This is a genomic window from uncultured Anaerococcus sp., assembly GCF_963512375.1.
Taxonomy (GTDB): domain Bacteria; phylum Bacillota; class Clostridia; order Tissierellales; family Peptoniphilaceae; genus Anaerococcus.
This window is the reverse complement of record NZ_CAUPMI010000004.1, coordinates 57,672-115,342: the sequence shown is the minus strand read 5'-3', so window position 1 is coordinate 115,342 and position 57,671 is coordinate 57,672. Positions and strand designations below refer to the sequence as shown.

At 38.6% G+C, this 57,671-nt stretch carries 55 protein-coding genes (2 of these 55 cut by a window edge); 8 read left to right on the top strand and 47 right to left on the bottom strand.

The window, feature by feature from the left end; genetic code table 11:
- The 4 genes in view from RRB46_RS03160 to RRB46_RS03145 are tightly spaced (each overlapping or abutting the next) and all read right to left on the bottom strand, a layout consistent with a single transcriptional unit that may run on beyond the window.
- Positions 1–450, bottom strand: partial view of an ABC transporter permease gene (locus RRB46_RS03160; RefSeq protein WP_311537456.1) — the 5' portion only. It extends 741 nt beyond the left edge of the window; the window shows 450 of its 1,191 coding nt (coding positions 1–450); it begins with the start codon at positions 448–450; its stop codon lies off the left edge, out of view.
- Entirely contained in the window at positions 443–1,327 is an 885-nt protein-coding gene (locus RRB46_RS03155) for an ATP-binding cassette domain-containing protein (RefSeq protein WP_311537455.1), read from the bottom strand. Before RRB46_RS03155 ends, RRB46_RS03160 begins: the two co-directional genes overlap by 8 nt.
- Positions 1,320–2,045, bottom strand: a complete 726-nt coding sequence (locus RRB46_RS03150) for a DUF3169 family protein (RefSeq protein ID WP_311537454.1) — start codon at positions 2,043–2,045, stop codon at positions 1,320–1,322. Before RRB46_RS03150 ends, RRB46_RS03155 begins: the two co-directional genes overlap by 8 nt.
- Entirely contained in the window at positions 2,035–2,247 is a 213-nt protein-coding gene (locus RRB46_RS03145; RefSeq protein ID WP_311537453.1) for a helix-turn-helix transcriptional regulator, read from the bottom strand. Before RRB46_RS03145 ends, RRB46_RS03150 begins: the two co-directional genes overlap by 11 nt.
- 148 nt (positions 2,248–2,395) lie before the next feature.
- Here RRB46_RS03145 and RRB46_RS03140 point away from each other — a divergent pair, with 148 nt between their 5' ends.
- On the top strand, positions 2,396–3,934 hold the full coding sequence (locus RRB46_RS03140; protein WP_311537452.1) for a helix-turn-helix domain-containing protein: 1,539 nt from the start codon (positions 2,396–2,398) through the stop codon (positions 3,932–3,934).
- A 107-nt stretch (positions 3,935–4,041) separates the two neighbouring features.
- Entirely contained in the window at positions 4,042–4,725 is a 684-nt protein-coding gene (locus RRB46_RS03135; protein WP_311537451.1) for a DUF554 domain-containing protein, read from the top strand.
- A gap of 26 nt (positions 4,726–4,751) precedes the next feature.
- On the opposite strand, the gene RRB46_RS03130 is transcribed toward RRB46_RS03135, so the two are convergent.
- From RRB46_RS03130 to RRB46_RS03120, 3 genes are all read right to left on the bottom strand, one after another.
- The gene (locus RRB46_RS03130; protein ID WP_311537450.1) at positions 4,752–5,603 is read right to left on the bottom strand and encodes a hypothetical protein; all 852 of its coding nucleotides are present in this window, start codon (positions 5,601–5,603) and stop codon (positions 4,752–4,754) included.
- Positions 5,603–6,871, bottom strand: coding sequence for a Glu/Leu/Phe/Val dehydrogenase (locus RRB46_RS03125; protein WP_311537449.1), 1,269 nt, complete (start codon positions 6,869–6,871; stop codon positions 5,603–5,605). Before RRB46_RS03125 ends, RRB46_RS03130 begins: the two co-directional genes overlap by 1 nt.
- Before the next feature lie 105 nt (positions 6,872–6,976).
- The gene (locus tag RRB46_RS03120) at positions 6,977–11,230 is read right to left on the bottom strand and encodes an acyl-CoA dehydratase activase-related protein (RefSeq protein WP_311537448.1); all 4,254 of its coding nucleotides are present in this window, start codon (positions 11,228–11,230) and stop codon (positions 6,977–6,979) included.
- 360 nt (positions 11,231–11,590) lie between these two features.
- Between RRB46_RS03120 and hcp the strand changes: the two genes are divergently transcribed.
- From hcp to RRB46_RS03100, 4 genes are all read left to right on the top strand, one after another.
- The gene (hcp, locus tag RRB46_RS03115) at positions 11,591–13,207 is read left to right on the top strand and encodes a hydroxylamine reductase (RefSeq protein WP_311537447.1); all 1,617 of its coding nucleotides are present in this window, start codon (positions 11,591–11,593) and stop codon (positions 13,205–13,207) included.
- 71 nt (positions 13,208–13,278) lie between these two features.
- Positions 13,279–13,923, top strand: coding sequence for a Crp/Fnr family transcriptional regulator (locus tag RRB46_RS03110; protein WP_297689741.1), 645 nt, complete (start codon positions 13,279–13,281; stop codon positions 13,921–13,923).
- 63 nt (positions 13,924–13,986) lie between these two features.
- Positions 13,987–14,667: a YwaF family protein gene (locus RRB46_RS03105; protein WP_311537446.1), complete on the top strand. Its 681-nt coding sequence runs from the start codon at positions 13,987–13,989 to the stop codon at positions 14,665–14,667.
- Between the two features lie 166 nt (positions 14,668–14,833).
- Positions 14,834–16,081 (top strand): RNA-binding domain-containing protein, encoded by a 1,248-nt coding sequence (locus RRB46_RS03100; RefSeq protein WP_311537445.1) that lies wholly within the window; start codon positions 14,834–14,836, stop codon positions 16,079–16,081.
- 147 nt (positions 16,082–16,228) lie between these two features.
- Here RRB46_RS03100 and RRB46_RS03095 read toward each other — a convergent pair whose 3' ends face one another.
- The 14 genes from RRB46_RS03095 to RRB46_RS03030 all read right to left on the bottom strand — a co-directional run bounded on the left by RRB46_RS03095 (position 16,229) and on the right by RRB46_RS03030 (position 32,275).
- Positions 16,229–17,221 (bottom strand): sugar kinase, encoded by a 993-nt coding sequence (locus tag RRB46_RS03095; RefSeq protein WP_311537444.1) that lies wholly within the window; start codon positions 17,219–17,221, stop codon positions 16,229–16,231.
- Between the two features lie 452 nt (positions 17,222–17,673).
- Positions 17,674–19,785 (bottom strand): glycoside hydrolase family 3 N-terminal domain-containing protein, encoded by a 2,112-nt coding sequence (locus RRB46_RS03090; protein ID WP_311537443.1) that lies wholly within the window; start codon positions 19,783–19,785, stop codon positions 17,674–17,676.
- A 74-nt stretch (positions 19,786–19,859) separates the two neighbouring features.
- Positions 19,860–21,245 (bottom strand): MFS transporter, encoded by a 1,386-nt coding sequence (locus RRB46_RS03085; RefSeq protein WP_296126862.1) that lies wholly within the window; start codon positions 21,243–21,245, stop codon positions 19,860–19,862.
- A gap of 15 nt (positions 21,246–21,260) precedes the next feature.
- Entirely contained in the window at positions 21,261–22,349 is a 1,089-nt protein-coding gene (locus tag RRB46_RS03080) for a Gfo/Idh/MocA family oxidoreductase (RefSeq protein WP_311537442.1), read from the bottom strand.
- Positions 22,349–23,203 carry a sugar phosphate isomerase/epimerase gene (locus RRB46_RS03075; protein ID WP_311537441.1) on the bottom strand — a complete coding sequence of 285 codons (855 nt, stop codon included), beginning with the start codon at positions 23,201–23,203 and terminating at the stop codon, positions 22,349–22,351. Before RRB46_RS03075 ends, RRB46_RS03080 begins: the two co-directional genes overlap by 1 nt.
- Positions 23,196–24,221 (bottom strand): Gfo/Idh/MocA family oxidoreductase, encoded by a 1,026-nt coding sequence (locus RRB46_RS03070; protein WP_311537440.1) that lies wholly within the window; start codon positions 24,219–24,221, stop codon positions 23,196–23,198. Before RRB46_RS03070 ends, RRB46_RS03075 begins: the two co-directional genes overlap by 8 nt.
- Before the next feature lie 4 nt (positions 24,222–24,225).
- Entirely contained in the window at positions 24,226–25,395 is a 1,170-nt protein-coding gene (locus tag RRB46_RS03065; RefSeq protein ID WP_296126870.1) for a Gfo/Idh/MocA family protein, read from the bottom strand.
- Between the two features lie 197 nt (positions 25,396–25,592).
- A complete protein-coding gene (locus tag RRB46_RS03060; RefSeq protein WP_296126872.1) occupies positions 25,593–26,618 on the bottom strand; it encodes a sugar kinase in 1,026 nt (341 codons plus the stop codon).
- Positions 26,618–27,244: a bifunctional 2-keto-4-hydroxyglutarate aldolase/2-keto-3-deoxy-6-phosphogluconate aldolase gene (locus RRB46_RS03055; RefSeq protein ID WP_311537439.1), complete on the bottom strand. Its 627-nt coding sequence runs from the start codon at positions 27,242–27,244 to the stop codon at positions 26,618–26,620. Before RRB46_RS03055 ends, RRB46_RS03060 begins: the two co-directional genes overlap by 1 nt.
- A gap of 66 nt (positions 27,245–27,310) precedes the next feature.
- Positions 27,311–28,723, bottom strand: coding sequence for a glucuronate isomerase (uxaC, locus tag RRB46_RS03050; RefSeq protein WP_311537438.1), 1,413 nt, complete (start codon positions 28,721–28,723; stop codon positions 27,311–27,313).
- A 63-nt stretch (positions 28,724–28,786) separates the two neighbouring features.
- On the bottom strand, positions 28,787–29,857 hold the full coding sequence (gene uxuA / locus RRB46_RS03045) for a mannonate dehydratase (RefSeq protein WP_106461470.1): 1,071 nt from the start codon (positions 29,855–29,857) through the stop codon (positions 28,787–28,789).
- Positions 29,858–29,924: 67 nt separating this feature from the next.
- Positions 29,925–30,929, bottom strand: a complete 1,005-nt coding sequence (locus RRB46_RS03040) for a LacI family DNA-binding transcriptional regulator (protein WP_311537437.1) — start codon at positions 30,927–30,929, stop codon at positions 29,925–29,927.
- A 244-nt stretch (positions 30,930–31,173) separates the two neighbouring features.
- Positions 31,174–31,728 (bottom strand): chromate transporter, encoded by a 555-nt coding sequence (locus RRB46_RS03035; RefSeq protein WP_311537436.1) that lies wholly within the window; start codon positions 31,726–31,728, stop codon positions 31,174–31,176.
- Positions 31,718–32,275 carry a chromate transporter gene (locus tag RRB46_RS03030; RefSeq protein WP_311537435.1) on the bottom strand — a complete coding sequence of 186 codons (558 nt, stop codon included), beginning with the start codon at positions 32,273–32,275 and terminating at the stop codon, positions 31,718–31,720. Before RRB46_RS03030 ends, RRB46_RS03035 begins: the two co-directional genes overlap by 11 nt.
- A gap of 72 nt (positions 32,276–32,347) precedes the next feature.
- Here RRB46_RS03030 and RRB46_RS03025 point away from each other — a divergent pair, with 72 nt between their 5' ends.
- A complete protein-coding gene (locus RRB46_RS03025; protein WP_311537434.1) occupies positions 32,348–32,839 on the top strand; it encodes a dihydrofolate reductase in 492 nt (163 codons plus the stop codon).
- Positions 32,829–33,074: a hypothetical protein gene (locus RRB46_RS03020; RefSeq protein ID WP_297689774.1), complete on the top strand. Its 246-nt coding sequence runs from the start codon at positions 32,829–32,831 to the stop codon at positions 33,072–33,074. The genes RRB46_RS03025 and RRB46_RS03020 overlap by 11 nt, the downstream gene beginning before the upstream one ends.
- Positions 33,075–33,529: 455 nt before the next feature.
- Here the strand turns inward: RRB46_RS03020 and RRB46_RS03015 are convergent, their stop codons facing one another.
- The 26 genes from RRB46_RS03015 to gltX form a co-directional block, all read right to left on the bottom strand.
- Positions 33,530–33,763: a Txe/YoeB family addiction module toxin gene (locus RRB46_RS03015; protein ID WP_297689776.1), complete on the bottom strand. Its 234-nt coding sequence runs from the start codon at positions 33,761–33,763 to the stop codon at positions 33,530–33,532.
- Entirely contained in the window at positions 33,764–34,012 is a 249-nt protein-coding gene (locus RRB46_RS03010; protein WP_311537433.1) for a type II toxin-antitoxin system Phd/YefM family antitoxin, read from the bottom strand.
- An 87-nt stretch (positions 34,013–34,099) separates the two neighbouring features.
- Entirely contained in the window at positions 34,100–34,285 is a 186-nt protein-coding gene (locus tag RRB46_RS03005) for a hypothetical protein (protein ID WP_311537432.1), read from the bottom strand.
- The gene (gene sufU, locus RRB46_RS03000; protein WP_311537431.1) at positions 34,272–34,703 is read right to left on the bottom strand and encodes a Fe-S cluster assembly sulfur transfer protein SufU; all 432 of its coding nucleotides are present in this window, start codon (positions 34,701–34,703) and stop codon (positions 34,272–34,274) included. The genes RRB46_RS03005 and sufU overlap by 14 nt, the downstream gene beginning before the upstream one ends.
- The gene (locus RRB46_RS02995) at positions 34,703–35,923 is read right to left on the bottom strand and encodes a cysteine desulfurase (RefSeq protein WP_311537430.1); all 1,221 of its coding nucleotides are present in this window, start codon (positions 35,921–35,923) and stop codon (positions 34,703–34,705) included. The genes sufU and RRB46_RS02995 overlap by 1 nt, the downstream gene beginning before the upstream one ends.
- Before the next feature lies 1 nt (position 35,924).
- Positions 35,925–36,968 carry a SufD family Fe-S cluster assembly protein gene (locus RRB46_RS02990; protein ID WP_311537429.1) on the bottom strand — a complete coding sequence of 348 codons (1,044 nt, stop codon included), beginning with the start codon at positions 36,966–36,968 and terminating at the stop codon, positions 35,925–35,927.
- Entirely contained in the window at positions 36,968–38,380 is a 1,413-nt protein-coding gene (gene sufB / locus RRB46_RS02985) for a Fe-S cluster assembly protein SufB (protein WP_106461458.1), read from the bottom strand. Before sufB ends, RRB46_RS02990 begins: the two co-directional genes overlap by 1 nt.
- A gap of 1 nt (position 38,381) precedes the next feature.
- Positions 38,382–39,113: a Fe-S cluster assembly ATPase SufC gene (gene sufC / locus RRB46_RS02980; RefSeq protein WP_106461457.1), complete on the bottom strand. Its 732-nt coding sequence runs from the start codon at positions 39,111–39,113 to the stop codon at positions 38,382–38,384.
- A 156-nt stretch (positions 39,114–39,269) separates the two neighbouring features.
- On the bottom strand, positions 39,270–39,536 hold the full coding sequence (locus RRB46_RS02975; protein WP_296126905.1) for an HPr family phosphocarrier protein: 267 nt from the start codon (positions 39,534–39,536) through the stop codon (positions 39,270–39,272).
- 129 nt (positions 39,537–39,665) lie between these two features.
- The gene (locus RRB46_RS02970) at positions 39,666–41,072 is read right to left on the bottom strand and encodes an aminoacyl-histidine dipeptidase (protein WP_311537428.1); all 1,407 of its coding nucleotides are present in this window, start codon (positions 41,070–41,072) and stop codon (positions 39,666–39,668) included.
- A complete protein-coding gene (locus tag RRB46_RS02965) occupies positions 41,065–42,372 on the bottom strand; it encodes a radical SAM protein (protein WP_311537427.1) in 1,308 nt (435 codons plus the stop codon). Before RRB46_RS02965 ends, RRB46_RS02970 begins: the two co-directional genes overlap by 8 nt.
- 76 nt (positions 42,373–42,448) lie before the next feature.
- Complete coding sequence (locus tag RRB46_RS02960) at positions 42,449–43,087, bottom strand: CpXC domain-containing protein (protein WP_311537426.1); 639 nt, start codon at positions 43,085–43,087, stop codon at positions 42,449–42,451.
- A gap of 54 nt (positions 43,088–43,141) precedes the next feature.
- Positions 43,142–43,687, bottom strand: coding sequence for an ECF transporter S component (locus RRB46_RS02955; RefSeq protein ID WP_311537425.1), 546 nt, complete (start codon positions 43,685–43,687; stop codon positions 43,142–43,144).
- Between the two features lie 165 nt (positions 43,688–43,852).
- Positions 43,853–44,971, bottom strand: a complete 1,119-nt coding sequence (locus tag RRB46_RS02950) for an ABC transporter permease subunit (protein WP_311537424.1) — start codon at positions 44,969–44,971, stop codon at positions 43,853–43,855.
- Entirely contained in the window at positions 44,964–46,040 is a 1,077-nt protein-coding gene (locus RRB46_RS02945; protein WP_311537423.1) for an ABC transporter permease subunit, read from the bottom strand. Before RRB46_RS02945 ends, RRB46_RS02950 begins: the two co-directional genes overlap by 8 nt.
- A complete protein-coding gene (locus RRB46_RS02940) occupies positions 46,027–47,610 on the bottom strand; it encodes a sugar ABC transporter ATP-binding protein (protein ID WP_311537422.1) in 1,584 nt (527 codons plus the stop codon). Before RRB46_RS02940 ends, RRB46_RS02945 begins: the two co-directional genes overlap by 14 nt.
- A gap of 68 nt (positions 47,611–47,678) precedes the next feature.
- Positions 47,679–49,064 (bottom strand): DUF3798 domain-containing protein, encoded by a 1,386-nt coding sequence (locus RRB46_RS02935; RefSeq protein WP_311537421.1) that lies wholly within the window; start codon positions 49,062–49,064, stop codon positions 47,679–47,681.
- Positions 49,065–49,226: 162 nt separating this feature from the next.
- Positions 49,227–49,730: an FUSC family protein gene (locus tag RRB46_RS02930; protein ID WP_311537420.1), complete on the bottom strand. Its 504-nt coding sequence runs from the start codon at positions 49,728–49,730 to the stop codon at positions 49,227–49,229.
- Complete coding sequence (locus RRB46_RS02925; RefSeq protein ID WP_311537419.1) at positions 49,721–50,515, bottom strand: nucleoside hydrolase; 795 nt, start codon at positions 50,513–50,515, stop codon at positions 49,721–49,723. Before RRB46_RS02925 ends, RRB46_RS02930 begins: the two co-directional genes overlap by 10 nt.
- A 134-nt stretch (positions 50,516–50,649) precedes the next feature.
- On the bottom strand, positions 50,650–52,299 hold the full coding sequence (locus RRB46_RS02920; protein ID WP_311537418.1) for a hypothetical protein: 1,650 nt from the start codon (positions 52,297–52,299) through the stop codon (positions 50,650–50,652).
- A complete protein-coding gene (locus RRB46_RS02915) occupies positions 52,280–53,014 on the bottom strand; it encodes an ABC transporter ATP-binding protein (protein WP_297689814.1) in 735 nt (244 codons plus the stop codon). Before RRB46_RS02915 ends, RRB46_RS02920 begins: the two co-directional genes overlap by 20 nt.
- 128 nt (positions 53,015–53,142) lie before the next feature.
- Entirely contained in the window at positions 53,143–54,168 is a 1,026-nt protein-coding gene (locus tag RRB46_RS02910) for a sigma-70 family RNA polymerase sigma factor (RefSeq protein ID WP_311537417.1), read from the bottom strand.
- Between the two features lie 20 nt (positions 54,169–54,188).
- Complete coding sequence (locus RRB46_RS02905; protein WP_311537416.1) at positions 54,189–54,728, bottom strand: NYN domain-containing protein; 540 nt, start codon at positions 54,726–54,728, stop codon at positions 54,189–54,191.
- Positions 54,715–55,419, bottom strand: coding sequence for a 23S rRNA (guanosine(2251)-2'-O)-methyltransferase RlmB (gene rlmB, locus RRB46_RS02900; protein WP_311537415.1), 705 nt, complete (start codon positions 55,417–55,419; stop codon positions 54,715–54,717). Before rlmB ends, RRB46_RS02905 begins: the two co-directional genes overlap by 14 nt.
- The gene (cysS, locus tag RRB46_RS02895) at positions 55,419–56,837 is read right to left on the bottom strand and encodes a cysteine--tRNA ligase (RefSeq protein WP_311537414.1); all 1,419 of its coding nucleotides are present in this window, start codon (positions 56,835–56,837) and stop codon (positions 55,419–55,421) included. The genes rlmB and cysS overlap by 1 nt, the downstream gene beginning before the upstream one ends.
- On the bottom strand, positions 56,837–57,671 hold the 3' portion of the coding sequence (gltX, locus tag RRB46_RS02890; RefSeq protein ID WP_311537413.1) for a glutamate--tRNA ligase. 647 nt of this gene lie beyond the right edge of the window; the window shows 835 of its 1,482 coding nt (coding positions 648–1,482); its start codon lies beyond the right edge, outside the window; its stop codon occupies positions 56,837–56,839. The genes cysS and gltX overlap by 1 nt, the downstream gene beginning before the upstream one ends.

The window sequence follows — 57,671 nt, the reverse complement described above, 5'->3', positions numbered from 1 at the left end:
TGCCTTGGTCGAAAAAATCCCAATTTGCTCTTCATTTAAACCTGCATGTTTGATATTAATGACATTTTGAAGCTCATTTGCAAGAAGAGGTAATTTTGAAAGTGCCTTGCTATCCATGGTTTTAGTCTCAATAATAAGTTTTATCTGGCCATTTTCTTCAGAAATCTCCCCGTAAGACTCAATTTTCTCTGCCTTTAAAGTATTTTCCGCTTCATCTTTTGAAACTAACTTATATTCATTTTCCATTTCCTTTAGGTAAGGCTTTATAGTTTCATCTGCTACTAGGTAATACTTAGTAGTAGAATCTGCCTTTTCTGATTTTGTAAGGAAATAATTAATACCCATAGGCACTAGCATTACAAGGATTGGTATAAAAACCATGGACCAAAAGGCAGGCGATTTGATTTGTTTTTTGAAGGAATCAAGGGCAACTATTAACTTTCTATTCATTTTCTTCCACCTTTCTGGCAAAAATTTCATTTAGGCTTGGTGGCTCTTGGCTAAACATCTCAAGGTAGCCGAGTTTTCCTACAAGTTTTTCAAAAATTTCCCTGCCATTTTTTTCATCTTCAAGTCTGATAGTCCAGAAATTCCCTTCTCTTTTTAGGTCATAAGCTGGGAAAAGCTCTGATAAATCTGCATCAGTCCTAACTTTCACCAGGTCTTTTTCATAGGAATTTCTAATCTCATCTGGTGATCCATTTAGGACAATTTTTCCATTTCTCAGCATGATTAGCCTATCGCATAGGTATTCGATATTTTCCATGTTATGGGATGAAAAAATTATGGTTGTACCTTCTTCGTTGATTTCCTTGATTATCCCCATCAAAAGATTGGCATTGTAAGGGTCAAGGCCTGAGAATGGTTCGTCTAAGATTAAAAATTCTGGCTTATAGATTAGGCTTGCCAGAAGCTGGACCTTTTGCTGGTTGCCCTTTGATAGGGACTTTATTTTATCATCCAGACTTCCCTTGATTTCAAAACGATCAAAGTAGCTTTTTAAGGTCTTTTCATCAAGATTTCTCATTTGGTTGAGCCTAGCAAAAAACTTCACCTCTTCCCTGATGGTTTTCTTTGGTGAAAGCGAACGCTCTTCTGGAAGAAAGCCAATTTTTTCTAGGGGCACGTCTGCCATTGGCTCTCCTTCGTAAAGAATTTCTCCGTCAAAATGGTCGTAGAAATTCATCATGGAGCGAAAAAGTGTAGATTTTCCTGCCCCATTTTGGCCGATGACTCCGAAAAGTTCGCCTCTTTTGACTTCAAAGGACACGTCATCAAGAGCCTTAAGGTCCCCAAAATTTTTAGACAAGTTTTTTATTTCAATCATTTTTCTCTCCTGCAAAACCATTAGTTAATACACCAATCAAGCTTGGTATTAGAACAATTAGGGCTATTATTGGGCTTATGTCTTCATAAAGAGCTGATGCGAAGAGAATTATTATCAAAACTAATTGGCAAATAAGCATTCTCTTATAGGCTAGGTAGCCCTTTTTGTAGTATTTGACCTTATCTCTCTCGTCAGATTCAGCCATGAACTTGCTTTCAAAAAAGAAATCAAAGACCTCAGTCTTTCTTTCTGGCTCAATTTTTTTGACAAGTTTATAAGTAAGGAAAGATAAGATGGAATTTATAGCTGTAAAAACTAGCAAAATCCCTAATACAAGCAAGGTACTTTTTACAAAGTCTGGGCTTGTTTTCATCTTGTTATAGATAATTATAACAAGGGATATGAGGGTAAATAAGCCTGCGTCTCTCATCGCATTGGCGTAGTCTATATACTTTGTTTCAATAAAATCATCTTGCCTTAAGCCCTTTTCAACTTCTTTTTTCCCTCTCAAGTAGAAATAAAGGCCAAAGCCAGCAAATATACTGCACATTCCTATAATCAAGGCCAAGATATGGTCGCTTAGAAAGCTATTAAGAACCTCGACAAGGCCTCCTACATTTAATTTGTTAAAAATAAAACCTGCTCCAAAACCTACTATCAATCCAAATCCAGCCATGGCTAGAAAGCTAGATAAAAAAGTTTTCTTATTATTTTTCATCACTGTCCTCCAATCTAAAAATCTCATTAATATCCACATCTAGGACCTGGGCTATGGTTAGGGCCACGGTCACTGATGGGTTGTAATCTCCTCTTTCTATTAGGCTTATGGTTTGGCGGCTGACTCCTACAAGCCCTCCAAGCTCTGCTTGGTTTAAGCCAGCATTTTTTCTAAAGTCAGCTAAATTATTTACTAAGTCCATATGCCCTCCTTTCCCAAATAATTGACAACTATTCTTGTCATTATTATATATCTGACAACTTTATTTGTCAAATATATTTTGTTTTCGCTTATATTTATTATTTAAGTAAGGGTATAATAGTAAAAATACCTAAAAAGAGGTGAGAACTTTGATTTTTTTAAAGCAAGACGAAAACATGTACAAACTCCTTGTAGCTCTGTTTTATAAGGATGGAACATGGGTAAGGATGGATGATCTTGCAGATGAATTAGACCTTAGTAAAAAGACTATCCACAATTATATAGGCTCTCTTGAGAAGTTATTTAAAGACTATGCCAAATTTGAAATGACTTCAAACCTTGTCAAGGCAGACTTTATCCTTGATATTGGGCTAAAAACTATCAAGAAAATTTTTATCAAAAACTCCCTAATCAGCCAAATTTTAACAAACACTTTTTTGGGGAAGGTAGATAACAAGAAGGATTTGGCCCTTAGGCTTAATACCAGCGATTCTTCTATTTTTAGAAATATATCCTATCTTAACGAGGCCATAAAAGAAATTTATAATATTGAATTTTCCTATGCAGACCTTGACTTTGTGGGTGATGAGTATGATATAGAAAAGTTTTACCTAAATCTTTTCATCAATACACAACTTAGCCCTTTAGATTGGCCTTTTGAGGGTCTTGTCGATGAGAAGGATGTGACTACTATTGCAGAAAGCATTGGCAAATCTATCTACATGGAAATTATTTTTGGCCAATATTCTTATATCAAGACAGTCCTTGCCATTTCAATTATAAGGTATAGGAGGGGCTTTAAATTTAAACTTGGCGATATTGACCAAGACATGCTTAGTTTTGTCAAAAAATGTCTGTCAAATATCGAAGTTGCCAGGGCTACTAGAAGGCTTTTACCTAATGAAAATGGCGATATGACCATGGTTTTATACCAGATTTTGGCATTTTTTATAAACCATGAATACACCCCATATTTTAAGAGCCTTGATGAGGTTTTTGAACTTGTTCCAATCTATAAGGACTATTACGACTATCTTTATGATAAATCTATAAAACTCTGTGATAAGTATGGGATTGATAAGACAAATCTTGAAAATGCCTACAAAGAAATTTTTTCTTACTTTTATGTAAGGCTATTTAACGTAGAGCAGGCAGACTTTTTTGTTGCAAAAAGCCAGCACTTGCTTGATTATATCAGGTTTATCAACATAGATTTCTACAAGGATATCTATGCCATGATGGATGGGCTTTTGGATAAACATCCTAAGCTTAGGGATAGATACTCGACAGAAGCTATGGTTTATGCGATTTATTCAACCTGGCCAGGACTTTTGGGTCATATGATTGATAGCATCAAACAAATTAAGGCTATTATCATATCAAATTACGATAGGTATCATTCAAGACTTATACAGGATTTTATAAATTCTACAGCATCTACTATCTTAAGCGTAGATATTTATACCAAGCCAAGACTTGATATAAATTGGCTTAGACAATCAGAGTATGATGTTATCATAACTGACTTCCTACTTGAGGCAGACCTAGCTGATAAAATCTTGCTAAACCTTGAAAACTTACCAAGAGTCCACAGGTCCTTTAAGATTTTAGACCAAATCCTAGGCAAGAAATTTATGGAAATCAAGGCAGAAAACCCAGAATTTTTTGATGATACAAAGCCACTTTGAAATAACTTTAAGCTATAAAAGCCCCCAACTATTTTTGTCTGGAGGCTTTTCTTTTATGAATTTTTTGTGTATAATAATGGAAATATTGTATAAAAGGAGATGATCAAATGTTAGCTGTTATAATAAATACCCTGGCAGTTTTTGTCGGGGGTATGCTTGGGGCCGGCCTTTCAAATAGGCTTGCTCACAAGTACCAAGAAGCCATTATGAAGTTTTTACCTATTGCCATTCTTGTATTAGGTATCGATTCTGCTCTTAAGGGTGATATTATGATTATGATCATCTCCATAGTGGGCGGGGTCCTTGTAGGAGAATATCTAGATATTGAAGGGGGCCTTGATAAGTTTGCGGGCTTTCTCAAAAAGAAGTTTATAAAAAATTCTGAAAGTGACTTTTCCACTGGTTTTATTTCAGGGATTTTGCTTTTTTGTGTTGGCTCTATGGGGATTCTTGGATCAATTGATGCAGGTGTTAAGGGTGATTATTCAATTCTTCTAACAAAGGCTGTCCTTGACGGGCTTTCAGCCCTTTTTCTTGCGGCAAGCCTTGGCAGGGGCATAGCTTTTGCAAGCCTTGCAGTCTTTATCTATGAAGGAGCTATTTGCCTTTTGGCAGGTCTTCTCTCACCACTTTTTACAGACTTTGTCCTTGCAAATATTTCAGGTGTCGGCGGCCTTACCATCATTGCCATAGGCCTATCCATGCTTGATATAGTCGACTTTAGGATAGCCAACGCCCTACCAGCCCTTGCCTTTCCTCTTATAATTGGTCTAATAATGTCCTTGATTTAAAAAAATCCTCCAAGCGGAGGATTTTTCTATGCTCTATAGAGTATATAGGTATCTAATTTTTCAAAGCCATTTGCAAGAGCCACTTCTAGTTCTAAGACTTTTTCGACTTCTAGAAAATATTTAAGATCTCCAATTTTTCCAAATTCATCTATTAGGGAATTTGTCATTACTTTGATTAGGCTATCACAAGTTTTTTTATTAGGGTCTTTCATAAAGAGTCCAAAAATTTCTCCCTTACAAGGATTTTTACCGTAGATTTTTACTAAGAGGCTGGCTGTGATCTCTCCCTTATCCTTTTTGACAAAGACCCTAAATCTGTCAAAGTCCCTATATAGATTGATACTTGAATAATACATATCTTTTGCAAAATAATCGTGAAAATCCTTGTAGGATGGGAAGTCTTCCTTGGCTAGGATTTCGATATTTTCTGTAAGATCAGAAGATTTTTCTAGATTTTTAGCCTCTAGGACATGGGAGTGTTCTACAATTTTTGCTTTTTCTGTAAAAGATTTTGCCTGATTTATCCAAGATTTTTCCCCAAGACCTATATTTATAGGATAGGCCTTGTGGTCTTTTTTTATTCTTTCCAAAAGGCCTTCTAAGACCTCTGGGTCCTTATTTTTTATGATAAGAAGGGTGGTTTGGATATATTTTTCATCTTCATCCCAAAAATAGGTAACAAGGCCCTCTATTTCCTCATTTTCTATGGCTAAAAGCGTGGTGGTTGCCATAAATTCTATGGAATATTCTAGCTCTCTGTAAAGGTCGCTAATGGATGAAAATTTTGGATAGGATGCCTGATCTTGCTCCTTTATGGCAAGGTCTAAAAGAGGCCTTACTTTTGCAAGGTCAGGCCTTTCTAGTTTTCTTATTTGCATTAAAATCTTCCCTTAAGTTTGAGGGCTTTTTCTATCCTTGTTAGGCTTAGGATGAAGGCTGCTTGTCTGAAGGTAACCTTGTATTTATCAGCTGTTGCAAAGACTTCTTCTATGGCTTTTGCCATGTCTTTTTCTTGTTTGGCCCTTACTTCTTCTTCTGTTAGGTAGGATCCTGTGATATTTTGTACCCATTCGTAGTGGCTGACTAAAACTCCGCCAGAATTGGCTAGGATATCAGGAATCAGTGGGATATTTTTCTCATTTAGGATTTTCTCCCCTGCTTCAGTGACAGGACCGTTGGCTGCTTCTACAATTAGCTTTGCCTTGATTGAGTCTGCATTGACATCGCTGATTACATTTTCTAGGGCTGCAGGAATTAAGATGTCACAATCTAGGGCGAAAAATTCTTCTGTGCTGATTTTTTCTGCCTCTATATTAAGCTCTGATCCTGTCTTATCCTTAGCTTTCTGGATTTTTTCTATATCAAGGCCCTCCTTATCATAGATGCCGTAGGCTCCATCTGGATGCTCATGGTCTTTGGAGTTTAGGGCGATAAGCTTTGCCCCATCCTCTACTAGGTATTTGGCAGCAAAAGAACCAACATTTCCAAAACCTTGAAGGGCGACTGTTGCGCCTTCTAGGCTCTTTCCAATTTTTTCGTAGTATTTTTTGATTGTTAAATAGACACCAAATCCTGTCGCTTCACTTCTTCCAAGGGAACCTCCCATATCAACTGACTTGCCTGTGAAGGTTGCTATATCTTGGCGACCACCATTTAGGGCTATATATTCATCTGTAAAATATCCCATAATCTTGGCATTAGTATTTACATCTGGGGCTGGGATGTCAATTCTTGGTCCTAAATAATTATTCATTGCCCTGACAAAGCCACGGGATAGGCTTTCAAGCTCTCTTTCAGAAAGCTTGTTAGGATCTACGATGATTCCTCCCTTGCCACCTCCTAGTGGGAGGCCAAGGAGGGCCACCTTTAGGCTCATTAAGGTGGATAGGACTTTGACTTCTTCGTAGGTCACAGATTGGTGAAATCTGACCCCGCCCTTGGCTGGACCTAGGGCTGTAGAATGGGCAGATCTAAAGGCTCTAAAGGTCTTAGTTGTGCCATCATCCATCTTTACTGGTATATTCGCTTCTATGATTCTTTCAGGTTCTTTAATTATCTCATAAAATGATTCAGATAGGCCTGCTATCTCACAAACTTTTTTAAGCTTGTCTTGTAGGTCTAGAAATTGTTCTTTAGCGTTTGACATATTTGCCTTCTTTCTTTCATAAAAATTAACATTTATCTTTATTATACAAGCAAATTAAAATTTTTCTCAAAAAAATCACCCTAATTTCTTAGGATGATTTATAATTTATTTTGCTTTAATCTTATCCCTAGCGGCAGACATCATTAGCTTGACCCTATTTACTTGGTTTACTTCTGATGCACCTGGGTCGTAGTCTATGGCTACGATGTTAGCCTCTGGATAGCTTTCTCTTATCTTTTTCATGACTCCCTTGCCGGTGATATGGTTTGGAAGACAGCCAAAAGGCTGGATGCAGACGATATTTGGGGCACCCTGGTGGATTAGTTCTACCATCTCTCCTGCTAATAGCCAGCCTTCACCAGCTTGGTTACCAAGGGATGTGACTTCATTAGCTAGGTCTGCTATATCATCTATATAAAGCGGTTCTGTGAACCTTTGACTTTCCCTTAGGGCCTTTCTGATTGGCTTTCTATTTGCTTCTATTAGCTTGATTCCAAGCCTGCCCATCCTGGCTGTGGCAGCTGACTTGCCATATAAGTCACGCTTTAATTCTGTATTTTTCATGCAGTACATGAGAAAATCTGTTAAATCTGGCATGACTACCTCAGCGCCCTCTGCTTCTAGGACATCTTGGAGGTGGTTGTTGGCTTCTGGCAAGAATTTAACCAAGATTTCTCCAACTATACCTGCCTTTGGGATTTCCTTGTTGCAGACTGGAAGGTCTTCAAAATCTCTGACAATCTCTTGGATTACTTGCCTGTATCTCTTGGTTTTCATTGTGGCAATTTCTGAAGATAGCTTATTTATCCATGCTTCCTTAAGGTCATTTACAGAGCCTAGCTCGATTTCATAAGGCCTTGTGGCATTTGACACTCTATTTATGAGGTCTCCCAAAAGGATGGCCCTTATGGCTTGCTTAAGAAGTGGGATATTTTTAAATCTAACTAGGTCAAAGCCCTCATTGGTTTCTATGCCTTGGGCTGACAGGGCAATGACTGGTAGGTCTGGAAAGCCCGCATCCTTTAGTCCCTTTCTGATGTAGCCTACATAGTTGGATGCCCTACAAGCTCCTCCAGTTTGGGTCATGAGGAGGGCAAGCTTATCAGTGTCGTATTTGCCAGATTTTACAGCGTGGATTAGCTGACCTACTACTGTTATTGATGGGTAGCAGGAGTCGTTGTTTACATATTTTAGACCCGTATCTATGACATCTTCATCGATGGTGTCTAGAAATTCTATATTAAAGCCAAAGGCCTTAAAGGCATGCTCCATTATCCTGAAGTGCTCTCTTGCCATCTGTGGGGCAAGGATGGTGTAGCCTTCTAGTTTCATTTCCTTGGTAAATTCAGTGTTTTCGTAGGCAAAGTCACTTGGATTTGTCTTAAAACTTATTCCTTCTCTTTTCTTTTGGTCAAGGGCTTCTAAAAGAGATCTGAGTCTGATTTTTACCGCTCCTAGGTTTGAAATTTCATCGATTTTTAAAAGGGTATAAATCTTGCCGTGGGATTTTAAAAGCTCTTCTACCTGGTCAGTTGTGACTGCATCTAGGCCGCAACCAAAGGAATTGAGCTGAATTAGCTGGAAGTTGTCATTTTCTGCAACATATTTGCTGGCCCTATAAAGCCTTGCGTGATAGGACCACTGGTCAAGGACCCTGAGCTCTTTGGTCAAATCTTTCACATTGTAGGCTATGGCATCTTCTGAAAGGACTGGTATATCCATCGATTCGATTAGGTCTGCTATGCCGTGGTTGACTTCTGGATCTATGTGGTAAGGCCTACCTGCTAGGACTATGGCATTTAGGTCATGGGCCCTTACATGGTCAATTATTTCCTTGCCCTTTTTCCTGATTTGGTCATGGTAGGCTTGCTCAGCTTCCCAAGCCAGGCTTACGGCATTTTCTATTTCCTTTTTTCTTAGAATGTTTCCTTCGTGAGAATATCCTTCAAAGACTTCGACAAGCCTTTTTTTGATGATTTCCTCACTTTCAAAGGATAGGTAAGGATTTAGGAATTTGACCTCATTTAGCCTATCGACATTGTTATTAATTACATCAGGATAACCGCTTACTACCGGACAATTCATCTGGTTTTTGGCCGCATCAAATTGCTTATAAGCATAAAAAACACCTGGATAGAAGATTAGGTCTGGCTTCTTGTCGATTAAATCTTCCATGTGGCCGTGGACTAGCTTGGCTGGATAGCAGGCTGTCTCTGATGAAATGGTGGCTATGCCCTTTTCATAAATTTTCCTATCTGAGTCACTTGATAAGATAATATCAAAGCCCAGGCTATCAAAAAATTTGTGCCAGAAAGGATAATCTTCATAAATATTTAAAACACGAGGAATGCCGACCCTGCCAAAGCGGGCAGAATCTCCCAGGGTTTTTCTATCAAAGAGGAGCTTATACTTGTACTTGTACATATTTAGGTCATCTTTTTTCTTATCAAGCTTGATGCCTGCCCCTCTTTCGCACCTATTGCCTGTGATAAATCTCCTCCCATCGGCGAAGGTATTTATGACTAGGGCACAATTATTGGTACACCTGCCGCACCTGGCTGATTTTTGGCTGTAGGAGAAATTTTCAAGCACGCTTTGACCTGCCATCTGTGATGAGCCTGTAGACTTATCTTTGGCAATTAAGGCCATACCCATAGCCCCCATAAGGCCTGCAATTTCTGGCCTTGTTACATCTCTCTCAGAAATTTTCTCAAAGGCCCTTAGAATGGCATCCCCATAAAAGGTACCACCTTGGACCACTATATTTTTGCCAAGGCTCTTTGGGTCCCTAATCTTGATTACCTTTTGGATGGCGTTTTTTATTACTGAATAGCAAAGGCCTGCGGCTATATCTTCGACCTCAGAGCCTTCTTTTTGGGCCTGTTTGACCTTGGAATTCATAAAGACTGTACACCTAGAACCAAGGTCTGCCGGCTCCTTGCTCCTAATTGCCCTTTGCTGAAATTCTTTAACATCCATGGATACAGAGGCTGCAAAGGTTGATAAAAATGAGCCGCAGCCTGAAGAGCAGGCCTCATTTAGCTGGATGGAGTCGATTATCCCATCCCTTATGTGCATGGCCTTCATATCTTGGCCACCTATATCAAGGATAAAGTCTACATCAGGATCAAAAAACTTGGCCGCCCTATAGTGGGCAATGGTTTCTACCTCTCCATTGTCAATATGTAGGGCGTTTTTGATAAAATCTTCCCCATAGCCACAGATGCCAGATGAGGCTATATAGGCCTTTGGATTTTTCTTGGCAAGGCCTTCTTTAAGCATTGAAATTACAACCTCTAGTGGTCTTCCCAGATTCATCCTATAATCATCTAATAAGATCTCATTATCTTCAGAAAGCCAGACCATCTTGCTGGTAGTAGAGCCTGCATCAAGGCCTACATAGATTGGGCCCTGGTAAGTGGCAAGGTCCCTATATTTTACCTTGTCTGTCTTATGCCTTTTCTTAAATTCTTCATAGTCATCAAGGTTTTCAAAAAGAGCTTCAAGCCTTTTGGTCATCTCTAGATTTACTTCCTTGGCATTTTCAAGCCTTGTAAGCAAATCCTTAAGGGCCACTGGCTTTGAATTTTCACTAGATAAAATCGCAGCCCCCTTGGCTACGTAAACTTCTGCATCATCTGGTATATAGAAATTATTCTCATCCTCGCCTAGGGTTTCTACAAATCTTTCCCTAAGAGAAGATAGGAAATGAAGGGGCCCGCCCAAAAAGGTGACATTGCCCCTAATTGGCCTACCGCAGGCCAGGTTTGAAATTGTCTGGTTAACAACAGATTGGAAGACTGAAATTGCTATATCTTCCCTGCTGGCTCCCTGGTTCATCAAGGCCTGGATATCGGTCTTTGCAAAGACCCCACACCTAGATGCTATGGGATAAATCTTCTTGTAGGCTTTGGAAAGCTCATTTAATCCTTTCGCATCTGTATCAAGGAGGGCTGCCATCTGGTCGATAAAGGCCCCTGTTCCTCCAGCACAAATTGAATTCATCCTCTGCTCAACAGAGCCAGAAAGATAGGTAATCTTAGAATCCTCCCCACCAAGCTCAATCAAAACGTCAGTCTCTGGGATAAATTCCTTGATAGCACGAGTCTCTGCTATGACCTCCTGGACAAAAGCCACTCCCAAGATATCTTCTAAAAACATGCCGCCAGATCCAGTCACATTCATAGTTAGACTTAGGTTGCCAAACTTATGGTAAAGATCTGTAAGGACCTTCTTTACAGTCGCCCTCACATCTGATTTGTGGCGGATATATACTGAATAAATTGTATTAAAAAGCTCATCAGTGACCACTACCTTAACAGTAGTAGAACCAACATCAAGCCCCATATGTAAATTCATATTATTCCTTTCTAAATGAATAAAATACCTTCACGCTTATAAATTTTATTAGATAAGAAATTCCTAGTAAATTACTAGAGATTAATACATAAAAAATTTAATATTATTATACCCCTTATTTAAAAAATAAAAGGCAAATTTATTTTATAAATGGCTATTTTAACGATAATAGAAAAGAATCATCTCTTATAGGCTAGATTATAAGACTTAAGAGGCTTTTATAAATTATGGGTCCTTGTAAAATTTTCTTTACATTTTTATGCAAATAGAAAAAAATATCGCTCTTGTAACTAATGTTACAGATTCTTTATGAAATTTATCATATAATAGACTTATAAGAAAAATATGAGGAGGAAAAATATGTTTTGTTATCAATGTCAAGAAACAGCAGGAAATAAAGGATGTACAAAAGTCGGCGTCTGCGGAAAGAGCGAAGATGTCGCAAATCTCCAAGACCTTTTAATATATACAACAAAGGGCCTTGCATCTATTGTGATGAAGGCAGGTAAGGTATGCGATAAGGTCTATGACAGGATTTCTAACAATCTTTTCATAACCATAACCAATGCAAATTTCGACGAGGATTTTATCCTAGATGCCGTTAAGAAAACCATGACCATGAAGGAAAAAATCACAAACAAGCACCAAATCACAGACCTAAACGAAGTTGAAGCCTACATATCATTTGACGATGAAGAATTAAAAAGAAAAGCAATCGAGGTCGGTGTTTTAAATATTATAAATGAAGATGAAAGATCTCTAGTAGAGCTTGTAAGCTACGGCCTAAAGGGAATGGCTGCCTACAACCACCACGCCAATGTCCTAGGCTACAGGGATGAAAATGTCGATAAGTTTATAGCTTATGCTTTAACAGAGACAATCAAGAAAGATAAGGAAATCAACAACCTAATCGACCTAGTTATAAAAACAGGAGAACATGGAGTAGCTGCCATGGCCCTACTAGATAAGGCCAATACCGAAAGATTTGGAAATCCAGAAATGACTGAGGTAGATTTTTCAGCAGGAACTAAACCAGGCATCCTAATTTCAGGCCATGACCTAAATGATATGGAAATGCTCCTTGAACAAAGTAAGGATGCTGGTGTTGAAATCTACACCCACTCAGAGATGCTTCCAGCTAACTATTACCCAGCCTTTAAGAAATACGACCACTTCCACGGCAACTACGGCAATTCTTGGTGGAGCCAAAATGAGGAATTTGAGAAATTTAACGGTCCAATCCTTATGACCACCAACTGCATTGTCCCACCAAAGAAAAACAACACCTACCTTGATAGGTTCTATACAACATCAAATGCAGCCTACCCAGGAGCAATCCACATAGAAGCTGACGAAAATGGCTACAAGGACTTCTCAGCAATAATAGAGCAGGCTAAAAATTGCCAAGCTCCAACAAATCTTGAAGATACAAAGATTGTCGGTGGTTTTGCCCACAATCAAGTCCTAGCCCTAGCTGATAAGGTTATAAATGAAATAAATGAAGGCAATATCAGAAAATTTGTCGTAATGGCAGGCTGCGATGGTAGAAGCTCTAAGAGATCTTATTACACAGACTTCGCCAAAGCCCTTCCAGAAGACACAATAATCCTTACAGCAGGTTGTGCAAAATATCGCTACAACAAGCTAGGCCTAGGAGATATCAACGGCATACCAAGAGTCCTAGATGCTGGTCAATGCAACGATTCATTCTCCCTTGTACAAATTGCCCTAGCCCTAAAAGATGCCTTTGGCCTTGATAGTGTAAATGATTTGCCTATAGAATACAACATAGCTTGGTATGAGCAAAAGGCTGTAATAGTTCTCCTTGCCCTTTTGAGTCTAGGAGTTAAAAATATCCACCTAGGACCAACACTTCCTGCTTTCCTATCAGAAACAGTAGTAAACTTCCTAGTAGAGAACTTCAACATTGCTCCAAATACCACAGTTGAAGAAGATTTAGAAAAAATGATTGGCTAAAAAATTTAAGCAAAGTCTTATGGCTTTGCTTATTTTTTATACAGTGGGGTATCTTTTAAAAAGAGGTAAGTATGAATTTAAAAGAAATATCTATATTTAAAAATTTAAGTGATGAGGAAATTAAAGAACTCACAAGTCAGACTGAAATAATAGAAAAATCCTATGACAAAGATGCCTATGTATTTAGGGTTGGCGATAAGTCGGGCGACTTGTTTTTCCTAAAAGAAGGGGCCCTTAGCGTTTATCAGATAGATTCAAATGGAAAGAGATATATCTTCCAAAAATTTGATAAGCCTGTCCTATTTGGAGAAGTCTATGCCTACTTAAATGAGCCTTTTGATTTTGATGCAGTCTGCGATAAGGACTCTAAAATTCTTATCATCAAGGACTTCAAAGGTCTATTTGACAGGTCAGACAATCAAAAATTCCTAAAATCCTATATAACCTTCTTATCCAAAAAATGCCTGGCCCTTTCTAAGAAAAACCAAATCACATCCCAAATGAGCCTACGCCAAAAGATTACCAAATATTTTCTAGAAATAGAAGAAGATGGCAAGATAAATCTAAATATGAATAGACAGGCCCTGGCAGATTTTCTTACTACCACCAGGCCATCTCTTTCAAGAGAGCTCTCAAAAATGGCAGATGATGGTCTAATAGAAATAAAGGGATCAAAAATTGCCATAAATAAGGAAAAACTGGCAGAAATTTTGTAAAAAGCTAGGCAAGAAGTCAAAAATATTATATAATAGTCCTATATTATTTTAAAAAGGATAGCTATGCAATATTTTTTTAGACACACGACAGACGGGGTCTTTGCCTTTAACATGACCTATGTAAGGCTGGGCCTAGTTCTATTTTTATTAATAATTTACAAACTCAAAGACAAAAAGAAGCTTTTAGAAGGCATGCTTATCACATCCCTGATCCTTCAAGGGATATTACTTAGCTGGTATGCCATGGATTTTGACCTCTTTATAGAAGAGGGCCTTCCCCTCTACCACTGCAGGCTAGCAGGGATAATGGTTGCGATTTCTTACTTTTTAAAAAAAGAAAAAATCCAAAGCTATTTTGCAGACCTGGCCCTAATTGGGACAAGCATCGCTTTTTCTATACCAGATCCATCCAAATTTGTCTGGCCCCATGTCACAAACCTAACCTATGTGACCAACCACTATGTCCTAATGGCTTGTGGCATGCTAATTTGCCTAAAAAACAAGCAAAGATTAAATTTTAAAGAGATTTTTCTAACGACAGCTGTAATAAATTCCATAATTTTAATCTTGGACCTAAGCCTTAAGGCAAACTACGGCTACCTAGTCAAGGTTCCAATAGCCTATTTTGATGGCACAAGCCCAATAATAATCACCCTAGCCATGACAGGCCTAATGAGCGGGGCGATTTATCTGGTGGAAATTATTAAAGAAAAAATAAGAAATAAAAAAGCAATAAAAAATTAAAAACCGACGCAAATTTTCATTTATTTTCTAAGCCAAAGCAGAAGATTTAGGGGTTTATAAAGATTTTTTTCAAACTAATAAGTAAGTTATAACCGACGTAAAACCGACGCAAAATTTTGCGTCGGTTTTTGTTTATTTTAGGGTATAATCTCATTAGGAGGATCTTATGAAAGAAAGTAAAACCTTAGAATTCAAAGAAAAAATTAGCAACAGTTTCTTAAAGACAGTATCAGCCTTTGCTAATTACAATACAGGCAAAATTATATTTGGTATTTCAGATGATGGAAAGATTGTTGGTATTGATAATATCAAGGATTCTATAATAAATATTGAAAATAAAATAAATGATTCTATCAATCCTAAGGTTGATTTCTCTATAGAAAGTGTTAAAAATACGATAGAACTAACCGTATATAGGGGCAATCATAGGCCTTATCTTTACAGAGGGATAGCCTATAAGAGAAATGACACAGCAAGTCTGCCCGTATATCAATTAGAACACAGAAGAATGGTCCTAGAAGCAAATAATCTTCATTATGACCAATTAGAAATCGAGGATACGGACCTTAATTTCTCCTACCTTAACAAAGCTTTCGAAAATAAATTAAAGCTTAAGACTCCTAATAAAGATATGCTTAAAACTCTAGGCTTACTCAGTTCTGATGGACGCTATAATGTTGCCGCAAGCTTACTTGCTGATAAAAATAGCTTTCCTGGAGTTGATATAATGAGGTTTGGTAAGACTATAAATGATATATTGTTTAGAAAAAGAATTGATGGATGCTCAATTTTAGAACTCTTATATGATAGTGAAGAAATCTTTAATAATTTTTATAAGATTGAAAAAATTTCAGGCATGATAAGAAAAGAAGATTATTTAATCCCTCTTGAGGCTTTTAGGGAGACACTAGCAAATGCCTTAGTCCACAGGGCTTGGGATATTAATTCTTATATAAGGATAGCCATGTATGAAGATAAGATAGAGATTTTCTCTCCTGGCGGTCTAAACTCAAATATTAATGAATATGAATATATAAATGGTTTTGTATCTTTCCCTACTAATCCAATCTTGGCTAATGTTTTTTTCAGACTTGGAATAATCGAAAATTTTGGAACAGGTATTAAAAGGATTAAAGAATCCTATAAAGATATTGCTAACAAGCCAATATTTAAAGTTACTGACAACAGCATTCTTACAATCCTACCTAATAAAAACTCAAGCAAAAACCTAACTACAGACGAAAAAATAGTTTATGATTCACTTGCAAACGGATTAGTCTTATCTAGAAATGAAATAGAAGATGCAACATCCTTTGCAAAAGATAAGGTTCTATCCTTGCTTGCAAGCTTAATTGATAAATATTATGTAGAAAAAATTGGATCAGGCAGAGGAACCAAATATAAGAGTTTATAAACCGACGCAAATTTTCATTTATTTTCTAAGTCAAAGCAGAAGATTTAGGGGTTTATAAAGATTTTTTCAAACTAATAAGTAAATTATAACCGACGTAAAACCGACGCAAAATTTTGCGTCGGTTTTTGTTTTTCTACTATGTCATTTTTAATAAAATATCATTCTCTTATTGCCTGAGATTAAGGTTCTTACTTGTCTTTCTGTAAAGATTGCGTAGTCGCCTTCCATGGTGTGTTTTAGGGTTGATAGGCCTACGCCAAATTCTAGGGCATCGTACATGTCATTGCCTTTTGAATAAGAATTGATAAGGCCAGCTGCAAAGGCATCTCCTCCGCCTATCCTATCTACTATATCAAAGGTGTAGGCCCTAGTTTTGATATATTCATCTCCACAATAGGCTCCTGCTGATAGGGCGTTTTTGGAGGCTGAAAATGAGGTTCTGATTGTAGATATAGCGTATTTTAGGTCATATTTCCTGTATAAGTCTATGAGCATATTTGATACACTTACATGGTCGAAGACTCCCTTAAAGGATGAGTGAAGGGTAGGAAGAACTCCTATTAGGATATCGACATCATCTAGGATTGACTTATAAAATTCTGCTGCCTGATCGAGCGGCCAAAGGTTTGACCTGTAGTTTAGGTCAAAGATTACCTCTACATCGTATTCTTTGGCTCTTTTTATGGCATATCTGGTAAGTTCTCTGCCCTCTTCTGATAGGGCTGCGGTTATGCCTGATAGGAAGAAAATCTTGGCATCTTCAAATATGTCTTTCCAATCAAATTCAAAGTATTTAGCCTGACTCATGGAGGAATTTTTCCTGTCGTAGATTACCTTGGATGGTCTTAGACCTATGCCATTTTCTGCATAGTAGATTCCTATCCTTTCTCCCCCTCTTGCAACATGGCTCATGTCGATGCCAAAGTCTCTGAGGCTATCTATAGCAGCATCTCCTATGAAATTGTCTGGAAGCCTTGTGATCATCTTCACCTTTTGGCCAAGATTGGCTAGGGCTATGGCTACATTGGCTTCGCTACCGCCGTAGGTGGTCATAAAATTTTCTGCTTGGATGAATCTTTCATGACCTGGTGGGGAGAGTCGTAGGATTAGTTCTCCCATGCAAACTATTTTATCTTTCATTTTTCCTCCCTTCGATATCGGGAGTTAAGGGCTATGCCCTTAACTATCCCATTTTTTTACTTTATCATTTAATGAATTGTTATTATTTACTATTTTTCTTCGTAACTATTTCATTTAATGTAATATTATTATTTACTGTTTCTCTTCGTAACTTTATCATTTAATAAATGATATTTTTTTACTATTGAATCTTCGTCTAAAGGGGAGGCCCAAGGGACCTTCCGCATGGTCCCTCATCGGCCTCCCCTTAAACCCCTCCCCGTTACACCCCACAAGCAGCTCCTTAGCGGAGGGCGAAAGGGGAAGATTTTTTTCAAAAATCTTCTTTGATATAGCGGATTACTTCGTATATGAGTAGGCTTGTTCTTAGTGATTTAATATCTTATTTATTATTTTTCTTTAGTCTACTTAATCTCACTCCCTATGTAGGCCTGGGCTTTGCCAGGCTTTTTTTAGTAGCTTAGGCCGTAGCCTAGTTTGTATTCGTTGCCTAGCTCGTCTTTGTAGGCGTAGGTTTCTTTCATGTATTTGTGTTTGTCGTAGCCTGGGACGTCGTTTGGAGATGCACAGATTCCATTTTCATCTACTGCTAGGACCGCTTCGTTTTTAGGGAAGGTGAATGGTAGTTTGCCTGTTGGGGCAAATTTGCCTATTAATACATCTACTTGGGCTGGGATGAAGGTTTCGAAGTTTGCTAGAAGAACGTCTGCATATTTTTCTGCATTTTCTAATAGCCATGGCATGGTTGAGTTGACTGATACTATTAATTTTGCTCCGTTTTTGTCTGCTAGCTTTCTATATTTTTCAAGCTTTCCTATATTTGCTACTGTTGTTTCTGTGTATTCTGAGCCGTCTAGGGCTTTGTTTGTTTTTTCTTCGCATAGGTCTAGTTCTAGAAGGCCTGGGGTTGCGCTAAAGTAGTTGCCTGATTTTGGTGTGATTTGAACAAAGATTGCTTGAGCTTCTTCTGGGCTTTCTACTAGGATGATGTCATCCCTATCTTTTAATTCTTTTAAAGCTTCATTTCTGTAGGTTTCTGCCTTGTCGGCTTCCTTGTGGAGGTAGTCGAAGTATAATTTTGTTTTTTCCTTTAGTGGAAGAGCATTTTCTTTATTTTTTAATAATACTACAGATCTTTGGTGGGCTGAGTAGGCCTTTTCTAGGTTTTTCTCATCTCTTACGATTTCTTTTGCCTTAGCTGGGTCTACGTAAGTTTTTTCATCAAAGAGTCCTAGGTCAAACATTTCCTTTAATAGTCTTACGTTTGCTTCTACTAGTCTTTCGTGGGAGATTTTACCTTCATCGTAGGCCTGGATTATCCAGTGGCTTTCGTTGGTGTCTGAGATTAAATCTACACCATTATTTACTGCATAGGCAGCACGGTCTTGTTTTTCAAGGTGCATTACTCCCCATGCCATGTTATCTAGGATACCTGAGTCTGAGTTGATGTAGCCTTTAAAGCCCATGTCTTCTCTTAGGATATTTTGGATGAAATATTCATTAAAGGCGAAGCCTACTGGCTCAAATGGAATCCTCTTGCCCTTGTAGTTTTGTACTGCTGATTTTTCGTGGGCTGGGATTGAGTAGTAAGGCATGATTGATGATACATTTTTATCTACTGCTGCCTTAAATGGTGGCATATGGTATTTTTCTAGAGAGCCTGGTGTCCTATAAACGTTAAATTTACCTTCTGCATAGTGAGGGTCAAAGCCGTTTTCTCTTGCTCCTCCACCTGGGAAGTGCTTCATGGTCATGGCTACTGATTCTTCGTTTAATTCTTCGCCTTGGAAAGCATCTAATAAGTCTTCGCCTGCTTTTGTGATTAATTCTACATCTTCACCGAAGGTTCCATAAAATCTTTGCCATCTAGGGTCTGTGGCTGTATCTAGCATGTACATATAGCCTTTTCTAAGGCCTGAATATTTCCATTCATCTCTTGCTATCTCGCCGAATTCTTTAAAGATTGAATAGTCATAGTCCCCATCTGGATGGTAATTTCTTGCCTTATCTCCAAGATATACTGCAGCAAGGCCTAGGGTTGATGGGTAGGTTGTAAATACTCCTACTGCATCGTTCATTCCGAAGGTTCTTTCAGCATTTTCGTTTCTTGAATTTGAAGCAATTATTACTGGGATTCCTAGGCGGCTTTCTTCTGCCACTTCATTTAGGGCATTGACCCATCTTGCTATGTCTTCTTCTGAGAAGTTTTCTCTTAGGATGAAGTGTCTAAGGCCCATTTCCTTGATGTGTTTGGTTGAACCGTGGTTTATTTGACCGATAAAGATGTTTTTATCTTCGTATACTTCTTCATCTAGGATGCCATCGTGGCTTGTTTTTGACTTATCTTCTTGGGCTAGACCCATTCTTTGGCTTTTTATTACCATGTTTCCAGCAAGCTCTTCTGCAGTCATCCTGTTTGCAAGATCTCTTGCCCTTGTTTCTGAATCTAATCTCCAATCTTCATATGGATCGAGAATACCATTGTCATTTAGGTCTTTAAATTTTAGGCCTTCTACTTCTAGGATTTGTTTACTTCTAGTTTCTAGTTTTGGTTGTCTTTTCATATGACTTCCTTTCTTGTTTATTTTTTGAAAAAAGACCCCCAGAAAGGGCTGGGCCCAATAGGAGGTCAATTTTTTTAATCTCTCTTTTCGCTTAGGTATTTATTATTCTTTTCAACTTCTTTTTTATTTAGTGGATATAAGAATAAGACTACTAGTCCGCCTAATAATAGAGCTATAGCTGGGATTAGGGTTGCGCTGTTGTAAATTCCTAAGTTTACTGCTGCTGTTTGTACTTCTGCTCCCTTTACATAACCAACTGCAGATAGGGCATAACCACCTAGACCACCTGCAAAAGCTTGGCCTAATTTTCTAGCAAAGGAGTAGATTGCATAGACTTTACCGTCATCTCTTACTCCATTTTTAATTTCTAGATCATCTATTACGTCTGTAATCATTGCCCAAGTTAGGGTGTTGAAGATTCCTAGGAAAACATAAGCTAAGGCTGTTCCTGCTAGGAATACATACATATTCTTTACCTTTACTAGGAAAAGTAATAGGTAGATAGCACCTGATGTTATAAGTCCTATGACTGTTGCTTCTTTTTTACCAATTTTTTGGCCAAGTTTCATTGCCATTGGCGCTGTAAATAACATTGGTACTGTTGTTACAAGGCCTGCTAATTGCATACCTGTTGAGTTTTCAAAATAGTTTCTATAAACATAAGCATTCATTGAACCGATTAATAGCATTCCTAAGAGGAGGCATATTGATACAACGATTACTGATAAGAGAGATCTCTTGTTGATTACATTGCCTATGCCTGCTAGTGGGTTTTCCTTTTTACCGCCAGATTCTCTAGCTATGTCCACTCTTTCTGTTACGAACTTATAGCATAGGAAATATGCTAATACTGCTATGACTCCGTAAAGTCCTGCTACTAGTGGGAACCTATCTGCAAGGAGCATGTCTGGTTGGCCAGCTACTTTTTTATAGATTAGGTAAGGTGTTACAAAGCCTATTATAAGACCAGCTATGGTTGCACCAAGAGTTCTAAATGTTGAAAGTTCTGTTCTTTGGTCAGCATCTGGTGTGATGGCTGATGCCATTGAGCCATAAGGAATGTTGATAAAGGTGTAGCAGAATGAACCCCATAATAGGTAGGTTGCATACATTACTATTAATTTTGTGCCATAAGGAAGGTCTTTAAGTCCTGATTGGAAAAGCAAGAAGCCTGCTACTGATACTGGTATGGCTCCCCATTTAATAAATGGTCTAAATTTACCGTCCTTATTGCCGGCAAACCTATCTACGATTGTTCCCATGCCTACGTCTGTGAAGGCATCTACTATCCTTGCTACTACGAAAAGGGTACCAACTGTGGCTGGTTCTATACCCCATACGTCTGTATAAAATAACATAAGAAAGGATGATACTAAAGTAAAGGTAAAGTTATTACCGATATCACCGGCTGCATAGCCTATCTTATCCTTAATGCCAAAAGGCTTTATATTTTTATTCATAATATCCCCTCTTTTTTATAAGTTCGCTTTAATAATTTCTGCTTGGTCTTGGCATAGCAAGCAAAGCTCTTGGGCCTTGAATATATGCTCTTGGGTCATGGCGTTTTCTGTGCCATTTAGAGAATCTAGAATCATTTCCCCGAAGAATGGGAAGCCTGCTTTGCCATTGGCTCTTATGTGCTCTTCACCATTTTCATCTACTACAAATACATGGTCACCTGTGGCTTCTTCGCCTACATTTGTGTATTTTCTAACTTCTATATAACCCTTTGTGCCTGTGATGAAGGTCCTGCCATCTCCCCAAGTTGAAAGGCCTTTTGGGCTAAACCAGTGGACCTTGTAGAAGAAGGTTGCTCCATTTTCACCTACTAGGGTCGCATCGCCGTAGTCTTCTAGCTCTGGTGTATCAGGATTATTATAATTTGCTACCTTGGCTGAGATGACCTTTGCATCTTCGTTGCCAGTGTAATATAAAAATTGTTCGATTTGGTGGCTTCCTATGTCTGCTAGGATTCCGCCGTACTCTTCTTTTTTGAAGAACCAATCTGGACGGCTTTCCTTATTTAGGCTGTGTGGGCCAAAGCCTGTTACCTGGAGGACTTTTCCAATCCTTCCTTCTTTGATTAATTCTCCTGCAAGGATTGCTCCTTCTACGTGGAGTCTTTCTGAGAAGTAGACAAAGTATCTCTTGCCTGTTTCTTCATATACTTTTTTAGTTTCTGCTAGTTGGTCTAGGCTTGTAAAACCGGTCTTGTCTGTGAAATAATCCTTGCCTGCCCTCATGACTTTATTACCTAGGGCACTCCTTAGATTTGGTATGGCCGCTGCTGCTACCATATTTATTTCTGGGTCTTCTAGGATTATATCAAGTGAGTCAACTGGCTTAGCTTCTGGAAATTTTTCTCTAAATTCTTCGATTTTTTTAGGGTCTTTGTCATAGACATAAACTATATTTGCTCCAGCTTCTTTAAGGCCATTGCACATGCCATAGATGTGGCCATGGTCTAAGGCAGCTACTGCTACCTTAAACTTGCCATCTTCTACTACCCTATTAGCCTTGCCGACTGGGGCGTAGTTCATGCCGTCTTTTTTATTTACTGCCATTAGAATAGGTCTCCATAGCCATTTGCTACTAGCCAGTCATAAGAGATTTTTAGTTCCTTAAATGGATCTCTGCCATAGGATGAGTCTTGTTCTACTAAAAGATATCTACAACCTGATGCTATTGCTTGGTCTGCACATTCTTTAAGTGGAAGTGATCCTTGGCCTAGTGGGGCAAATCTTACCCTGTTGTCAAAGGCAAGTCTGAAGGCTTCCATGTCTGTCCTTAATAAGTCTACATCTTCCATGGTTAGTGGCATTACTTCATAGTCTTTTAGGTGGACTAGTTCTACCTTGCCTGCGTATTTCTTTAGGATATTTACAGGATTTTCTCCACCTCTTTGTACCCAGTGAACATCTAGCTCAAAGCCTAGCTCTGGAGCATTTTCTGCTATGATATCTAGGAGATATTTGCCGTCATATCTTACAAATTCTACATGGTGGTTGTGGTAGTAAAGCTTGATTCCTTCTTCTTTTAATTTAAGGGCAAAGTCGTTGGCTTTTTTGGCAAATTCGATTGCTTTTTCTAGGCTTGCCATCTTATCAAATGGAAGCATGCCTATTCTTAGTAGGTCTGTGCCTACTGCCTTACAATCTGCTACGATTTTGTCAAAGTCATTGTCTAAAGATTCTTGGCCAGGAAACATTGACTCTACTGCTGCTGACATTGAAGCTACTTCCATGTCAAAGTCCTTGCAGGCTCTTATTATTTGGTCAATATTTTCCTTGCTTGTTTCAACTTGTGATACCTCTACTGATTTGTAGCCGATTTCGTTAAGTTTTTTGAAGGTTTCGTAAGGTCCAATTTCCTTGAATGCATCAACTACTGTTGACGCTTGTACTCCGATTTTAGTCATTTACTATGTCCTCTTTCTTTATTTCCTTGCCAGTTTCTGATGAATCTATCATTGCTTGGATGATTTGCATGGTTTCCATAGCATCGGCTAGGTCGCAATAATCATCTGTGTCATTTATGATTGCCTCATAAAATTTGTTGATTAGCTTTTCATGACCTGCCCCGTAGTAGTCCTTGGTTTGGTCTGATTTATCATCTTCTGCTAGCAAATTTAAGTTTCTGTCAAATAGTCTGTTTTCTTTGATAGTGTATTTTTGCTTTTGTGATATTACTTGAAGCTCTATTGAATCTGTAATTGAGTAGGCGTTTGTTGCTATAAATAAGCCGTTTACCCCGTCTTCGTATTTGATAAAGGCACTTGCTGTATCTTCTACTTCGATATCCTTATTCATCAACTTCGATAAGGTGGCTGTTAGGCTTTTCCAATCCTTGCCTGTCACATAGGACATGAGGTCTAGGGTGTGGATGGCTTGGTTGATTATTACCCCAGCTCCAGCTTCCTTTTTTGTGCCTCTCCATGGGGCCTGCTTATAATAAGCCATGTCTCTAAACCAGGTAACTAAGCCTTTTACTGCAAATACTTCTTCTTTGTTTTTTTCAAGTTCTTCTTTTAGTTTTACCACTGTGTTGTTGTAGCGGTTTTGAAAGCAGATACCAAGTTTTTGCTTGCCCTTGTATTTCATATAGTGATCATAGAGGTCTTTTGTTTCTTTATAGCCAATATCTACCGGCTTTTCGCAAAATACGTGAAGGCCTTTATCTAGGGCATATTTAGAAACCTGCGCGTGGAGATAGTGAGGAAGGCAGATGTGAACTACATCCAAATCTTCCTTATCTATCATTTCCTTATAATCGCTATAGATTGGTGTGATGTCACAATGAGTGGCATCACACTTTTTTTTGGCAAGGTCTGTATCTATATCACAAACCGCTGCAAGTCTTGCGTGTGGCGATTGATTTATTGAGTGTAGGTGGATGGGAGATACTGTCCCTAGTCCAATTACTCCAACTTTTAGCATAGTCTTACTTTCTTTCTTCGAATTTTCCTTCTTCTCTAATTTTTTCGTTTAAAAGCTCTAGGTACTTATCATCGTCAAAGTCTTTTACGCTTACAGGCTCGCCTAACCAGCTTGATAGGTGAACTGCATTTGCTAGTCTTACGCCGTTGATTCCTTCTGCTCCATTTGCTAGAAGCTCTTCACCGTCTAGGATGTGAGCCGCAAAGTTTCTCATTACTTCACAGTGTTGGCCGCCCCAAACTGAGTTTTCTTCGATTACTTCTACATCATAGAGGTCATCAAATTTCATTTGACCTGCAAAGAGCATTCTTACATCTTCTATAGTCATTCTTGCGTTTAGGTCATTTTCTGTTTCTTTTAGTCTGTAGATTGTAGCCTTTTTAGAGTCATCTACTACGATTTTTCCGCCGTCACATACGATTTCTAGTCTGTCTGTGCCGATGATTTCGTTGGTGTTTGTTACAAATACGCCTGTTCTTCCATCATCATATTCCATTATGAAGTGTACTTGGTCATCTACTACTATGTCTCTTTGGTAGCCGTAGTGTACGCTTGAGTATACCCTGTCTGGTGCACCTGTCATCCATTGGATTAGGTCTAATTGGTGTGGTGCTTGGTTTACAAGGACTCCACCACCTTCGCCACCCCAGGTTGCTCTCCATTCAGATTGTTTGTAATAAGCATCTGGTCTCCACCAGGTTGTGATGATCCAGTTTGTTCTTCTGATTGGGCCTAGTTCTCCAGAATCTAGAATTTCCTTTAATTTTCTGTAAAGTGGATTTGTTCTTTGGTTGAAAAATAGAGCATAAGCCTTGTCAGATTTCTTAGCTACTTCGTTTAGTTCTTTTACTTGTTTGGTATAAACGCCTGCTGGTTTTTCATTTAGGACATTTACTCCATGCTCTAGGCCATAGATTGCCATTTCTGGGTGAAGATAGTGAGGTACGCAGGTTACGATTCCTTCTACAAGTCCTGAATCTATCATTTCTCTATAGTCTTCAAACATTGCTGCTTCTGGGAAAAGCTCCTTAGCTTTTTCAAGTTTTTCTTTGTCTATATCACATACTGCTGTTACTTCTACATTTGGTACCATATCTTTTGAGATGAAGTTACCATACATTGAACCTTCTGTACCAAAACCAATGATTCCGAATTTTAATTTTCTATCTGCCATTTATTTCTCCTTTTTTTCTTTAATGATAAGTAATATATGCCAATCGTTTTTATCTTACGAAAGCGTTTGCCAATATTTTGTAAAGATAGGGAGGGGACTGCCCTCCCTAAGTTTGCCTATTATCTGATAAAATCCAAATCTTATCTTTTTTAGATTTTATCTTATTCCGAGGGAAGATCCCTCATTTCCTTTTTATCTTATCTTTGAACTCTTCCTGATGTGTCTCCACCTACAAGTACTTCTACTTCTTCTCTAGACATGTGGTTGTAGTCGCCTTTGATTGTGTGTTTTAGAGCTGATGCTGCTACACCAAAGTCAAGGGCATCTGCTGGAGTTTTGCCATCTAGTAGGCCTGTGATTAGTCCTGCTGCAAAGCTATCGCCGCCGCCTACTCTGTCTACGATTCTTACATCGTATTGTGGAGCTTGGTGGAAGTCTTTGCCATCATAGATTAGGGCTGACCAGCCGTTATCAGATGCTGAGTATGATTCTCTTAAGCTTGATGCGATCATTTCAAAGCCGAATTCTTCTTTCATTTGTTTGAAGATTTCGTGATATGCCTCTACATCTAGCTTACCGCTTGTTACATCTAGTCCCTTTGGTGTAAAGCCTAGTGATAGGGATGCGTCTTCTTCGTTTCCTATACATACGTCTACATATTGCATTAAATCTCTCATTACCTTTTGAGCTTCTTCTGGTGTCCATAGTTTAGCCCTGTAGTTAAGGTCGATTGATACCTTTGCACCTGCAGCCTTAGCAGCCTTCATTGCTTCTTTTGTGATTTCTGCACCTTCTTTTGAAATTGCTGGTGTGATTCCTGATGTGTGGAACCATTTAGCATCTTTAAAGATTTCCTTAAAGTCAAATTCGCTTGCCTTTGCTTCAGCTATTGCAGAGTTGCTTCTGTCATAGATTACCTTTGATGGTCTTGATGAAGCACCTGTTTCTGAGTAGTAGATACCAACTCTGTCCCCGCCTCTTACGATGTAGTTTGTGTTTACGCCGTATCTTCTGAGGGAGTTTACTGCTGCTTGTCCGATTTCGTGTGTTGGAAGTTTTGTTACAAAGTATGCATCAAAACCATAGTTTGCTAGTGAAACTGCTACGTTTGCTTCTCCACCACCATAGATAGCATCAAAGCTATTTGCTTGTACAAATCTCTCATATCCTGGTGTTGAAAGTCTTAGCATTATCTCGCCAAGTGTTACTACTTTTTTACTCATTATTTTCTTACCTCCGCAATTTTTTCTAAATATTCTCTTGATTTTTGTGCTATTTCTTCTCTGCTGCCCTTAACTAGGTTTGATCCTGCTCCTACTGCTACTACGCCTGCATCAAACCAGTCTTTGATGTTTTCAAGGCTTACACCGCCTGTTGGCATGATTTGGAAGTGTGGGTATGGGCCGTGGATTGCTTTTACATATGATGGTCCTGGAAGTGATCCTGGGAATAGTTTGATGATGTCTACTCCGTATTTATATGCTTCAAGCATTTCTGCTGGTGTTACGCATCCTGGCATGTAAGGGATGTTGTAGATGTTACACATTTTTGCAACTTCTTTGTCAAAGGATGGAGAAACTATAAATTTAGCTCCGTTCATTATTGCTAGTCTTGCTGTTGTTGGATCTAGAACTGTACCTGCTCCAAGTAATGTATCAGCTGGAAGTTCCTTTTGGATTCTTTGGAATACTTCTATAGCATTTGGAATTGTAAAGGTTACTTCAAGTGTGTTGATTCCACCATCTAAAAGTCCCTTACAAAACTCTATTGCTTGGTCTGCTGATTCTGCTCTTACTACTGGAACTATTCCTAGTTCTAGAACTCTTGAAATTGTTTGAATTTTACTCATATATACTCCTTTATTTTTATTTTCTAAAGGCTTTTGTCTTTTTTCCTGGCAAAGGCCCTTGCCTTTTTATAAGTCTATTTTTATAAATTTGATTGCGTTGTTATAGCAAATATCTTCTATCATCTTGCCTAAAAATTCTTCATCGGCTGGATATTCACCACGCTCTACTAGGCCACCTACAAAGTCACATAGGATGCGTCTAAAGTATTCGTGTCTTGGATATGATAGGAAGGACCTTGAGTCTGTAAGCATGCCTACAAAGTTTGCAAGAACTCCTACTGATGAGAAGACTTTCATTTGCTCAATCATGCCTTCTTTGTGGTCTAGATGCCACCAAGCTGTACCAAGTTGGACATCTTGCATGCCATTGTCATTGGCCCTGTTGAAGGATCCGCCAACTGTTGCTATTGGGTAGTTGTCCTTTGGATTTAGTGGGAAGACCAAGAGTCTTGGTAGGCCGTCATTTTCTTCAAAGGCTGAAAGAAGATTTGCATAATTTTCTGCATAAGCTAGGTCGTTTTGTGCATCTCCACCCACATCTGCTCCAAGCTTATCAAATAACACTTTAGAGTTATTTCTGATAACGCCTACGTGGATTTCCATTGCCCAGTCAAGTTTTTTGTATTCTTTTGCTAGGAAAATAGCCATTTCTGTCTTGTATTTTTCTTCGCATTCAGGGCAAACATTCTTTCCAGAAAGTTTCTTTTCTACTATCTCATTAAGCTCTTCTTCGCTTGCTCTCTTGTAAGGAATAAAGGCAAAGGCTTGGTCTGAAGCCATACAGCCTAGTTCTTTAAAATATTCCATCCTATTTACAAGGGCTTTTTTGATGTCTGTGTAGTTTTTAATTTCAATACCTGATACATCAGAAAGTTTCTTGATATAATCTGCAAAGCCTTCTTTTTCTATATAAAGAGCATTGTCTGGTCTATAAGCAGGTATTACCTTTACCTTAAAGCTTTCATCTTCTGCTAAAAGTTTGTGATATTTGAGCTCTTCTGCTGGATCATTTGTTGTACAAACTGCGGCTACATTGCTCATCTCTATTAGGCCTCTTGGTCTATATTCATCTTTGGCAAGAAGCTCATTACACTTATCAAATACCTCTCTTGCATTATCCTTATTTAGTGGATAGTCTATGCCGAAGTAGTTTTTAAGCTCTAGGTGGGTCCAGTGGTAGATTGGGTTACCTATTAGCTTTGGCATGATTTCTGCATATTTTTCAAATTTTGCAAAATCATCTGCATCGCCTGTGATGTATTTTTCATCAATACCATTGGCTCTCATTACTCTCCACTTGTAGTGGTCTCCACCAAGCCAAGCGTAAGTAATTGATGGAAGGTTTTTGTTTTCATAAATTTCCTGAGCCTCTAGGTGGCAGTGGAAGTCGAATATTGGCATATCTTTGGCATATTTATGATAAAGATTTTGGCCAAATTCATTTTGAATCATAAAATTATCATCTAAAAATTTCTTCATAAGACCTCGCTTTCTTATATTTTTACATTCAAAGTCCTAGGCCAAGGGCCTAGTTACTTTGCTTTATCTATCTTTTTTATCTAAGGCTTCCCATAGACCGTTTAGGTAAGCAACACCAAGGGCTCTATCATATAAGCCGTAGCCTGCTCTACCCTCTTCACCCCAGATCATTCTGCCGTGGTCTGGTCTTAGGTAGCCGTCAAAGCCATTGTCATGAAGGGCTTTCATTATTTCATACATATCTAGAGAACCGCACTTAGAAAGGTGAGCTGATTCGTAGAATTGTTTTTCGCCAGTAAATTTGATGTTTCTAGCGTGGATTGCCCCAACTTTTCCTCTCTTGGTAAAGTCAGCAATTATTTCAGCAACATTATTTTCTACTCTAGATCCTAGGGAACCTGTACAGATACAAAGTGTATTTGATGGGCTATCTACTAGGTTTACGATTTTTTCTAGATCTTCTGGAGTAGATGTGATTCTTGGAATATCAAAGATTGGCCAAGCTGGATCATCTGGGTGAACAGCCATCTTGATGCCTACTTCTTCACATGTTGGGATGATTCCTTCAAGGAAATATTTGTAGTTTTCTCTTAGTTTATCTTCGTCGATGTCCTTATATTTATCTAAAACTTCCTCTAATTGGGCAAGTCTTTCTGGTTCCCAACCAGGAAGCTCGAAGTTTCCAGCTCCATCAAGGATTTCATTAACCATATCACGTGGGCTTAGGCCTTCTACCTTGGCTTGGTCAAAAGCTAGGGTATTTGATCCATCTGGAAGAACCTTGTAAAGCTCTGTCTTAACCCAGTCAAATACTGGCATGAAGTTGTAAATTACTGTCTTAACTCCACAAGCAGCGACATTTCTTAGGGACTGTTTGTAATTTTCGATATACTTATCACGACTTGGAAGACCCATCTTGATATCTTCGTGAACGTTGATAGACTCGATAATCTCACATTCAAGCCCTACTGCATGGCATTTGTCAACATATTCCTGGAAGACATCCTTCTCCCAAACTTCTCCTGCTTCCCATTCATTCATCATCACCATAACCCCAGTAACGCCTGGAATTTGAGCGATATACTCTAATGATATAGGATCATCGTTACCATAGTGTCTAAATGTCATTTTCATAGGTGTTCTCCTCCTTTAACCTAAGCACAATTTATAATAAAAGTCCTAAGACTTAAATATAACAAAATCAAATAGTCGTCTCTTTTTCAACAAGTTTAGCCTTTAAAACAATATTAGTATTGGCTGAATCATCATTTCCTAAAAGCTTCATCAAATTATCTACTGCAAAATTAACCTGGTCGCTAATCCTTTGGTCAACAGAAGTAATAGCTTGGTTAGTGTAATTAGTCGCCTGGATATTATCAAAACCGATAAGGGCCAAATCTTCAGGAATCTTAAAACCTTCCTTAGCCAGATGCTTATAAGCCACAACTGCCAGGCTATCAAGCTCAAATTGGATAGCATCAAAAGTAGGGTTTTCCTTAAGGAAAATAATTAGCTTATCAAAATCCTTATCAAAGTTTCTAATCTTAAACTCATGGAAATCAATAGATCCATAATACTTACCAAGGGCTTCCATAAAACCAGCCTTCTTAGCTAGATACGACCTAGAAGTAAAGCCAGTATCAAGGGATACATAAAGAATCTTCTTACAAGAAGTCCTATGTAAAAGCCCCACAGTCTTATCCATAGCATCAGCTTCGTCAATATAGACATTGACAATAGAATCAACCCTATCCCTACTAACAACATTCAATAAAGCTGTCGGAATATCGTTGGATAATTCAGAAAGTTCCTTATAAAACTTATCTTCTTCGTAGGTAGAACCGACTCCGATAATAGCCTCAACCTGATTTTCAATCAAAACATCAAGGTAGGCAAGCTTTCTACTAAGCTCATCAGTCGTCACACATAAAATCGTAGTGTAACCCTTATCAGTCAAAATCTTTTCCAGTTCATAGGCTGATTGTGATTCAAAATAGCCCCTGATATCAGGCACCATAATCCCAATCAGCTGGGTAGATTTCTTGGCAAGGGATCTTGCAACCCTATTAGGTTTATAGCCAGATTCCTTGATAATCTCCTCAATAATCCTCCTAGCCTTATCACTTACATTTGCCGAATTATTAATCACCCTAGAAACTGTAGCAGTAGAATAACCTGATTTTTCAGCAATATCGTAAATATCCATTATTCCCTCTTTCAAAAATTCTTGCATCTTGAAAATAAAATGTAACCGCTTACAGGTATCCTCAATTAAAAGTATATACGATGAAAACGCTCTTGTCAATAGATATTTAAAAAAATCTTTAAAAATTTAAAAATTAAGCCGAGCTTACAATCGTATTCATTATCTTTATACCCAAAAAACAATTAGATAAAGACAAAAACGGCAAAAATTTTGCCGTTTTATCAAAAAATCTTATAAATTTTAATTAAATGACCAAGGTCAAGAGCAAATAGGCTGCCCCACCTGCTAGCATTACTTTTATAGGGTCTAGGTCTTTTTTTAACATTATTATTAGTGAACCTATAAATATTCCTAGCATTTTTATATCAAAACTTGCCAAATCTGGGGCTGCTTCGCCAAAGAGGGCGGTTTTTCCTATGTCTATGCCTGCTATTAGGATCATTACTACTATGGCTGGCCTTAGGTATTTTAGGATATTTTCTATCAGAGCCAGGTCCTTGTATTTTTTGTAAAAATATGAGAGAATACCCACAATTATTGCCGATGGCAGGATACAGCCTGCTGTGGCTACAATCGCTCCTGCAAGTCCTGCAACCCTTGTCCCTACAAAGCTTGCGGAGTTTATAGCAATAGGGCCTGGAGTCATTTGGCTAATTGTAATTAGGTCGTTAAACTCACTTGCCCCTAGCCAGGCATTTTCTACCACTACCTCTTGTTGGATGAGTGGTAGGGCTGCGTAGCCTCCCCCGAAGGAGAAGAGGCCGATTTTTATAAAGCTTATAAATAATTTAAGAAGCATGGGTCCTCCTTCCCACAATTGAGCTGATAGTACCAAGTATAATCAAACTTAAGATGATATAGACAATATTGACCTTAAAAATAAAGGCTGCGATAAAGGCTGCCACCATTATGATTGGGGCAATTTTTGACCCTTCTTTTAGGATATCCTTAGTCATGTCGTAAGATACCTTAAAAATCAGGGCGGCAATGGCTGCCTGCATGCCCTTTAGAAAGGTTGCTATATAAATATTTGAGATGAAGGCCTGATAAAACATGGAAATTACCGATATGATTATAAGGGGTGGTAGGCTTGTGCCAAGAATTGCGACGACCATGCCAGGGATCCCTCCTATTTCATAGCCTACAACCACAGATGCATTGATTGCTACAGCTCCTGGAGCCGACTGGGCTATGGCTGTCATATCAAGCATTTGCTCTTCATCTATCCATTTTAATTTATCTACAAAACTATCTTTCATTAGGGTAATGATTACATAACCGCCTCCAAAGGTGAAGGCTGAAAGATAAAAGGTTGACTTAAAGATTTGCCATAATTTATTTTTCATTTTTACCTCTTTCTTCTTACATTTTACTATTTATTTTCTATCTTTCTTGGGTATAAATAAGGCGGAGGGATTATGAAGGTAATTTTAGCAGTTGATAAAAATTGGGCCATAGGCAAGGATAATAAGATGCTTTACGATATAAAGACAGACCTTGCCCACTTTAAAAATACGACCATGGGATCGGTTTTAATTATGGGAAGAAAGACCTTTGATTCAATGGGCAGGGCCCTACCAGGTAGGGAAAATCTGATTTTATCCAGGGATAAAAATCTAAAAAGAGATGGTGCTAGGGTCTTTAATGACATAGCTAGCCTTCTTTCTTATGTAAAAGATCTTGATAAGGAGGTTTTCTTAATCGGAGGGGCTGAGCTTGTAGACCTGCTTATAGATTATTGCGATGGAGCCATCATTACAAAGATTGATGCCACAAGGCCTGCAGAAATTTTCCTTCACAATTTCGATACAGATCCTAATTTTAGGATAAAAAGCGAATCTAAGCCAATGTTTGAAAATGGACTTAGCTTTAAATATGTAGAGTATGAAAGGATAAAAAATGAAAGATAAGATACTTTTTGTAAGCGACCTCTGCCCAGATTGTGCAAACATCCTAGCAGAAGCCAAGGAAAACCCAGAAAAATACGCAGAATACGACATGGTAAATATCACCTCATCCATGCCTAGCCTTAAGCTATTCCTAAAATATAGGGATACATTAGATGGCTACAAAGAAGTAAGAGCCGCCCACAGGGCAGGAGTCCCATCTATCGTTATTGGCGAATCAGAAGTAGAATTTTTATAAAGCAAAAGACCAGCTAGATAAATAGCTGGCCTTTTTGATAGGCTTAATCAGGTTTTCCTATCTTAAGTATGGTTACTTAAACATTCATTTGTATTATATCTTATAAATTAATTTTATCAAGTAGAGCTAAGAACAAGCGTAAATCTTACTAACATTATTTTTAGGAGGTCCCTGATTACCCATTTACTGACTAAAAACTTAACTCGTTTCTTGATTTTTTAATCTTAGTCTATTTTATTTAAAATACTTAAGACCATTTCTACTAAACTTAAAAGCTCTTTAATAATTGTTATAACTAACAATACGAACTTAAGCATATTTAAAGTTTCCATACTGCTCCTTTTTATTAGGAAACCATCTTGTTTTTCATAAATATTATATCATAAATTCAAACTTGGACCTAAGCCAAATTATCATTTAAACTCAATTAAATTCATAATTCGACCACATGGAAATTATTTTATTATCTTATCTTCTTCATAAACTTGATAGACCAGTCTATGTTTGATATTTATTCTCCTTGAATAGGCTCCTTTTAGGTCACCTAAAAGTTTCTCATAAGATGGCGGTCTTTGGTAGGGATTCTCTTTTATTAGGTCTATTAGATTTTTTGTTTTTGTATCAAGCTTTGCTTGCTTTAGTTTTTTAATATCTCCAATAGCTTTCTTGGTATAGACAATTTTATACATCTACCAAGCTAGCTCTTCTTCGCTTAGGCACTCATCTAGGGGTGTAGCTAGGCCTTCTAGGATTTTTTGATTTAACTTATCATTTAGCTTTATCTCTAATGTTGCGAGCAAATTATTATAATCTTCTTCGCTGATTAAAACAGCATTTCCATCCTTACTAGTAATGTTTACAACCTCATTGTACATGGTTGTTCTTTTTACTATATTATAAAGGTCTTTCCTAAAATTTGATACATTTACCTTATCCATCCTGTCCTCCTTTTATAAATAACGTACGCTTTTTATGTTTGTACCCCATGTTTTATAAGAGGTAAAGATAAAAAAAGCCAAGAACTTTTAGTTCTCAGCCTTGGTTTTTTTGTATTTTACATAAGCATTAGCACTCATTAGGAGGGCTACTATTAGGATTAGCCACCAAAATTTGTTTTCCTTTTTGTATTGGAGGAAACAAAGGATGTAGACTAGGCCTGCTGTGATTAGGGATGTGATGAATTCTAGGTTTTCTAGCTTATTTTTCTTCATCTAAGACTGCCCTTAGGGTGTTCCATGACAAAAGAGCACAGTTTACCCTTTGTGGCATGTTTCTGATGTTTTGGAAGGCTACTGCATCTTCTAATTCTTCTAGCTCTTCGTCTGTCACATCTTCTCTTTTGATCATCCTTTGGTAGATGTCTGCCATCTTGTCAGCCTGTTCTTTAGTTTTACCTATTAGCATGTCACACATTACTGATGTGGCTGCCTGGCTTATGGCACAACCATCGCCTGTGAAGGATGCATCTACGATTTTATCCCCATCTAATTTTAATTGTAATACTATCTCGTCGCCACAAGATGGGTTGTGGCCGTCTTCTTTGATGTCAGGATTTTCTAGGTCATGCTTGTTGGCTTGGTTTCTTGAATGATCTAGGATTATCTGACTATAGATTTCTTGCATATCCATTATAGTCCCATTACCTTTCTTACATTTCTAAGCTCTTTTGCAAAGATTTCAACCTCTTCCCTGGTGTTGTAAATGGCAAAGGAGGCACGGGCTGTGGAGCTTATGCCAAGATAGGTGTGAAGTGGCATGGCGCAGTGGTGGCCGCTTCTTACTGCTATTCCCTTGCTATCAAGGATTGAGGATATGTCGTGTGGGTGGATATCTGTGAAGGTGAAGGAGATTAGGGCTCCTTCTTCGGCAGATTTTGGGTGGACTAGCTTTATATTTTCTATGTCCTTAATTAGGTCATAGGCATATTCTGTTAATTCCATCTCGTGGGCGTGGATTTGATCCATGCCGATTTCTTCTACATATTTTATAGCTTCAACCAGACCTATTACCCCACCAACATTTGGTGTGCCCGCCTCAAATTTGAGGGGTGCTTTTGCAAAAGTTGAATAATCTTCATAGACATATTCTATCATATCTCCGCCTAGATTAAAAGGCTTCATCTTATCTAAAAGGTCAGCCTTGCCATAAAGGACGCCTATGCCCATTGGAGCGTAGATTTTATGGCCTGAAAAGACTAGGAAATCACAATCTAAATCTCTTACATCGACCTTCTTGTGGGCAATTAGTTGGGCTGCATCTACTATAGTTGTAGCTCCCACTTCCTTAGCCCAGGCAATTATTTTTTTGACATCTATAATCTCGCCTGTGACATTTGAGGCTCCTGTTATGGAGACAATTTTTGTCTTATAGTTTATCTTTGCTTTTAAATCGTCATAATCAAGAGAAGCATCTTCCTTAAGGTAGGCATAGACTAGCCTTGCCCCTGTAGCCTTGGCTACCATTTGCCAAGGAACGAGATTGGCGTGGTGCTCTAGGATTGTGATTAGGATCTCATCGCCTGCCTTTAGATTGTCTAGGCCATAGGAATAGGCCAAGAGATTTAGGGCTTCGGTTGTGGTCTTTGTGTAGACTATCTCATTCCTTGATCCTGCATTTATAAATTTCTTGATTACATCCCTGCCATTTTCATAGGCCTCTGTGGCGACCCATGACAAATAGTGGGCTCCCCTGTGGGGATTGGCGTTTTTGTACTTATAATAAGCATCAACAGCTTCTATGACCCTGTTAGGTTTTTGGCTAGTTGCTGCTGTATCTAGGTAGATTACATCCTTTCCTACCTTTTTTGAGTCAAGGTAGGAAAAGTCATTTCTAATTTTTTCTATATCCATATTAATGCCTGCTATTTAGCTTGTGGACTTGGTCTTTGATGTGATTTCTTAGATCTTCATCCTCAATTTTATCTATGGCAGGGGCAAAGTTTGCCTCTAGCATCATTGATTCTGCTTGCTTTTTGCTAAAGCCACGGCTCATGATGTAAAAGAGCATTTCCCTGTTCATCCTGCCCACGCTTGCGGCATGCTTGCCTGCTACTTCTCTTTCTTCATTGAGAAGGATTGGGGCAGACTTGTTGATGACTTGGTCTGATAGCATCATAGAATAATCTCCTATCTTGCCATCTGCCTTGGTACATCCACGTCTTAAATCTACTATGCCCTTAAAGTTCTTTTCAGCTTTTTCCTTTAGGGCCCCGTTAAAGAGGGCAGAAGAATCTGTCTCTAGGCCGTAGTGTTCATTTACAGCCATTAGGTCTAGGTATTCTTCCTTGGATTTGAAGTAAATACCATCTTCTATGACCTTGGCCTCATGGCCTCTTAGGATATTTCTGATGTTGACCATAGATTGGCTTGCCCCTATTTCTATATAGGTTATATCAAGCTCTGCCCTATCTCCAAGTCTTGTGGCTATGGAATTAAGGTTTGTAGCCTGGCTTAATAAATTAACTAGGACTACTAATTTCACCTTAGAATCTTCCTCAAGATTTACCCTTATTTGTGAGTTGATAAAGGCTTTTTCTGCCCCTTGGTCAGAGAAATCGACCAAGAAGGAAGACTCAGAATCCCTTCCTGCATTTATATCTATGGCAGAAACTAGGATATTATTGTCATCATCAAGCTTGAAATGAATAAATTCTGTATCCTTTTTATCCTTGATGTCGTAAGCCTTATAATAATTTCTAAAATCTCTGTTTTCTTTTTTTATTTCATCGCTTAGGCCGTAGATTTCTTCTGCAAAAGCTGCATCTACTTTATCTAAGCTTCCTTCTGAGTTTGCATTTTCAAAAGGAATTTTTTCTATTTCTACTAATTCATAATCAGCCGAATTTAGTCCTAGGTAGGCCCAAGTTGGCTGTCTCATTTGATTTATCTTTGTCATCAGCCGTTTGCTCCTTCAAGTTCCATATCGATTAGATTATTCATCTCAACTGCATATTCTAGAGGCAAGAGCTTTGATACTGGCTCTGCAAAACCTCTTACTATCATTGACTTGGCCTCATCTTCAGGAATTCCCCTGCTCATTAGGTAAAATACCTGGCTTTGGTCAATGGATCCGATTTTTGCCTCGTGGCCGCAGTCTACATCGTCATTTCTAATATCAAGCACTGGTATGGTATCTGACTGGGAACCTTCTGAAATCATGAGGTTTTCACAGTCTACGGTTGATTTTGAACCGGCTGAGTTTTTCCTCATTTCAACTAGGGAACGGGTCATGGACTTACCATTGCCTGCTGTAATTGACTTGGTTAGGGCTGTTGAATAGGTTTCTGGGGCAAGGTGAATCATAGAGCAACCATTGTCTATATATTGTCCATCACCTGCAAAGGTAATACCTGTGTATTCTGCCCTAGCCTTTCTACCAGCAAGGACTGAAGTTGGATAAAGCATGGATACCTTTGATCCAAAGGATCCTGATACCCAAATCATCTTGCCGCCTTCTTGGATTATGGCACGTTTGGTATTTAGGTTGTACATATTCCTTGACCAGTTTTCTATAGTTGAGAACCTTACTTCGGCATTTTTGCCGACAAAGATTTCTACAGAACCTGCGTGTAGGTTTACGACATTGTATTTTGGCGCAGAACATCCTTCTATGAAGTGAACCCTAGAATTATCTTCTGCTATTATCATTGTGTGTTCAAATTGGCCAGCTCCTGGGGCATTTAGCCTGTAGTAGGATTGGAGAGGAATATCTACCTTTACTCCTTCTGGAACATAAATTAGGGAACCACCTGACCAAACAGCACCGTGAAGGGCTGCATACTTGTGAAGTGTAGGTGGGATTGCCTTTTGGAAATATTTTTTGACTAGGTCTTCATGCTCTCTAATAGCTGAGGTGAAGTCCATGAAGATTACTCCCTGGTCTTCTAGGTGTTTTTGGATAGAGTGGTAAACTTCCTCACTATCGTATTGGGCACCTACACCAGCAAGAGATTCCTGCTCAGCTTGTGGGATTCCAAGCCTATCGAAGGTATCTTTGATATCTTCTGGTAGGGCTTCCCAGGCAGTTTTCTTATCTGTTGGTGGCTTGACGTATGTTGTGATATCTGCCATATCAAGCTCAGATAGGTCTGGTCCCCAAGAAGGGTTTGGAGTCTTTTCAAATATTTCAAGAGACTTTAATCTTCTCTTTCTCATCCATTCTGGTTCATTTTTCTTATCGGATATTTCGTTGACTATATCGGCATTAAGTCCCTTTTCAGTTATATCTGAATAGATAAATTCGTTGAAAAAGTCATAATAACCGCGGTCAATATCCTTTAGTTGGTCTTCAATATTGATTTCTTTCATATTACACCCATTCGTATCCTTCAGCTTCGATCCTATCCATTAGGTCATCTCCGCCTGAATATTTGATCTTGCCATCTTTTAGAATGTGAACATAGTCAGCCTTGATATTGGCCAAAATTTCCCTGTGGTGGGTAATAATTATAACAGATTTTTCCCCATCTAGGAAATCTTCTATACCCTTTGATACAATCCTTACCGCATCGACATCAAGACCTGAGTCTGTCTCATCAAGGAGGGCAAGCTTTGGACTTAACATTTGCATTTGTAGGATTTCTGATTTCTTTCTCTCACCACCAGAAAAGCCTACATTTACATACCTATTGGCATAAGAATCATCAAGCTTAAGGTCTTCCATCTCTTTTTGTAATTTTTTATTGAAGGCAAGGATTTTTGGCTTAGATCCTGTGATTTGCTCTTCAGAAATTCTTAGAAAGTCTGATAATTTTACACCAGGAATCTCATCTGGGTGTTGGAAGGACATAAAGATACCAAGTCTAGCCCTCTTATCAACGCTAAGATCTGTTATATCTTCGCCTTCAAAATAAATCTTTCCTTCCTTTACTTCATAAATAGGATTGGCCATGATGGCATTCATAAGGGTTGATTTACCTGATCCATTAGCCCCCATGACTACGTGGACCTCGCCCTTTCCTACCTTAAGGTCAATACCCTTTAATATATCTTTATCTTTCGCTGAAACGTGAAGATTTTCTATTTTTAATAATTCAGTCATATCTACCTCTTTATACTTCTCTTTTTTTCTACTCTTAAATCATACCTTTTTACTAGGGATTATCAATAAACTTCCACTAATCACAATACCCCAAAGGGCACAAAAAAACGAGCCCTTGCTCGTCTTGATGCTTGTTAGTAAGTAAGTATTTGTATGCTAATAGTTATTTAGCTTATTTTCTATTAAATCTATTAGCGATTTAACGGCTTCTTCTTCTTCATCGCCTTCTGCTCTTATGATAATGTCATCGCCTTTAGAAGCACTCATGCTCAGAACTGACATGATAGACTTGGCATTGTATGACCTGCCTGCTTTTTCGACACTTATATCACAAGGAAATTGAACGGCTTGTCTTATAAATATGGATGCTGGTCTAGCATGTAAACCAATTTCATTTGAAAGCGTTACTCTTTGTTCGTACATGATACCTCCTTCGTCATATATTCTTTTCCCTAATATAAGGATACTCGATTTTTGTTAATTTGCAAACGATTTTATAAAATATTTAAATATAGCTGAAACCCTTGCAGATTTCAGCTATTGCTAATTTAATTAAATTCTTTCGAGTAATTCTACTAAGAATTTGTAGTTATTTGCTACTGATTCTATATTTACCCTTTCTGCTGGTGAGTGGGCACCTTCTATATCAGGACCGAAGGAAATCATCTCTGTATCCTTGAGGGTCTTTTTGAAAAGTCCGCATTCTAGGCCACCGTGGGTAGTAGAAACTTGCATTTCATCTCCGTGAACGTCCTTCCACACTTCTTTTGCAAGGTCGATTATTGGGGAATCTTCCCTTTGCCAGCCAGAATATTCACTTACAACTTCAGCTTTGCCGCCAAAGTATTCTACAAGGAGGGCTTGTTTTTTGGCCCAATCTTCTTTTTGAGAGTCGATTTCTGACCTATTCATGAGGTTTACAAAGATTGAATCTTCCCTGTCTTCTAATAGTCCAAGGTTTGAGCTTGTAACAATTGATCCGTCTACCTTTTTATATAGACCATCGTGGATTGTGTATAAAAAGTCAATAATTCTATTTGAAAGGTCTTTGCTTAGGACCTTGCCATCAAAATTAGCTTCTTTTACCCAAATTTCCCCATCTGGATCTACATCCTTGTATTCGTTTCTAACCTCTGCAATTCTCTCATTGATTAGCTTTATAGCTTCATCCCTATTAGCTACAGCAAATACAGCGCTTGCTGCTGATGGGATGGCATTTCTCTTAACTCCACCATTTGCCCTTGCAATTTGTAGGCCATCAATTCCTTGGATAAGGCGAGCTAGGGTTTTTATAGCATTTAGCCTAAATTCATCTATTTCCATACCTGAATGGCCACCTGCAAAGCCCTTTAGGCCTACTTCTACAAAGTCTCCTTGGGCCTCTTCATATTCTTTAGGGAAATTTACTTCAAGGTCAAGACCACCTGCACAACCTACAGTTAGGATTCCTTCTTCCTCAGAATCTATGTTAATTAGGTATTTGGCAGTAATTTGGCTAAGGTCAAGTCTGCCTGCACCACCCATTGAGGTTTCTTCTTCTGTTGTAATAATTGCCTCGATTGGACCATGTTTTAGGGAATCATCGTCTAAGACAGCCATGATAAAGGCAACACCTATACCATCATCTGCCCCTAGAGTTGTGCCATCAGCTGTAATCCAGCCATCTTTTTCAATTAGCTTGATAGGGTCTTTTTCAAAATCGTGATCAGATCCCTCAACTTTTACACAAACCATATCCATGTGGCCTTGGAGGGCAACTATTGGGTGGTCTTCGTAGCCTTTTGATGCAGGCTTTCTAATAATCACATTTAGGGCCTCATCTTGGCTTACTTCTAGCTTTCTTTCCTTGGCAAAATTTACAAGAAAGTCAGATACTTCCTTTTCATTGCCGCTTTCTCTAGGAATTTCTGCTAGTTGTCTAAAAAATTTAAATACATAATCTGAATAAGCTTTATCCATTTATATCCTCCAAATATTGATTAATCATCATATTTTTGGCCCTTAAAATCTCATCAAAATCCTGGTAATAATCTCTTAAATTTCTAGGATTTCTGAATTTATTTCCATTTTTAAGCTTGGAATTGGCATTCATGCCTAGGCCAATAATATTTGAGACTTCTTCATTAATAATTATATTATACCTCTGAGATGTATTATTTCTTTGATAACCGACATTTTCAAGGTTAGAGACTATATTTTTTTGCCTATAAAGATAGTAGGGCTTGTAGGAAAATTTTCTTGTAAAGTCATCGATCATTTCTGAAATTATAAGGGCTTGGTCCCTCTCACCTCCTATATCCCTTTCCTTATATTTAGATCCAGATTTTATGGAAAGGGCGTGGAAGGTGATATTATCCGGTAAGAGTTCTCCTAGGATTTTAAAATTCTTGGCAAAATCTTTTGAACTTTCTCCTTCTAGACCGATTATAAAGTCCATATTTATTATAAAACCAAGGTCTCTTGCCTTTTTATAAATATTTAGGAAATGATTATAATCATAGGGCCTGTTGAGAGTTTTCAGGATATTTTTATTAAAGGTCTGAGGATTTAGGGAAATCCTACCAATTCCTCCTGCCTTTAGGAGTTCAAGCTTGGCCTTATCAAGGGTATCTTCCCTGCCAGCCTCAAAGGTAAACTCCTGGTAGGTAAATTTATTATTAATGGCGGCAAGCATTTTGATAATCTCATCCGCCCTCAAAAAGGAAGGAGTGCCCCCACCTATATAAATTGAATCAAGAGCCCCTGGAAGCTTGATTTCCTCAATTTCTCTTATCAAATATTCCACATAGGCTCCCCTATCGTGGTGGGGACCAACTAAAGTCGGATAGGAGCAATAATCACACCTGGTCGGACAGAAGGGGATATTTATATAAAGGCTAAAGGCTTTCTCATCAAAGGATAGCCTTTCTTGCTCGCTTTTTACATCAGCCAAAAGCCTAATTTTCTCATCTGAGACCTTGTAGGTCTCTTTTATTTCTGAAAGACTCTTGGCCTTTAAAAGCTTGGAGGGCTTTGATCCTGTAAGAGTCCCCCAGGGTGACTTGTAGCCTGTAAGGGCTGATAAGATTTCATAAAGATTTGCCTTAAGGTCCTTCTTATCAGCATATGGATGGGACTTGCCCTTATAAATAATTTCTCCATTGCCAATTGCAAGGTCAAAATCATCCTCGGTGAAATTTATATCCTGGTGGTCAAAAAATATATTTAGGATATCATATACGATTTTTCTTTTACTTTTATCTTCTAATTTTATCTTCATAGGAAAATTATACAAAATATTCAAAAAAAGACCAGGCCAATCAAATAGCCAAGTCTTTTTGAATAATTAAAATATTTTATTTTGCCCTTAAAAATTCTTCTGCCCAGGACCTATCTATCAAATGATTTAGGTCTTTTTTGATGATTTCCCCGTAATTCTTTACAATTGTATCATATAGGGTTCTAGAAAAATCTAGGCTTGCTCCTACATTTAGGGCTGTTTCTAGGTAAAATTTATCATTTTCTCCATAGTAGAAGCTTTTTATCTGTTCTGGCTTATAGGCAAAGTCATCGGAATGGACTAGGAAATATTTCATAAGCTCTATTACCCTATCGTCAAGGCCCTTTTCAAAGATTAAAATCTTCTCCTTCAGGGATGGATAGTCGTAAGTTATCCTAACTTTATGCTTGTAAAGCTCGTTTTTCCTATCTAGGCCAATTAGGCCGAGGGATGTGGAAAAGGCTAGCCTTGCCTTCTTATCTACAAAGTTTGGGTCATTTACAATCATAAAGGCATTTGCCTCATCTGTATAGGCAAAGCGGTAGTTTAGGACAAAGGCCCTGCCACATTCTGGGCAAGTCATTTCCCCAAATTCCCCTCTTAAAATCTCATCTCTTTCTGGTTTATCAGCAAAAATTGCTGTTGGCAAATCTTTTTCAAAGCCCATTCCGCACTTAGGGCAAGCTATTTCAAATCTTTTCTCTCTTCTTTCCATGTCTAATCTCCTTATCTTGGGATTCTTATATTAATATTTACCCAATTTGGAAGACTAGTCGTCAAATTTTACAGCCTTTAGGAGAGGTATAGCTAAGACCCCTGCTATGATTATTGAAATAACAGCGTTTGTTAGGGATACTCCTGCCTTTTGGATAACTTCTGCCATGGTTGCTTCAAGGGTTAAGCCTAGGATAAATTTATTTTTGATGAAAGTCTTGCCTAGGTATAAAACTACATAGGTGATTTGGCCTAAAATTGAGCCGACGATGATTTTTGGCTTATCTACAAGTTCTTTCCTATTTTTGTAAATCATGCCTGCCACAAAGGCCATGGCAAATTTGGTGATGAAGGTGATTGGAGCTGATGTGAAGTAAACTGGGTCAAATAAGTCAAATAAAGCTGATCCCACACCTGCTGCAAGTCCACCATTGACTGGTCCTAAGAGAAGACCTGCTAAGAGGCAAAATACATTTCCCAAATGAAACCTAGTTTGTCCAAGAGGAGTTACTATAGGTATTTGGAAAAACCTTGAAAATATGTACACTAGAGCTGTAAATAAACCCATGTATACGAGTTTCTGAGTTGTAAGTTTTTTCATAATAATCCTTTCTTTTCTATGCAATATTCTATCCTCTCTACTATACCATCTTTTAGAAATTTGTTAAAATAAATATAAAAAAGAAGCTAGTTTTAGCTCTTAAAAGTCTGAAATCAACGATTTAAAAATTTAACTTTTATGAGTAAATCTAGCTTCTTTTATATTTTATGCCTTGGCAGGGGCACTTTCCCTATCGATGGCCTTTAGTCTGTTTTCCTTAATTTCCTTCTGCCTATTATACTCGTGAAGAATCAATGATATTGTAACTATAGCATAGGATATGAAGGTCCTTAAATATTCACCGACCATGGCATCGCCTGTGGCTTCCTTACCTGCTAGTGGCATTATGATAAACATAAGGTGGAAGAGGGCTGTTCCTACGATAGCATTTACAATTGATGCCTTTAGGATTGATGCTCCTCCTACAAGAAGGGCTGCAGCTGCATAAAGGGCTGCTTGGTCAAGGCCTGCGTAGGTTGCAAGGGTGCCGATATTTTGTAAATATATAAGCTGCCCAAAGGCTGCTAAGACTGTTGAGTAAACAATTGATTTTACCCTAATCTTATCAGCATTTAGGCCTGAGTTATTGGCTACATCTTGGTCAAGGCCTACGGCCCTCATGTTTTGACCAAGCTTGGTCTTTTTAAAATATGTGATAAAGACACATAGGAGGGCGATCAAGACTATGGTTAGAACAGGTATATCAAATTTGATTTGGTCATTGCCAAGAGGGACTTGAAACCTGTATTTAAGGGCATTATCTATGGCTCCTGCTGTAGTTAGGGTGATGGAGTTTTTAATTCCAACCCCTGATGATAGAAGCATTGACTTATCCCTGATTGGGATGATTGTGCCTGTAAAAAACATTATTACAAGCATATAAACTCCCAGCATGAAGAAGGATAACATCATGGATGTGATCATCTCACGGCCCTTGGCCTTATTTAGGACATTTCCTGAGAAAAGACCAAGAAGGGCCGCTATTGGGAAGGCAATCACTGCTGCCACGGCTATGCCCGCGAGTCCTGTAAAACCTAAGTCTTGGGAGAATATTAGGCCTACTTGGGCAGCCATGGCACCTAGTGGTATACCGAAGTTGATACCCATACCTGCTATGATTGGGATAATTAGGCTAAGAACTAGGAAGGTATTTCTTACAAGCCTGTTTGCAAGCTCGCTTGTTATGAAGCCTATCTGGGCTCCACTTAAAAGATAGCCCACAAAGCAAATTACCATAAACATGATAGGTACGAGGTGTCTAGTTGAAAATCTTTTTTTAATCATTGTCTATCCTCCTTGTGAGGGCATAAACTATCATTCCGTTGGTTATAATTAGTCTCATAACTTCTGATACGTCTATAGACAAAAGTCCATTTATAACTGTAGGTGTGAGGGTAATTACCCCTTGAAATAGTAGGGTTCCTATGATTACGTGGCTTATCTTTGCCTTATTTAGGCTTGCCCCACCGATTAGGATGGAGGCGACCGTTTGGAAGGTAAAGGAAGCTGGTGCTTGGTAAAGCTGGATAAAACCATAGGATTGCTGGTAAACTACGATTCCTACTGCGGCAATAGCAGTTGATAAAACTACTGCCTTAAGCCTTACCTTTTTAATATTGATACCACTTGCCTTGGCATATTCATAATTTGAACCTACCACAGACATGGCTGTACCTGTCTTTGTCCTAAAAAGTCCCCAAATTAGGAAGGCTGCAAGGGCAAAGAAGAGGAGCATACCGACAGGTATCCTTACTCCAAAAAGGTCAAAGGCTAAAAAGTCTGACAAAATTCCCACAGATTTAACTCCACCAGAAGCATTTTCCATATTTTTCATCCAATAATCGACAACAGGGATTTGCTGACGAAGACCAGATCCTCCGTAAGATAGGACCGATACTGGGTTTTTGAATGGTAAAAATACATAGGCTATACACATAAAGGCTGTGAAAGAAAATCCAACATAGGTTGAAATCAACATCTCATCGCCAATTATCTTATTTAATAAAAGTCCATAGAAATATCCAAAGACTACTCCAATTATTGCCCCAATTCCCATGGTCACGATGATGCCGGCAAATCCTTGGATATCAAATTCTAGGGAGATAACTGCTCCAAGGATTCCGGCAACTATACCAATAGGAATACCGAAGTTAAGGCCGCAGCCTGACTCGATCATAGGGATTAAGGATAGGGTAAGGATGGCAAACATACCAAACCTTGCTATGACATTTTCTAAGGAGGATTTTACTCCAATTCCAGCGGCAGGAGCTGCTAAGAATAAGCTTAGCAAAAATAGGCCGATTATAAATCTGGCTATCCCTACTTTTGAGATAAATTCTTTAATTTTCTCCATTTACTAGCTCCTCTCCACTCATTAGTAAACCAAAATCTTCAGCACTTGCACTAGGATCAAGAATGCCTGCAATTTTTCCCTCGCAGACTACTCCAATCCTATCACAGACTGACTGCAATTCCTCAAGTTCTGAGGAAATCATAATTATTGTTGTTCCATCTTCTCTATTTGCCTTTCTTAGGGCATCAAGGACAAGAGCCTTGGCCCCGACATCTATTCCCCTGGTTGGCTCAGATACAAATAAAAGCTCTGGCTCCATGGAAAAGGCCTTAGCGAGGCAGACCTTTTGCTGGTTGCCTCCTGAAAGCCTACCCACAAGCTCATCTGGCCCTTGGGTTTTAATGGCAAGGCTTTCTATATATTTGTTGGCATTAGCGACAATTGCCTCATCGTCCCTAAATTTGAAGGCTAGGATTTTTTTGACAAATTTATCAAAAACTTCCATGGCATTAAAGGCAATATTTAGGGCAATATCTTCGCCAAGTAAAAGTCCAACACCACGCCTATCTTCAGATACAAAGGCGATTTTCTTCTTTAAAATCGAGCTGGTATCAGATAGTTTTAACTCTTCTCCATTAAAGATTGCCCTGCCCTTTACAGGGTAGGTGCCAAGGATTCCGTTGGCGATTCCTAGTTTTCCCTGGCCTGCAAGGCCTGCCAGGCCAAAGATTTCTCCACGTCTTACCTTAAAGCTTGCATCATAGACCATCTCTCCAGGCATCTCTACATAGAGATTTTGGCTTTCAAAGATGATGTCATTTTCATCGATATTTCGATCATCTTTATCCTTATAGGCTTCCCTATTGGATTTACCCATCATCCAGCCGGCAATTTCTTTTATCTTAAGGCCCGCTGCCGGTCTATTTTCAACAATTTCCCCATCTCTTAGGACAATTACCTTATCGCAAAGCTCTAGGATTTCCCTAAGCCTGTGAGAGATGAAAATTATAGCTATTCCCTTAGCAGCAAGTCTTTTTAGGGCTGATATTAAGATATCTGCTTCAGTTTCTGTAAGAACGGCTGTAGGCTCATCCATTATCAAAAGCTTGATATTTTCCCTTTTGATCTCCCTTGCTATTTCTATAAATTGCTTGTGGCCAACTGGAAGCTCGCTTACATATTCGCTTGGGTTTAGGTCGACTCCAAGCTTATCAAGACTTTCTTCTGTGTCTTTGATATTTTTATCTTTATCTATTAGCTCATAGCCCTTGCCACAGACCTTTGAAATTGGAGTCTTTTTAGTCTTTTCCATATTTAGGGTCACATTTTCAGCTACGGTAAAGCCTGGTATTAGGGAAAATTCTTGGTGGACCATGCCGATTCCTGCCTTTAGGGCATCGGTTGGATTTTTGAAGTCGATTTTTTCCCCATCAAGGGTAATCTCTCCCTCATAACCACCGGTATCTTTTATAAATTCCATACCAAAGATTATATTCATAAGGGTAGACTTGCCGGCCCCATTTTCTCCTACAAGGCCTACTACTTCTCCCTCATCTATTGTAAAATTTACATTTTTTAATACATTATTTTGACCAAAGCTCTTGCTCAGGCCCTTTATCTCCATTAACATTTATTACTCACTTACTTTTACTAAGCAAAGCCTAAGAAGCGGAAAGCTCCACCTCTTAGGCCCAGAATTTACTCGAATTTACCTTCGGATTCTTTTTGCTTTTCAACCATATCTTCTACGTTTACGTTAATCTTTCTATACTTATCGTCTACCTTTTCTTCTGTCATTCCTAGGTAGCCCTTGCCAAATACATAAGTATCTTGGGCAACTAGGGCGAAGTTAGGAAGTTCTTCCCCATTTTCCATGTTGACCATCTTTGATACAACCCATTTAGCTCCGTCTGTTTGAGCCTCAAAGGCTTTTTTGATGTCATCAGCATTGTTAATATCTGCCTTACCATTAAGTACATCTGTTACTAGGTCAACTGCTGCAAGTGTGCTTGAGTAACCAAGTGAATATGCCCATGTACCCATTCTATCCTTACCGCCTTTTTCGATTACGACTTCTTCAACTCTCTTTAAGATTTTTGGCCAATCGCCTGCTATATCATCAAGTCCTATAGAGAAAGCTGATGGATAACCCATGATTGGGCTTGGTAGGTCTGGTTCAACAAAGATTGCTCCACCTTGGGCTACTCCTCTTAGGAGTGGTTCTGTAAGGGCATCGTTAGTTGTGAAAAATGCTGTGTCTTTGCCGTATTTCTCAATCCATGGTCCGATATTTTCAGCTAGGTATTGTTGGGCACCTGGTACACCGATGTCTGTTGTTGGGTCTGGTGCGTTTAGGGAAATAAATTCCATACCTAGGTCTTTACAAGCTTCTTCCATAATAGCACGTCTTATAGCAAGAGTTTCAATTGCCATGTGTCTTGGGAAGGTTATGTGGGCAAATTTCTTAGCGCCCATCTTTTGAGCTGCCTTTATCATCCTGTAGCCCCTTGAGATGTTATCAACATCCACTACTAGGTCTGCTACACCTGAAGTCATTAGGATATCTTCTTGAGGTGTTAGGTCAACTAGGATGATGTCTGGTCTAGATTTTCTAATATCTGTAAAGGCTGCTGTTGTACCAGGAACTGATTGGTTAACAATAATCGCCTTCATTTTTGGGTCATCAGCCATAGCCTTAATCTTAGAAATTGTAGTTTCCATCTCAGCTTCAAATCTGTCTGGATAGGTATCGTGAACTATAACTCCACCTTCAGAAGCCTTGCCATATTTTTTAATAGCAGCCTCTGCTCCACGGATTTCATCCTCACTTTGAGATACGGTACCAGTTACAAGACCGATGTGGTAATCTTCGCCTTCCTTAAGCCTTTCGTACTGAGCCTTGTTAGCCACGGCTACTTCTGCCTTATCCTTATCCTTAGCATCATTTGCATCTTTTGACTCAGATGCTTCTTGCTTAGCACCATTATTTGCCGCCTTGTCATCTACCTTCTGACATCCTATCAGGCCAATAAAGACAAAAGCCAATAAGAATAGTGATGTCATTTTCTTCATCATTGATTTCATTTGTTACTCCTTTATCATATTATAGTGATAATTATATACCCGCTTTGATACCTTGTCAAATATATTTGATAAATTCTTTTATAAGTATTTTATCATATTACTTAAATATTCAGCTTGTTATCCTTTTCCTTACCTAACAATTTTTATTCAATTAAAAAATCCCTAAGATTTTTTACTTCTTAGAGATTCTTTAATCTTAAAATCTATATAATTTACGAAAAAGGCCACAAGGACTCCGATTAGGGTGTCAATTATCCTGTTGATGGCGAAATTAAAAGGCACAAGGTCGCCTGCGTGGTTGATGGTAACTGACAAAAATACTATACCCGCTATGGATACGGCATCTTTTTTATTTATATTTGCCATGACCCATATTACCACTGTCACAAGGATTGCCGTGATAATGAGCCTTAAAAGGTCAGGAATTGACCCAGGAGGGAAAATCAAAAGGTAGGCTAGGCCCACAAAGCCTCCAAAGATTGTCCCTATTATCCTGCCTAGGCCCTTGTGGTAGGTTTGGTGGACATTTTGCTGCATGCAAATGATAGCAGCAATTGCCGAATAAAAGGCAAGGCCCTCGCCTGGCCTAAAATGGGATATAATCATGGAAATAAGGACGGCAAGGCCCGTTTTTCTAATCCTTGGCCCTGGCATCCTTAATTGCATAGGACTCCTCTTAAGTAGTCATAAAAGCTTTCTTCGTTTACCTTATTTACCAGATAGGCCTTTGGTCTTTGTGATGAATGGTCGATTGTCTTTTCATCAAAATTTACCTTAAGACCTGCCGCATCAAAGATGAAGGCCTCTGGCCTTTGGGATAGGTAGAGAAGGAGGGCGCTAGCAAGGGCTTCTTTATCATAATTTTCCAAAATTCTTGCTAGATTAGGGTCGGAGTTTTTGAATTTTTCCAAATCTTCATCATCAAGGATGAATTTTTTTGCAAATTTCTCATCTATGGCAAATATTTCTATTCCTGATCCTAAAATAAAATCAAGGTCTTCAAGGTCTTCCTTGTCCATTTTTTTAGCATCTGGCAAGATTAAAAATATGTGGTCGATAAAATCTATCAGGTCATCAAATTCTCTAAGGCCCTTGGCAATATTTCCTAGGTCCCCAGATGCGATTATATCTAATCTTCCGCAGTCAGATGCGATATCGTAGAGATTTTCAAAAGCGTCCATATCTTCTATATAATCGCCACTTGCCTTAAAAATTTCATCATCAAAGGCAGCTTCCTTGTCATCATAGTTTCTTGCCACGGATAAAAATAGGCCTTCCTCATTAATAAGGCCCAAAATATTTTCACCGGCTGCCCTACTTGACATATAAGACCTATTTGCTGAAAGTCCCACAAGCTCAAAATCATAGGAGTCTAGGGCCATTTTTATAAAAAGCCCATCAGCTGGGCTAAAGTTTGTATCTATATAAATAAAGGGTTTTTGATATTCCATAATTCTTCCTTTCTGCTTACTTACTATACTAAAAAACCCGACTTTTTAAAGCCGGGAGATTTTTTTTGTGACCTATCTTCCACTGTCATTCTGACGAGCATTGCTAGGAAGAATCCCATAAAGATAGGTTATTTTTATACGTCCATAAAGCCTTTCTTGTATTTTTTAAGGCAAGCCATATAAATTAGGCCCACAATTATAGCTAGGACAAGGATAATAAGGCCAACTGCAATAACCATAGATCCTGTAAGACCCTCTATTAGGAAAAATCCTCCAACAAGAAGGCCTGTAACAAGCAAGGACCCTAAATAGAAAATTATTGACTTCACAGGATTTGCCTGTTGAACTTCTTGAGGCTTCTTCCAATTGGTATTGACCACAAAGGTCCCAAAGTAAAGGCTAATCATTGTCGCAAAGGCCCCTCCTAAGCTTAGGCCCAGGAAGAATAAAAGGCTATTAATAAGACCAAGACTTAGAATTAAGCCATAGGCTGTGGCAAGTATTAGATTAAAAATACTTATAACCACATAGCTTGAAGTAAACCTAGCCAACATATGACTTTTAGGGTCTATAGGTAGGGTCTGGATTAGGTAAAAGCTCTTACCCTCCCTAGAAAGGGAAGTGGTCGCTGGATTGCCATTAGTCCAAATAAGAAGACTTAGGGCAAAGGCCGCCGCAAAGCATATAAGAGATGTCATTGAGCTTTGAAATAAAGCAGGGTCCACATCCCCTAAAAGATTCTTACCTGTAGTAAAGCCCATAATCGAAAAGATTATTAGCATAGATATAGGGCCTGCCACAAAGACTATATTTGAAAATAAGGTCTTAATATCCTTAAGGAAAATATCCTTAAATTGGCTGGATGTTTTGATTTCAACATCCTTGGCCTTGACCTTCTTTTTCTTATCCATATCTATGTGGTCATCAAAGACCGCATCAAAATAATACTTATCTCCAAGCTTGTAGACTAAAAATAATACTAGAGCCGCAAGAGCCAAGAGTAATAGGCTAAAGCCAAGTCTTTGGATTATAGGTCCAGAAAGAGCAAGGCCAAAAATCTTTGCATTAAAGAAGACATTTGACACATTTCCCAGCATGGATGTGATATTATCCACATCTATATTAAAAGAAGGACTAGTCTTTGATGATGAGGAGAAGGAGAAATAATAAATCACTCCCATGACCCCAAACATCAAAAGATATCCCAGGGTCTTAAAAAGCTTGGCATGCCTATTGACATTGGTAAATTTCTTAATCAGTAAAATCATCAGGCAAATAAGCCCATAAGGTATAGCAATCATTGGAAGGAGGGTGATAAGGCCCAAAATCAAAGTCATTGGGTCAAAACCAGCCTCGCCAAAATATATATATAGGCCAATGGCAAAAAATAGGAAAAAGTCAAAAAATGAGCTTATCCCGCCGATTACCTTGCCCAAGAAAAGCTCGCCCTGGCTTAGGGGTAGGGTTTGGTAATTGGAAATATCTGCCTTGGTGAAATACTTTGAAAGGATATCAGGCACATAAAATATGAAGATCATCATGGTGATGGCCATGGCAAAATTTACAAAATACATGTAATTTTGACCAGCTCCCACATAAATCATGGCGCTTGCCTTAAAGACCCCTATAAATATGGCCCCCAAAAATACATAGGTCCAAATAAATAGGATTATCCTCATCAAGTAGTTTTTAGGCATATTTGCAACTTGCTTTGATGGCCTATAGGGGAAGAAACTTTCCCTTAAAGCATAGGCTGCTATGGTTTTAATATTCTTGCTTTTCATCTGTAAGCTCCAAGAAAATTGATTCAAGAGACCCGTCGTTATTGGCAATATGCTTAATCTCATCAAGGGTACCGATAGCAATAAGCTTGCCCTTAGAAATAATGCCTATCCTATCGCATAATTCCTGGGCCACTTCCATAACGTGGGTTGAAAACATGACACACTTGCCAGCCGCAGCCCTTTCCCTAAGGATTTTCTTAAGATTAAAGGCAGACTTGGCATCAAGGCCAACCATTGGCTCGTCAAGGATTAAAACCTGTGGGTCATGGATTAGGGCACCTATTATAGCAAGCCTTTGGGCCATACCATGGGAATAGGTTGAAATAGGGTCTTTCATGGCCTCTCTTATATCAAAATAATCCAAATAATGTTCAAGCCTTTCCTTCCTAGTCTCAGTATCCACCCCATAGATATCTGCTATGAAATTTATATATTCATTTCCTGAATAATTTTCAAATAATTCTGGATTATCAGGCACATAGGAAAACTGGCTCTTGTAGGCTATAGGGTCATCTTCGATACGGAGGCCATTTATAAAAATCTCCCCCTTAGTCTTAGAATTTATCCCTACAATAGACTTGATGGTAGTAGACTTACCAGCTCCATTAGGTCCAAGAAAACCAAAGATTTCCCCATCTTTCGCCTCAAAGGAGATGTCATCCACCGCCTTTTTTCCTATCTTATATTCCTTAGTAAAATTTTCAACTTTAATCATAAAAATCCTTTCTAATCTCTAAGAATCGTTTTTAATATTTTACCCGATTAGATGGAAAATATACAATATTTATAAAAATTAATAAAAAAATACCCTCGGGATCTTTAATCCTAAGAGTATTTGTCTTCTTATCCAACCAAATCAGAATAATCTTTTAGCTTGCCTAGGGCTTGGTTTTCTATTTGACGGATTCTCTCTCTGGAGAGGTCGTAGATTGAACCTATTTGCTCTAGGGTTTTTGGTTTTTCGTTGTCTAGGCCGTACCTGTAGATTATGATTTGCTTTTCCCTATCTGTTAGTTGGTCTAGGGCTTGCATTAGGAAGTTTTCCATGTCTTTTTCTAAGATTAGCATATCTACTGGGGTTGACTCATCTCCTACCATATCCATTAGCTCATCTCCTGTGGAGTCTTCGCTGTCTAGGTTGATATTTAGGGAGGTGGAGTTGACTTGGTTTCTATTTATTAGGAAAAGGTCATCGGCTTGTTTTTTGTTGATGCCCTCGTTTTCTAATATCCTGTAGAGTTCCTCATCGCTTGCCTCTGGGTTGGCCTTTAAGATTTGTTTAAGCTTGTTTAGTTTTAAGTATTTGCCTGCTGGAATCCTGATGGTGTGACCTTCTTTGTTGATGGCCTTTCTGATGGCCTTATCTATCCACTTGTAGGCATAGGTTGTAAATTTGTAGCCTAGGCTTAGGTCAAATTTCTCCGCTGCCCTTATCATGCCGAGCATGCCTGATTGGACAAGGTCTTCTAGGTCTAGGTCGTTGCCGTGGGACCTAAAGAAATAGGATGCACGACTCCTTACTAGGCCCTGGTTTTTTTCGACTAGGGCTGCTAGGGCGTTTTGGTTGCCAAGCTGGAATTGCTCTACTATCTCCTCGTTGTTTAGGTCTGATAGCTTCATCATGTCCTTGCGCTTTATTGGGGCAAGGGAGGTGTTGACTCCTTTTTTGGCTGATCCAATTAAATCATCGTCGTCATCATCGTCAAAATCATCGTCATCTTCTGCGATTATTTCTAATATTTCTTCTCTTTGGTCTTCTGTTAGAGAATCTATGATTTTTAACAAGTCTTCATCGGTCATATCTGGATTGTCCAGATATTCTTTTAGCTTTTCTAAAGTTTCCTTATCTTCTAAATTTATTTTATCCATATTATCACCCATTTTTGAATTTATTTATCTTTATCCTCATCTTCTAGCTTGATCTTAAGCTGGTCAAGTTTGGCTGCAAGAGATTTTGATATAGGATAGGCGCTGTAGTTGTGACTAAAATTTGCCTTTTGACTTTTTTTAATCTTTCTTCTTAGGGCCAATAGGTCTCCCCTTAGCTCTAGGGCTGTCATCCTGCTTGCTCCCTTGCCTAGGGCCATATTTTGCACTGCCCCATCATCTGTTACTACCTTGACATTGTGACGGCGACCTACTCTTGCAAGCTCTGCTTCTATATAGGTATCTGCCGTTTGAAACCTCTTTGTATAGACGATTTTCATCTTATACTTTGTTTCTATGGTTTCTTTAAGTCTATCAAGGTTATAGGCATCAAAGACTATTACCATCTCTTCTGCCCTTAGCACACTATATTCAGCCATTTCTTCTATGAGCATATCCCTTGCGGCTGCAAGGTTTGTTTTTGATAAGTCCTTTAAGTCCGGCCATTTGTTGATGACATTGTAGCCATCGACATAGGTTATGTTTTTTTTAGTCAAAGCCATTTTGTCTTAGGACCTCATACATGGCTATGGCTGAGGCAACAGATGCATTAAAGCTGTTTACAAAACCCTTCATCGGTATATTAATTAGTATATCACATTTCTCTCTTACAAGTCTAGAGATACCCTTACCTTCATTACCTACTACTAGGGCAATTTTGCCCTTAAGGTCGGTTTTATCTATCTCTTGGCTTCCTTCGCCTGCTAGGCCATAGACCCAAAATCCCTCTTTTTGGATTTCTTCTATGGTTCGAGAAATATTTTTTACCCTTATTATATTGATGTTATTTATTGCTCCAGCACTTGTTTTATAGACTATTGGACTTACCTCAGCTGACCTTCTTTCTGGGATAATTACCCCATCAAAGCCAAAGGCTTCGGCACTTCTTACTATAGCTCCTAGGTTATGAGGATCTTCTATTTGATCTAGGATTATTAATCTCTTGTAAGAAGCTATGTCAGCTAGGTCCTTATATTTAAAACTTTCCACATCTAGGGCAACCCCTTGGTGGTTCATATCTATTTTATCAAAAAAACTCTTATCTACAAAATCTATTTCAATATTTTTTGCCCTTAGCTTTTTTATAAGCTTGTCAATTATCTTGGAATTTTGCCTTAGGATGTAGGCCCTATAGATTTCAATGTCTGAATCTAGGGTGTCTAGGACTGGTTTTCTGCCATATATTCTATCCATTAGCTTATCTCCCATTTGACCCCATCACGGGTATCTTTTAGGCTTATGCCCATTTCTAAAAGCTCATCCCTGATGGCATCAGCTTTAGCAAAGTCTTTTGCCTTTTTGGCAGCAGCTCTTTCTTCAATTTTTGCTAGGATAAAGTCTTCGTCTATATCTAGGCTCTTTTTCTTGGCCACAAGGCCTAGGACATCGTAGAGACTGTCATAGAGAGCCTTAGTTTTTTCTATGAAGGCCTTTGAAGAAGCAGAACTTATATTTGTATTTATAAATTTGGCTAGGTCAAATAAAACTGTGATGGCATCTGCTGTATTTAGGTCATCTTCCATGACTCTTATAAAGTTAGCTTCAGCAGCTTCTAGATTTGCTAGAAGTTTTTCTTCGCATTTCTCCATAGGCCTATCGCTTGCCTTAGCTAGGTCTTCTTCAAGCTTAAAGGCTGCGTTATTTAGCCTATTTAGGGAATTTTGAGCCTGTTCAATTATTTCCCTGGTGAAGTTGATTGGCTGTCTGTAGGATGTGGTCAAAAGCCAAAATCTGATAGTCATTAGGTCATATTCCTTCTTGATATCATCAAGGGTAAAGAAATTGCCTAGGGACTTACTCATCTTTGTTCCATTGACCTGAATCATGCCGTTGTGCATCCAGTAATTAGCAAATTTCACTTCGTTTAGGGCTTCTGATTGGGCTATTTCATTTTCGTGGTGAGGAAATTCCAAATCTTCCCCGCCTGCGTGTATATCTATGGTTTCGCCTAAGATTTTCTTATTCATGGTTGAACATTCTATATGCCAACCAGGCCTACCGGCTCCCCAAGGAGAATCCCAAGCCACTTCGCCCTCGATTTTTGTCTTTTTCCAAAGGGTGAAGTCTGCTGGGTTTTTCTTGCGGTTTGTATCCTCATTATCAAGCCTGTTGCTGGCCCCATGCATGAGGTCGTCAAGATTTCTTCTTGATAATTTACCATAATCAGCTTTTTTGCTTACATCAAAGTAAACATCCCCATCTGATTCGTAGGCCACACCCTTTTTTACAAGGCCATCGATGAAGGCGATTATATCATCCATCACCTCGGTTGCCCTTGGGTGGATGGTGTCTTCTTCATCTAGGTTTAGGTCCTTGGCATCTGCCATATATTGGGCTATATAGCGGTCTGTGACCTCTTTTGTAGTAATACCTTCCTCGATTGATTTTTTGATTATCTTATCATCGACATCGGTGAAGTTTACCACATATTTTACATCATAACCCCTATATTTTGCAAAACGTCTGAAGGTATCAAAGACAACTAGGGGTCTGGCATTGCCTATGTGCATATAATCATAGACTGTAGGTCCGCAGACATACATCCTTATTTTGCCTTCTTCGATTGGTTTAAATACTTCTTTTTTTCTACTAAGAGTATTATAAATTTTCATTAAAAATTATCCCTTACAAATTCTAGCCTTTCCTTAACTAGGTCCTTGCCCATGATTAGGAAGGCATTTGATAAGTCTGGGCCATGAACTGAACCTGTTACAGCTGCCCTTACTGGGAACCATAGATTCTTGCCCTTGATGCCTGTCTCCTTTTGGATAGTCTTCATAATTGATTTAGCAAAGTCTGGATCAATTTCCTTAACTTCTGCAAGATGGTCTAAGAATGCCTTAAATAGGATTCTAGCATCATCTGTAGAAATAGCTTCTTTTGCATCATCATCATAGTCTATATCGGCACTCTTTATATAGTAGTTTTTAACAAGTTCAGCTGCATCAGAGAACTTATCAATGGCTGATTGCCATGTTTCAGCAAGGAGAACTAACTTGTCATGGTCATAAGACTCATCAATTAGACCAGCCTTAATTAGGTATGGTTTGATATCTTCTGCAAGCTCTTCTGGGCTTAGGTACCTAACATAGTGGCCATTGACCCAATCAAGTTTTTTCTTATCAAAGACAGCACCAGTCTTATTTACCCTATCAAAGTCAAATTGCTTAGCTAATTGATCAAGAGTAAATATTTCTTCTTCACTATCAGGTGACCAACCAAGTAATGATAGGAAGTTGATGAGGCCTTCTGGAGTGTAACCTTCTTCGATAAAGTCCTCAACCATGCCATCGCCATTTCTCTTAGAATATTTCTTGTGGTCCTTATTTAAAACTGTAGGTAGGTGGATATATTCTGGAGCTTCCCAACCAAAAGCTTCATATAGGTAAACATGCTTAGGTGTAGAAGAAATCCACTCATCACCACGAACAACATGGGTAATGCCC

Bases quoted from the DNA above. Each gene is read 5' to 3' on its own strand.
- RRB46_RS03155 (WP_311537455.1), bottom strand. From the start codon at position 1,327: ATGATTGAAATAAAAAACTTGTCTAAAAATTTTGGGGACCTTAAGGCT.
- RRB46_RS03150 (WP_311537454.1), bottom strand. From the start codon at position 2,045: ATGAAAAATAATAAGAAAACTTTTTTATCTAGCTTTCTAGCCATGGCT.
- RRB46_RS03145 (WP_311537453.1), bottom strand. From the start codon at position 2,247: ATGGACTTAGTAAATAATTTAGCTGACTTTAGAAAAAATGCTGGCTTA.
- RRB46_RS03135 (WP_311537451.1), top strand. From the start codon at position 4,042: ATGTTAGCTGTTATAATAAATACCCTGGCAGTTTTTGTCGGGGGTATG.
- RRB46_RS03130 (WP_311537450.1), bottom strand. From the start codon at position 5,603: ATGCAAATAAGAAAACTAGAAAGGCCTGACCTTGCAAAAGTAAGGCCT.
- RRB46_RS03125 (WP_311537449.1), bottom strand. From the start codon at position 6,871: ATGTCAAACGCTAAAGAACAATTTCTAGACCTACAAGACAAGCTTAAA.
- RRB46_RS03120 (WP_311537448.1), bottom strand. From the start codon at position 11,230: ATGAATTTACATATGGGGCTTGATGTTGGTTCTACTACTGTTAAGGTA.
- hcp (WP_311537447.1), top strand. From the start codon at position 11,591: ATGTTTTGTTATCAATGTCAAGAAACAGCAGGAAATAAAGGATGTACA.
- RRB46_RS03110 (WP_297689741.1), top strand. From the start codon at position 13,279: ATGAATTTAAAAGAAATATCTATATTTAAAAATTTAAGTGATGAGGAA.
- RRB46_RS03105 (WP_311537446.1), top strand. From the start codon at position 13,987: ATGCAATATTTTTTTAGACACACGACAGACGGGGTCTTTGCCTTTAAC.
- RRB46_RS03100 (WP_311537445.1), top strand. From the start codon at position 14,834: ATGAAAGAAAGTAAAACCTTAGAATTCAAAGAAAAAATTAGCAACAGT.
- RRB46_RS03095 (WP_311537444.1), bottom strand. From the start codon at position 17,221: ATGAAAGATAAAATAGTTTGCATGGGAGAACTAATCCTACGACTCTCC.
- RRB46_RS03090 (WP_311537443.1), bottom strand. From the start codon at position 19,785: ATGAAAAGACAACCAAAACTAGAAACTAGAAGTAAACAAATCCTAGAA.
- RRB46_RS03085 (WP_296126862.1), bottom strand. From the start codon at position 21,245: ATGAATAAAAATATAAAGCCTTTTGGCATTAAGGATAAGATAGGCTAT.
- RRB46_RS03080 (WP_311537442.1), bottom strand. From the start codon at position 22,349: ATGGCAGTAAATAAAAAAGACGGCATGAACTACGCCCCAGTCGGCAAG.
- RRB46_RS03075 (WP_311537441.1), bottom strand. From the start codon at position 23,203: ATGACTAAAATCGGAGTACAAGCGTCAACAGTAGTTGATGCATTCAAG.
- RRB46_RS03070 (WP_311537440.1), bottom strand. From the start codon at position 24,221: ATGCTAAAAGTTGGAGTAATTGGACTAGGGACAGTATCTCCCATCCAC.
- RRB46_RS03065 (WP_296126870.1), bottom strand. From the start codon at position 25,395: ATGGCAGATAGAAAATTAAAATTCGGAATCATTGGTTTTGGTACAGAA.
- RRB46_RS03060 (WP_296126872.1), bottom strand. From the start codon at position 26,618: ATGAGTAAAAAAGTAGTAACACTTGGCGAGATAATGCTAAGACTTTCA.
- RRB46_RS03055 (WP_311537439.1), bottom strand. From the start codon at position 27,244: ATGAGTAAAATTCAAACAATTTCAAGAGTTCTAGAACTAGGAATAGTT.
- uxaC (WP_311537438.1), bottom strand. From the start codon at position 28,723: ATGAAGAAATTTTTAGATGATAATTTTATGATTCAAAATGAATTTGGC.
- uxuA (WP_106461470.1), bottom strand. From the start codon at position 29,857: ATGAAAATGACATTTAGACACTATGGTAACGATGATCCTATATCATTA.
- RRB46_RS03040 (WP_311537437.1), bottom strand. From the start codon at position 30,929: ATGGATATTTACGATATTGCTGAAAAATCAGGTTATTCTACTGCTACA.
- RRB46_RS03035 (WP_311537436.1), bottom strand. From the start codon at position 31,728: ATGCTTCTTAAATTATTTATAAGCTTTATAAAAATCGGCCTCTTCTCC.
- RRB46_RS03030 (WP_311537435.1), bottom strand. From the start codon at position 32,275: ATGAAAAATAAATTATGGCAAATCTTTAAGTCAACCTTTTATCTTTCA.
- RRB46_RS03025 (WP_311537434.1), top strand. From the start codon at position 32,348: ATGAAGGTAATTTTAGCAGTTGATAAAAATTGGGCCATAGGCAAGGAT.
- RRB46_RS03020 (WP_297689774.1), top strand. From the start codon at position 32,829: ATGAAAGATAAGATACTTTTTGTAAGCGACCTCTGCCCAGATTGTGCA.
- RRB46_RS03015 (WP_297689776.1), bottom strand. From the start codon at position 33,763: ATGTATAAAATTGTCTATACCAAGAAAGCTATTGGAGATATTAAAAAA.
- RRB46_RS03010 (WP_311537433.1), bottom strand. From the start codon at position 34,012: ATGGATAAGGTAAATGTATCAAATTTTAGGAAAGACCTTTATAATATA.
- RRB46_RS03005 (WP_311537432.1), bottom strand. From the start codon at position 34,285: ATGAAGAAAAATAAGCTAGAAAACCTAGAATTCATCACATCCCTAATC.
- sufU (WP_311537431.1), bottom strand. From the start codon at position 34,703: ATGGATATGCAAGAAATCTATAGTCAGATAATCCTAGATCATTCAAGA.
- RRB46_RS02995 (WP_311537430.1), bottom strand. From the start codon at position 35,923: ATGGATATAGAAAAAATTAGAAATGACTTTTCCTACCTTGACTCAAAA.
- RRB46_RS02990 (WP_311537429.1), bottom strand. From the start codon at position 36,968: ATGACAAAGATAAATCAAATGAGACAGCCAACTTGGGCCTACCTAGGA.
- sufB (WP_106461458.1), bottom strand. From the start codon at position 38,380: ATGAAAGAAATCAATATTGAAGACCAACTAAAGGATATTGACCGCGGT.
- sufC (WP_106461457.1), bottom strand. From the start codon at position 39,113: ATGACTGAATTATTAAAAATAGAAAATCTTCACGTTTCAGCGAAAGAT.
- RRB46_RS02975 (WP_296126905.1), bottom strand. From the start codon at position 39,536: ATGTACGAACAAAGAGTAACGCTTTCAAATGAAATTGGTTTACATGCT.
- RRB46_RS02970 (WP_311537428.1), bottom strand. From the start codon at position 41,072: ATGGATAAAGCTTATTCAGATTATGTATTTAAATTTTTTAGACAACTA.
- RRB46_RS02965 (WP_311537427.1), bottom strand. From the start codon at position 42,372: ATGAAGATAAAATTAGAAGATAAAAGTAAAAGAAAAATCGTATATGAT.
- RRB46_RS02960 (WP_311537426.1), bottom strand. From the start codon at position 43,087: ATGGAAAGAAGAGAGAAAAGATTTGAAATAGCTTGCCCTAAGTGCGGA.
- RRB46_RS02955 (WP_311537425.1), bottom strand. From the start codon at position 43,687: ATGAAAAAACTTACAACTCAGAAACTCGTATACATGGGTTTATTTACA.
- RRB46_RS02950 (WP_311537424.1), bottom strand. From the start codon at position 44,971: ATGATTAAAAAAAGATTTTCAACTAGACACCTCGTACCTATCATGTTT.
- RRB46_RS02945 (WP_311537423.1), bottom strand. From the start codon at position 46,040: ATGGAGAAAATTAAAGAATTTATCTCAAAAGTAGGGATAGCCAGATTT.
- RRB46_RS02940 (WP_311537422.1), bottom strand. From the start codon at position 47,610: ATGTTAATGGAGATAAAGGGCCTGAGCAAGAGCTTTGGTCAAAATAAT.
- RRB46_RS02935 (WP_311537421.1), bottom strand. From the start codon at position 49,064: ATGAAATCAATGATGAAGAAAATGACATCACTATTCTTATTGGCTTTT.
- RRB46_RS02930 (WP_311537420.1), bottom strand. From the start codon at position 49,730: ATGCAATTAAGGATGCCAGGGCCAAGGATTAGAAAAACGGGCCTTGCC.
- RRB46_RS02925 (WP_311537419.1), bottom strand. From the start codon at position 50,515: ATGGAATATCAAAAACCCTTTATTTATATAGATACAAACTTTAGCCCA.
- RRB46_RS02920 (WP_311537418.1), bottom strand. From the start codon at position 52,299: ATGAAAAGCAAGAATATTAAAACCATAGCAGCCTATGCTTTAAGGGAA.
- RRB46_RS02915 (WP_297689814.1), bottom strand. From the start codon at position 53,014: ATGATTAAAGTTGAAAATTTTACTAAGGAATATAAGATAGGAAAAAAG.
- RRB46_RS02910 (WP_311537417.1), bottom strand. From the start codon at position 54,168: ATGGATAAAATAAATTTAGAAGATAAGGAAACTTTAGAAAAGCTAAAA.
- RRB46_RS02905 (WP_311537416.1), bottom strand. From the start codon at position 54,728: ATGGCTTTGACTAAAAAAAACATAACCTATGTCGATGGCTACAATGTC.
- rlmB (WP_311537415.1), bottom strand. From the start codon at position 55,419: ATGGATAGAATATATGGCAGAAAACCAGTCCTAGACACCCTAGATTCA.
- cysS (WP_311537414.1), bottom strand. From the start codon at position 56,837: ATGAAAATTTATAATACTCTTAGTAGAAAAAAAGAAGTATTTAAACCA.